Genomic DNA, 56,077 nt, shown 5'->3' with positions numbered 1-56,077 from the left:
GCCATCGCCCATGGTCGGCCCATCAACAGCACCACCTCCCCATTGGTAGGGCAGACCGATCGCTTTGAACGCTTCGGCAATGATCCGATGGGCGAGCTCGACATCCCGGGGATGCGCAGGATCGAACACCAAATTCGGTGCCGTCAAAGCACCCGGCTGCCAGTGGTGTGCGGGAATATGCGACGGCGCGGCATCGCCTGTCGGCGAATATGCCGGCGGGAGCACTTCCGCCGATTCGGAGGTCTCCAGTGCTGGTTCCGGCGCCGGGGTTGGCGTGGGAGCGGGTCCCAGCGGCACCGGAGCCGGTGCTGGTTCCGGCTCGAGAGGCAACTCCGGCACGGCCTGCTGAAGCTGCGCGTCGATCTCCGCAACGGCCTGATCGATGATCTGCTGCTGCGGTTCCGGAACATACGTTTCCACGAACTCCTGAACTTGTGGAGCTACGGCTTCGACGGCCTGAATGCCCTGCTGCTGAACCTGCTCCACCACTGGAGGCGGCACTGCTGCTCCAGCACCACCCGCTGCGGCACCGACAGCGGCGGATCCCGCGACAATCATCGAAATCGGATCGAACGTCATCTGACTCCCTGCTTCCTTCAGCTCCTTGGGCGCCGCTAGGACCAACAGCGCATCACTGGTACAAGCAGAAAGATAAGGGGCCATATGGACGCTCAGAGCAGTCCCAATGCAGGAGAAGGCTCGCACATCACCCAGTAGCACGACTGTGACCTGCACAGAATGCAACAACGACGGAGAAGCGAAGGCCCCGAAAAAATGCGAAAGCCCCCGGAGCCAGGGTGAACTCCGGGGGCAACTTACATCACATCATGGCCAGAGCCATAGCGACGTCGCATCCTCAATGCCCCGACAACTCGGAGCACCCAACGTCACGGCGAATCACATCTAGGGGTGTCGTTCCACACTTGGTCGAAACTGACCTTCCAGCCTGCTGGATCCGGCCACGACAAATTCTCCATCGACGGCTTCGACAAGATCGCGTCAGGACGACCAGGCTTCTCCACACTGACGCCGTCACGGCCCTTCCGCTCGTACTCGGACCAATCCACACAAACTCGAAGCGAAGCGGTCGCCTTACCCGGAATCGGTGCACCCAACTCATCTTTCGGTGCCACAACCTCCGATACCGTCGCCCCGATCACCTTGACTTCGCCGCTCCCCACCACACCATCACTTCGCCAAGCTTCGATCTCCCGCCGCAACACATCGACCATTGGCTGCCCAGCCACACGATCCAGGCGGGCGAGGTCCGCTCCAGGTTCCGACTCCACTGCCACGCGCTCAGAAAAGTACTTCGGAATCGCAGCCACCGCTTGCGTGCCAGCCTGCTGCTCTGGTGACGGCAACGTCCCTTCAGCACCTGGTAGCCCCTGCTCAGTACCGAAGACGACCGGATCGGACGCAGAATCCGAACCCGAACATCCAGCCACCGAAAGCATCACAGCTGTCACCCCGATCAACCATCGCCACGACGCCGCACCCATAACACTCCTTCATCCGAACACGAATGCCCACGGGACATCTTATGGCGCAGAGTAACCAGAGATAGGGACGCTCAGCGTCTTGGGCTTCCGCCGACAACCCAAGTACCAATAGCAGTCGGCACACAAGTCACCCAGATTCAGACGGTGCGAACCGTTACCGCGCAGCCTCGTCGTGGTCGGCCAAGGGGAACTGCAGAATCGACCGTTCCGAATCGAACTGACAGGGGACGAACCAGAATGAGCGACTCCGCGACGCCCCTCAACGTAGTTTGTCGAAGTACGCCTAGTTCGAACTACGCCGCTCAGAGCAGCCCCATATGCAGTTGGTGTGGGGCCAATGCTTCCCTCATCAACCCCACACCAAGCTAGCTGCCAGGCAGAGTGCACCACCCGCGCCGCCACCCCAGAATACACTAATATAGAATATATGTTCGATATCTGTGTGCGATGCCATTCGAAACTGCGGAGAACAGGAAACCCACCCGAACGCGAACCCGACAAGCCCGCGCGGAGGAATCGACCCACCCACCCCTCACGTCACGCTCAGCCATGAAAGATCACTGGGACGATGGTGCCTACGGCCGCCGCACACTACATCGATTCGAACCCCCACGCCCAGTTCTCGTCGACATGAACGCCACGCTTCCTGGCGGCGTAGGGAGATCACCATTAATGCCGGCCAGAAAGTTGTACGTGACCGGTTCGGGAGTGAGATTCGAACCGGTCATGCCCGGCCATCAGGTCGCCTGGTGCCAGCAAGACACCGCGACATGGTGGGCGGTCTGCGAGATCATCGCTGCCAGTTCCAACGAACAGTCGACAGTGACGATTCAGGTGTGGACCCGAGCAGAGCACCTGTACCTCGACACTCTCGCCAACCGACATCGACTCGGTCTAGATGAGCGGCGACACACACACAGGTAGTGGACCGACGATCTAACTCAGGGACCCGGACGACACCCGCTCGCAACGTAGGTTTCACCTCACCGCCCCTGGGGACGATCCGGTCACACTCTGCGATCGAATCCATCTCAAAACCCCGGCCACCGACGCTGATACTGCGCGTCGAGTCGCACCCGGTGCGGACAGCAAGAGTGTCACGGTAGCGGTAACCGCCCTGACCAGCGACGGGAACCCATATCACCAGAACACCGCCTCAGCGTTTCCTGTCACACCGACCTATTCGAGACTGCATCCACGTCTGACGTGAGACGTTGCACGTCGATCCCGTACCGAACCCCGTCGGGTGTGGTGATCCACATGCCTCCCTCGCCGTCTTTGTCGGTCGGATGGTTCGCGAGCACGTACTCAGCGACCGCGTGGACCGCGGGATACGACGCTTCTTCTTTGCCGTCAAGAAACTCGCTCTGTGCCTTGTTGATTCGACCGATGTAGATCTGATTGGAAGGCTTTCCGAACTGGATACCGAACTTGGGCATTGTCGTGTCCCTTCATTTGTGGCCTGATTGCGTTAGTCGATGGGGTTTCGGAAATCGTGCCTCAGTGCTGGTGGTGTAGCAGCTGCAGGTCGCCCGTCAACACTGAGATGTGCGCTTCGATGCTCGCTCGCAGCGTTTCCGCGTCCGCGGTGAGTCGGTCGAGGTGCTTGGCCGCGAGTGCGTCGTGCCCCGTCTGAATGAGGAGATCGTCGACCGCCGGAATCGCATCGGAGCTGCGGTCTATCACCTGCAGTGCCAGGTATTCGTCGTTGAGTGCGTGCAATTCGAGGGTGTATCGGTACAACGCTGCTACCCGCTGCTCGAGGCTGCCATAGACGACATCGAGGCTGTCGGTGACAATCTGCCGTTGACGTCGAGCCGCCTCGGCATTCCCGCCGGCACCGACAGGTTCGGGGCCCAGGGTGGCAGCGATCTCGCTGATCTTCGATGCGTGCTCGAGTATCTGGCCTGCCTCCGCTTCTGGATCGAATTGGATCCGGTGGGTGGTCAGGAACTCGGACTGCCATGCTGGGTAGCCGCGGACCGCGTCGAGCATCGCCGTCGCCGCCGCCGCCAATCGGTGCTCACGCGTTCCGTTCGTCGGCTCCACACGCCGCACACTTGCACCTTCGAGGCGCTGAAAATCTTCGGATGTGAGTTCGAGCTCGTGAGATCTCTTCGCACAGGTGCCAGCAATGGAACCCACCCCACACAGGACTGCGAGGGCCGCCGCGACCTCGTTCCGTCCGGACAGCAGAGACACCATGACCCCCAGGAGGAGCACGTAAGTGAGTGCACGCAGCACACCACCGACGGTGGTGAGAATCTTGTCGCCAACGCTTCGCGTGTCCGCCGGCGCGGGATGCCCTTGCAACCCAGGAAGGTGCGAATAGATCAAACGTTCCTGATCGCCCGTCAACGCGAAGTCGGCGGGAACGGGATCACGGGATAGGGAGCCAGCTTGGGCTTGCCTCTCAATCCGACGACGGGCCTGTTCCCTATACGCCCGGCTGCCCCGAATGAGGGCACTGACCCCACGTGCGTGATCTGGATTCGGAAGACCCTGTTCGACCCGCCTGCTCAGCTTGCCCCGCAGACGTACGTCGAGCCGCGCGCTATCGACCTCCCACCGGGCAGGCAATTCGACCGAATCGAGTGCCGGACCGCCGACCAGTTCCGCAATCTTTTTCTCAGACTGCGCAATCCTGTCAGTCGCGGCGGCAAGTTCCTGCGCAGCGGCCGTACTGACCCAGTACTTGACATCCTCCCGGCCATGACCGACCGAAATTCCTCCAACTTCGCTGCGGACCGCACCCCTCATATCAGTCACCCTTTCCCTCCCGTGCATCCACTCTGCAGTATTCGTTTCACGACAGGGGCGAACACACCGCGCGTGCGGTCAATCGGCGTTGCACCCTGGGTGCTTCGCCCGTGAGCAAGGGCTATGAGGATGTCGCGAGTTGCGTTCACGTCGCCGAGAGCGCGGTGCGTAGCACCCAGGCGCAGGTTCCTTCCGGCCTGCTCTGCGGTGGTGCGGGCGACCATGACGCAATCCCAGCTGCCGCGGCAACTGATGTGTTCGAGGTTCAGGTGGTAGCGATCGTTGTCGGCGCAAATGCGGCCGTAGTCAAAGTCTGCACTGTAAGCAAGGATCGTCCGCCCGCCTGTGATGTCCTCGACCTGGTGGGCAACTGCGGCCCAGGTGGGCGCGTGGAGGAGTTCGAGCGCGGAGATACCGTGAACGGCTTGCGCGGGTGCTTCGATCCGGACAGGGCCCGGGTCTACGAGGGTGTCGAGGAGAACTTGCCCGGTGGCGGCGTCGATGATCGCAATCTCGATGATCGCCCCATTGAACCCAGTGGTTTCGACGTCGACGATCACAGCTGCGCCGGGAGCGAGCATGCGCTGCGCCCACTGTTGGGTGCTGCTGTCGACCCTGGGTGCGCTCATCCCATCTCCTCGTTCCTTGAGTTGCAATGTTTCTGCGAGCACCGACATTGCCGGTACAGACCGACACGAATCCGAGACAAACTCCGAAGTGCTCCCAAACTGGTCGGAATCAACTACCCATCGAGTGCCGAGGCTCTCGTAGACGGCCCAATTTCATATAGATCCGGATCCTGCCGACTCTGTGACGAAGCGGGCCAAGAGATCGCGGGCCACACCATCCGGTCCGCGTCACTCACAGCAACATCAGTCTTCAGAGTGTTCCCGCGACCGAATCCGAGTTCGCCGACACGGTTGGCCGACACATCAACCCTCTCAAGGGCATTGCTAGTCCGGACGCTTGTGCCGAACTCGGTATCCACACCCGTGATTTCTGCACCGACCGACTTGCTGTGACGTGCACGAGCATCCTGCTCCTTGCGCACCTCGCGTATCAGATCGAGCATTTCGTGGTGAGTGCCAATCGGATGGCGAATCGTCCGCTCTTCGTGGTACATGCAGTAACTCCCTTCTCTCGGGATCGTCTGGGACTTTCCCATTCGACCAGTCTGACGCCTTTGCCTTGTATAGATCCGTGTCATCCCTTCTGTGTGACATACGGGAGGCGCGAACTGTGTTCGAACCTGCGTGTCATCACTCCACGAAGCGGGTCATCTGACGGCTGTCATTGGTAGCGGGCACATTGCCGGGCCTATGGCAATCTACGAACGGACAGCTCGATAACCCGCGAGTCGGGCCGAGGTCGCATCCTTCAGGTCGGCCGCGAGCGAAGTATCGCGCCGGCGATGGCCGGACGTATGCGCATCCAAATCCTGCTGTGCACGCTGGTACCCGTCGAGTGCCTCGAGTTGAGCACGAGACTCCGCAACGCTGAGGTCCTGCGCTTCGAGATCCGCAGTAATTGTGGCGGCCTGCTCCTGCGCAGCCGTGAAGTGGGCGAGCTCGGTGCGAGCACCGGCGAGGAGATCGGCGTACTGACGGTAGGCATCGCCGATCGCGGGAATCACCCCTGCACGCTCCGCCGCGGCCTTCACTTCCTCGGTCTGCCGGTGCAGACGGTGGGCACGGTGAAGATTGTCGGCGTAGCACCATGCGGCGAACTCACTGCCGGCGAGCTCCCCCAGCCACCCTTCACGGTAGGCACGCGAGTTGTGGAGCTCGTCGAGAGTGGCGCAGCCTTGCGCAAACAGAGTTCTGACCTCTTCTGGGCTCTCTTCGAAATCTGACGTTCCTATCGTGTGCTGGTCTCGGTGACGTGCGCGGACGGCGCCGAGATGATCCGCAGCGAACTCGCATGCGAAAAGCAGAAGCACGGCAGACAGGAACACCCCGCCGGAAAGCCGCCCGGCGAAGTCCGCCCGTGAATGGTCGCGCGACAGTCCCACCACGAGCCACATAGTCAGGTTCACAACAAAGCTGATAGCTCCGACTGCCACCGCGGCGTCTGCCGCAGTCCTCAGAACACTCTCGGGGCGCCCCGGCTTCACCGGATGGCACGGATCGTGAACGTGGTATCCGTCCGCGTCAGGGCACACGAGCGGGTTTCGTATTCTCGTCGACCGTCGAGTCATCGTCATTTTCTGTCCTTCTGCTTACGTCGTGGCGGCGGTGCCGACACCGGGTGTGTGCACAGTTCGCCGCACATCGGCGGATCTTCATCGGGCGACCCGCATCGGCATACTGCTGTCGTGAGTGTTGTTGCGGGCGGCGGTGACCCGGTCCACAAGTCGGGAGAGGATCGCGCTGACCTGGGTGGGGCGTTCGTGGATGACCATGTGTCCGGCGCGGTCGACGATCGTGAGATCACCGTCGGCCAATGCGGCCGCGATGGTCTGTGAGTGGATCGGCGGGGTCATCAGGTCGATGCTGCCGCAGATGATCGACACGGGAATCGGGCGGATCAGGTCGAGTGCCGCGCGTTCGTCGTGCTGTTTGAGGGTGTGTAGGTATCCGACCATGGTCTCGAGTGCGACGGCACTGAGCATGGCGGTGCCGATGGTGCGCATCTGGCCGGTGGTGTGGGTTCCGTAGCCGACGCCGTGGATCAGGGGCCGGCACACGTACTGACCGACCTTCCTCACCCCGTTGGCCACTCCGGGGACTGTGGACACTGTTGCCCTGACCAGGCCCAACAAAGGGCTGTTGAGGCTGCGGCCGAGACCGTGGAGGGCGAGGTCGCCGGCAGAGGTGGCGATCAACGCCATGCCGACCACATGGGTCGCAACTGCGTCCGGGTTTTGCCGGATGTGCGCGAGTGCGGCCATTCCTCCCATGCTGTGCCCGATCACGATGGTCGGTCCCGTGGACGCTTCGTCGAGGACGGTGGCGAGGTCGCGGCCGAGGCGGTCGATTGTGTAGGTGTCCATGCGGGTGTTCCCGGAATCGCCGTGGCCGCGCTGGTCGTAGGCGATCATCCGGATCTTCGGGCCCCACATGCGATGCAGATGTGCGAGCTGGAAGTCCCACGCGGCGGCGCGTAGACAGTGCCCGTGAACGAACACCAAGGTCAGCGGTGCGTTGCGGGGACCGTACTCGTGGACGGACAAGGGAACTCCGTCGTCGGTTGTGATGGTTCGTGTGCGGCGCGATCCACGCAGCGTCGAGGGGGCCATGATCACGCCTTTCCTGCGAGGACGACCACGGTGAGCATGGCGCCGAGGACGACCAGGTAGCTCATGATCACGACGAACGTGGCGAACAGGATTTGGGCGATCGTTTCGAACTCGCGGGCTCGCCCGGTGGATAGACTCTTGCTGCGATTCATGACGGAATCCTTCTTCCGTTGTGGTCGAAGGCCCTGGTCGGTGCTGGAACACCGGTCGGGGCCGCTCTTGGTTAGAGGTCTTCCCGCTTTTCGTTGCGGTGCGCACTCCGATACGGCGTTGAGGTAGGGCTGAGCCGGTCGCGGACCGTGGTGAGTTCGGTGTTCACAGTTGGCCTTCTTCCGGTTTTCCGCACCTACCAGTCAGGCAGCAGCGAAGAATGCGGTCCTCGGGATCGTGATGTCTTTGGCGGCGGCTTCGGCAGTGGTGTGGTCGGCGAACTTGACCAGGGCGCGCACGGATCCGTCCGGTCCCGGGAAGTATTCGATCACTGCGTCGATTCGACGTGCTGCCTGAAAATCGTCGGTGCGGTGGGTGATGTGAGGGTTCATCTGTTTCCCTCTCGTGGGCGGCTGATTCCACGTAATTATTACAGTAGTCTACTGCAATTTACAACAGATCCGGCAACCGGACTGCCCCGCAGCAGGCCGCCCCTCCAGAAATTGCAGTAGAAGCCTGTAATATCACTGTCCATGGACACCCGCGGCCTGCTGACAACCCACCAGGTCCTCGAACTCTTCACCGCCGAAACCGGCAAAACCATCGCCGAGCGAACATTCAGCTCCTACGTCGCCCGCGGCCGCGCCCCCGCGCCAGTCGAACGCATAGGCGGTTCGCCACTGTGGAATCGCAGCGACATCCTCACCTGGATCCGAAACCGCCAAGGAACAGCAGGCAGACCCCGCACACCCTCACGCCGCACCCACGCAGCCCGCAAGCGCAACGAAGACACCTGACGCACAACGGATCCGATACTGGACCCCCGACACGAAATCGGCCGTACCCGCCGCGTACGTAGCGCTATTCGATCTCGGCGGCAACACCCCGCGATGCCGTCAATTACCTCGTACACAACACCACTCCCCATTCAGAGTGCAGCCAGCTGTGGAAGCACCTTCGACATCGGCAACTCCAGCCTCGTTGTCCCCCTGGAAATATTTCGCCTCTCAACCTACAAACGGGTGCTCAGAGACCGTGAAATATTCGCACGGCGAACCTATATTCCAGGCATCGTGACCAGGGTGTTCGCGTTGACCAGCGGCCCGGCTTCGACCCCACTCGGCGGACACTCATCAAGAGATCTCGACGAAGGCGGTGGCGGCAAAAATGACACCCGCAGCGTCTCCCTCACGCAGAGCAATCACCGGGGCTAGTTCGTTCAACCTCGGGTTTGCGCCGATGAACCAACTGCGTGCGACGCTGGCGCCTTCAGTGGCGCTGATCAGACGCCACACTCGGTGTGCCGCCCGCAAACGCTTCTGGTGCTCTGGCCGTGGTTCCGGCCCGTCCTCCTTCGCCCACCGATGTGGGAGCTTCCTGTCTCGAATCCCCGCGAGGGTCGCGACCAGCGTGGGACCGAGATGACTATTGAGCTGTCGCGTCACCTCGTGGATGTCCATGCGCGTCGTGACCGCGTGGGTTTCCGCTGCGAGGGCGTGGGACATGATCTCACCTTCATTTACGAACTCGAACACATCCGATGGGCAGCCGCAGCACTCCTGGTCGGAGCGATATAGCACATCTACCACATTGCTACTCAAATGCCACCCTGATACAACCGCTGGTGTGGCGGTGGACCGACCGACACCCGCTACCGCTGGCTCCACTTAACCGCGGTTACTTCGACCTGGCGCAAACGTGTTCAACCGTTCAAACCCGACAGGTGAGGCTTAACCGTGGCAAGTTGGACGGCCGGGTGTTGCATGTAGACCCGTTCGGGTCTACCGTTGCGTTGGGTTACGCGGCTCGTGCCGCACCGCACATCCCAACTGGAGCAAGAACATGTGAAACCAGGTACCGAACAACGAACCGGAGAGCCACCCCTTCGGGTGACGACGAATGACGGAGCACGACGTGAACAGTGCCGTGGTGAACCGCAAGGGCGGGGTAGGGAACTTCCCCTCACCTTCTACTTCACAGCGGATCGAACCATTGACCAACCCTAATACCTCGCCACCCCCTGTTCTCGTTCCGGCCGCGCGGCCGGCGAAGATCGTACGTAGCGAATCCGAGTGCGGAGGCGTCACATGCCGCTCTAATCCGAGGGTGTTCGCACCTTTGCGAGCGGCCGATTCTCGGCCCATGTGTCGATCGTGGATTCGAGCCATCCCCGGTGTGTGCCGACAACTGCATCAGGGAAGGGGAGAATTCCCTTGCGGGCATACCCCTTCAGCGTGTTCACGCTCAGTCCGGTTTTGTCCGCGACGTCAAGGAGTGAGAGATAACGGATCACAGCTTCATGCTACGAGACATGCGCGACACCTGTTCGCCCGTAAACCCGAGGGGTACGGGCGCCGCAATGAAGAAGCCCCAAGACAGGATTGATGCAATGACCATCTCACCAGAATCAACCTCCACGAACGAGGTCACGGTCACGTCGGTGCTCGATGACGGCGACTATTGGGCGCTGGGTGAAGGTGGCCCCGATCCCGACGACATGGCGTGGTGGTCCGTCTCGAAGTCGATCGTTCCAGCAATGCCCACAGGTGGCTTCTATCGGATCACCACCCTCAATACTGGACCGAATCCCACAGAAGTCGTTGGGCTCGAGTCTGCGAACGTCGGATATGGACTGTCCCCTAGAGATATCCAGGACCTGATCACCAAGGACGAAGCCGAGGAACTCCTTACGACTCTCTCCCGCGTCGTGTGGGGTACGAGCTGGTCGCACGACACGCCGCGCAACGTATGGGAACTCCTGTTCGTGATGCCCGATCCCAACCAGCATTTCGCCGACGGCACGCACGATGAGGTTGTCGAACTTCTGCATGCGTTACTGACCCGTACTATCGAGCGAGGTTGGTGGCCCTTCCAACTCGACGAACGCGACGAACGCGGAAGCCACATAGGAGTACGACCGATCGATGAGTGGAACCGGTCTATGCCACAGGCACAACGCATCGACAGCGCCTCAATGTCTTCGCTACTGAAAGCGCTGAACTCAAAGCAAGTACTACCCCAACAATGACACCAAACAGGGCAATCGAATCCACCCTTGGTCACCACCAGAATGAACAGTGGCAATCCAAACAGCATCCGAAACAGGTCAATCATGGGGCAAGACGGCGATCAATGCGAGCAACTTAACCGCGGTTAAGTTGAGTCCATCGGACGGTCTGCTGGCCGCGGTGGCATCAGAGTCGATGTTGCATATAGACCCGAGTCTGCAATTCTGTCGGGGCACACACCTCGGCCGAACAGCAAACCCCCAAGTGGGAAAGAACATTCACATTCCCACGCCATCGCAATCAACATAGCGCGCTCGGTCGGCATCGAGATCGAACAGGGGCCGCACATCGGGGTCGCGCAGCACACGGAAGTGGCGCCCGGAGTCCTCGAGGGCGTCGCGGATCGCGACGAACGCGCGCGGCCGCGCAGCGATTATCGCGGCCGCGTGACTGTCCGCTGCGCGAAGGAGACCGGAGACCGACCGATCGCTATCGTCCACACCGGGTATCGGATAGTCGGCCGCGAGCAACGTTGCTGCATCACGCTCGGCTTGCAGATAGTCGGCGCACCCACCTCCTGTCACCACACCGATGTACCGTTCTGCAGCTGTGCCGGCGACGGTCGTACACAGTCGTTGCCAGACCGCGGTCAACGAGTCAGCCTCGACGGCGGCCAGGTAGTCGACTCGGCCACCAGAGTCGCCGATTTGGCGGATGTGCGCGGACTCGATGGTGCCTCCTTGCGCGAGGACAGCTAACACGTGCCCGGCCTCGTGCGCTGCACGTACCTCCACAGTCTCGGCCGGATCGTGCAGTTGGGCGACGGCGCGCGGTGCCAACTCGTCGCGGATTCGGGCGACCTCATCCGTATCTGTCGGGTCGACGGCGCGGGCCCGGGCAGCACGTTCGAGCAGGCTGCTGCTCTCACGACTGTTCCTCAACCGGGCCATCTGCCCAAGGGGCGCAGCAGCACTGACCATCACGCCACGGTCGACGAACAGTGGACGCAGAAGCGCCCACACACTCCGCGCCATCACCATCGTCAGAACTACACGGACGAGCATCGCGGCCGGGAGATCGAGCACCCGCTCGGCGAGTGGTTCGCTGTTCGCCCACACCACTGCCACCAGCACCAATGCCGCGCAACTTTTGCTGGCGGCCCGCATGACACGAGCAGTCATGCTCGATCGGTCAGGCAAGACGTGCATGATCGTTCACCGCCCCCGCGGCATCACCAATCTGAGCGGCTGTATCCACGGCAACAGCAATCGAGTTCTGTATTCGCGAAACCAGCCCTGTGAGTTCGTGACGAATCTGGTAGGCGGACGCCCTCGTCGCATGGTGATCGATCACCGCATCAGCAATCAGATCGAGCACCACCTCGTCTTCCACGCGAATCCACCCGGGAACCCTTTCCTTCAGGCGTGCGCGAAGCCGCACTGCCCATTCGAGGTCGTCACTCCACCTCGAAGATGCGGCCGAATCCTGAAGCGTGGAGACCTGCGACCTCGCGGTGGCGAGCGCCTGCCGCAGGTCCCGCAGTTCGTCCGTGTGAGCTTCCTCCTGGACAACCGCACGACGCGTCTGCCAGCGGGCGATCTTGCGCCACGCCTCCGATTGCTCGACCGGCGAAAGCTGCGGGGCCGGCCGCACCACCGTCATCGACCGAGTGCGCCGACCCGACGGCGGGGACATGATGCCCCAATGATCGGGAATCTCGAGTCCCGACACCAGTTCCGGGTCGGCAACCACCAACCACCACTGCGTGCAATACCGGGCCCAATCATCGTGTTTGGTGGGGTCTTTCAACTCGGCGAGCACATCGGCGCGGCTGACTTTGATTTCGTGGCCGACCAACGCGTTTCCAGCAGTGTGGGTGAGCCCGTATGCGATCAGGTCCGCTCGCCGATCCGAATTCGGTGCCGCGATCTCCGCGGCCAACTCCCACCCCGGGCGCCGCATCGGCGGGTTGTAGTGGCCGGCCAACATGGTCAGCACCTCAGCAGCCGTAATGGCTTTGCTCATCAGTGTGTTTCCCCTTCTACGACGCCACGGACAGGTTCGGCGACCACTGCACGAGAGGTGCGTCGGCGCGCACGTACAGCGGGTGCCGTGGGTCGCCTCCCGCAGTGACTCCCAGGCAATGCCACCTGCACTCGCCGACCTCGGCCACCACCTCCGCGATCCGGTCCACCGGGGCGCGGGCACCCCACGCCGCAACCACCAGATCCGCGGACGCTACCGCCCGGGCGAGGTGGCGGGGATTGTCCGGTCCCACGATGTCGACGCCACGAGCGAGCGCGGCGAACAGATCAGCCGGATCGGTCGCCCGATACGCGAACAGGTTGACCACCTCGAGGGCGGCGCAGCCGAATGCCGAGGCGAATGCCTTACACCGCCGAATCGTGGGGTCGTCCACAGAACCATCAGCGGTCGACGGATTGAGCATCACGAACACGCACCGGCCACCGCCCACCAACTGCCTGGAAAGAGTGCGACGCAGCCAGTACCGGTACACCCCATCCTCAGACAGATACGCACCACCGCCGACCACACGGTCAGTCATTTTCGAGAACCTCGCCGCTCTCCCGCAGGGCTTCATGCCCAACAAGGCCCGACAAGTTCGGCGTTACGTCTTCGGCGGGCAATGAACGTGAACCGACGGCCTCGCTACTTCCCGGCCTGGTCCATCCGTCTGCTTCGAGCTTCGTCAGCAGTGCTCGAACACCTAGGTAGGTAGGAATTCTCAGCTCCTGGGGTGTGGATTCCCATGTGCTCGGCCCCCACGGGTCCATCCCGTCATGGAAGGCTCGTGCCGCACCCTCCACAATGGCGCTCGCTGTTGCAGCTTCAGCAGGTTGTGATTGCGGACCCGCCGCTCGCGGCAACAGTCGTCCGCCTGAACAGCAGCGATGACGAGGGAGTGCACACGGACGTTCCAGGATCGCGGCGACGGCTGTGCGTGAGATATACGAGGTAGCCCTGTCGTTCGCGGCGTCCACCAGTTCCCGAACCTTGGCTACGGCCTCACGATGCGCTTCGATCTGCGAGAGGCATTCGTTCAGAGACAGCGTCATCTCTCCGAGGCGGACGCCCAACGCCCGACTGATCTTCTGCTGCCAGTCGACATCGGAGGGGCGGGCGGCTCTCACCTTTTCGGACCTCCGGTGCGCCACCAGTTCATCCCGCAACGCAGGGAAGTTGCCCTCGACCCATTCGCTCCACTCGAGGGAATCATCCGAACGCCAGTCATGAATCAGGGTTCCTTCGTCCAGATCCACACGGTCAGACATTGGTCATATCCCCTCGTTCTTCTCGGATACCTTGGTGATCCGCCAGGGACCGTAGGCGTCGAGCGGGACGACTCGCCCAGCCTGGTTTCGAAAGCGACGATCTGTGTAAAACTTGCAAACAACAGGACCGCTCTCAACTTGAATCGCTCCCGTACCCCGCAAGTCGTCAAGCAACTCATACCGGCCTTCGCTCATCAGTCGCTCTCCTCGGGTAGCACCTCGGTTACCGGGAACGCGATGTCGCCCCACGCTTCGCCGTGGGCCCCGTAAGAACCTTCGCCGGCGCCTTCGTAGTAGACGCCGTTTCGGTCCCGAAACTGCACCGGGCGTTCGGGTTCTGGGTCGCCTGCCTGCCACACACGCGGCAGGTCGTCGGCGGTCTCGGTGTCGGCGGGGTCGTTCTGGGTCACCGTGAGTGTTCTGGTGGTGTGAATGCGGGTGTCGGCGGCACCCGCATTGGCAGCGGCGATCACGTACGGGTCGTGCAGCTGCTCGGCGCGCATGCGACGCAGCCTGGCGACGAGGTACCGGTAGCGCTCGTTCGTCATGAGTGGACATCCCTTCTTTCGTCGAGAAATGGCAGTGTGCGTTTACTGGGCTAGTCGGATGATGGTCTGGTGTTGTATACGGTCCACGGCTCTTCGATCCGTGTGACCACGAACGGATCACGGTCGCGGTAGTGGTCATCACCGACCAACTGCGCCAACTCCTGTTGAGCCGCTTCAGGAGAAGTGAACGAACCGGATACCTCCTGGAACCGACCATCCGCACCCTTCACAGCGACGGCGTAGTGTCGCTGCGGTTGCGAGCCGGGAGTCGCGTTACTCAGAAGTGCGTCAACCGCGGCCTGAGCCGCGAGTCCATTTTTGGCGAACTTCGCAAGCTCGTTTTCGTTCGACATCGTTGGGTCTCCTTCGCCTTCGCATTTGTTCATCGCAGGGCCGATTCGTAAATTGGTCACGGTCATCGCCGATTACCACCACCCGCAACCGGAGCACACGTCGTCTGGGTTGTGAGTGCATTGTGGCCAGGTGTCGAGGACGAGCCCGGACATCGATGTCAAGGCGTGTGCGCCGTCGTGTCCGGCTTCGCGGTGGCAGTCCGGGCATTCGGCGATGTTGCGGGGCAGCGGTTCGATGTGGTCGAAGATCTTCATGCCGCCTCCCGACTGGGGTAGGTACGGAGGTCTCGGTGGTGCTGGGGGTGCGCTTCGTGCAGCTCGGTGGCGGTGGGCCATGCGCGGTGGTTGCCGGCCCATCGGATGTGGCCGCAGCGGCAGAATGTGACGTCGAACCAGGGGTGGTAGGTCGCTGGTTCGTGGTGCAGATCGATACAGCGGTGCCGCAGCCCGGTCGGTGCGGCGGTGTTGAGTTGGTGCCGGGTGTACGCGCCGCTCACGACCGATCCTTTATCTCTGTGGTCGGCGTTAGCTCGCGGCCGCGCACGATCAGGGCTTCGAGTACGTCCTCCCACCAACCGGGGTCGTCCTGAGCCAGGGCCCACTGGGCGCGCTGACCGTATCTGCGGATCTCGTCTTCGAGTTCGTGGACGCGTTGGACGAGTTGCCGGTTGAGGTTGTCCCGGTTGACCTGCACCTGGCGGGTGTAGTGGCGCAGGTCTTCTTCGTCGGTGATCTCGAAGTCCGCGTACTCGTCGTGGTCGTCCTGCCACGCCGCGACGATCTGATCGGCCAGATCCAGGCTCGGTGCGGCGGAACTATGTTCGGGTGCGGTAGTCATTGCTGGTCCTTTCAGGCTGCGGGGTGCAGGGTGCTTCGGCCGTGGGCGAGGGCGGTGAGGATGTCGCGGGTGGCGTGCACGTCGCCGAGGGCTCGGTGCATAGTTCTGATCCCTCGATTCCTCAACGGAAATTGGTACGAGCACGAACTCGAGCAAGATTCAGAGGTCCTCCCACACCGGTCGAGATCTACCGCCCTGCCGAAGCTCCTCATACGCCCAACGGCCAAAGTCCTGCGCAACTGGCTCCTCGATGTTCAACAGAGCAGCTGCGGTTGCATCAACCACGCGCCGAAGTCGCTCGATCTCATTGCGCAGCCGAGCAAGATCACGCGCCACTATGGGTCCAACATCCTGCGAAGGTTGGTGAAGACTCGTGGTCATGGCCGATACCTCTTCCGTAAAGAGTTTCCGTTCCACCGCACCCGAATAGACGAAACACCCGATGAGCGCAGTGTTCGAAACACCCAAGAAGCGGTGGCTCTACTTCATATAGATCCGGTTCCTGGCGTCTCTGTGACAACAGCAGGGGAAGACGGGCTCGTGGGCATGCACCCCTGAAACAAATCCGGGGCCTGGCGACATACCGAACTCGCCTTATCGAGTCTTGTTTGCAGTTCCCTCAGAGGATGCTCATCGATTCGGCGTACGCCGGTGACTTTCGAACGCGGCGACATCGGCCACAGCTTGCCGGGTGAGCGTTTGCAGGTGATCCAATCTGGTTCTTTGCTTGCTCGTACTCGCGGCGACCGGCACTTGTCTTTGCCGTATCGGTGAGGTCGGTGGAGCTCAGCACAACAGGCGCGGCACCAAAGTACGCGGGTATCGCATGCCAGCTCCTAGCCGTGCAGACTCGAAGGTCAGACGCCCGCCCCTCGTGGCGTGCTGGACGGGGAAGCGACTAGTGAGAGAAGTCGCCTCCGACCGAATCCACAGCCTCCTGTACGGCTGACGGCTCGAACGACAAAATCCGCCACAGGATCCTTTGGCCTAAGTCGGGGCGATACTCCGACACAGACGGCTCAGCAGCGGCGTGACCAAGGCAGCCGACCCGCACATCGAGCAGCCGCGCCAACGCCACGGTCTGTTCCCAACTCGGGTAGAGCCGGCCGCGTTCCCACAGATCGACTTCAGGTTCGGCGGCCAGGCATGCGCGGTCTACTTCCGGACCGACGTGATTGCCGTCGTCCAAGAGCTTCGATATGTACCAGGGCACCAAAGATCCGCTCTGCCACAGCAGATAGTCCTGCTGATCCGGAGCACGAAACTTGGTTCGCTCCATCGCGTAGTAGTCGCTGATGATTCGCACAACCAGCGCTGTCTCGTCGTCGAGCTCCGGTGGGTCCGTCTCGGTGTTCATGTTCGGCTGAGGCACCGAATCTTCGCCGTGTCTGCGGCGGCGACGAAAAATATTCACACGGCGAACCTATATCCCAGGCATGTAGGCCAGGTACCGACGGAAATCGAGGTCGCTTGTGTCGCGGCGGGTCAGGTAGTCGAAAAACAAGCATGGGCGCCGGCATTGCACCCCATCGAGGTTCGCTGACGCATAGTCTCGCGAGGCCGGCAGGTGCACGGTGCGCAGCCCTACGAATCGTTGTCCGCGTGGTTTGAGCCCAAGATTGAGATGCACACCAGCCGCAGGTCCCTCGTTGACGATTCGACGAATGAGCTCGAATGCGCCGGGGGACTGAGTGATGACGTGGTGGGCGAGATCGACCGTCAGGAGCAACGGTGGCTGTCCCGGCATTCCTGATGAGATGCGGTTGGCGGCCTGTTCGATCAGGTCAAGATCTTCGCTGGGGGAAGTAGAAACGCGATCGGCATGAGGAAACCAGAGTGGCCCGTCGATGCGTTTAGGGTCAACGAGCCATGTCTCCCAGCCGGCACCGTGTCCAACGAGAGCAAGCATCGCGAGTAGAAGGGTGCCGCCGGAGCCGGTGCGGTGATAAACCGCAGTGTCTTTGAAGTCTCCCCGGAGTCGCCCTTCGTGGTCCGCGAAGAGGGGAACGGGTTGCGCTGGGGGCAACGGCGCATCGCGTCCACAGGGGGCCGGTAAGGGTGTCAGTGATGACTTGGTGATCTCCGCGCGATAGCCAGCCCCATCGATAAGCGCCTCGATGGTATCGAGAGTTGGTGCGGCCGAGCCTGTTGCAATGCGATGCCGCGTGCTACGGGAAACACTGGACGTTCGCAGATTCCAGAGGCTCGGGTTTTCGAAGAATCGTCGCAGCTCCATAGAACAACGCTAACAACTGTCCCGTATGCGGGACGAAAACTGTCGCTTATACGCGACATGCCTGGCGCCAATCTACAAACATCTACCGAGATATAGTGAACTACTATACTTCGATACATGTTGATAGAAGGTGCCCCGTGGACCCCGTGAAAAACCCCTACTCGCCAGGCGCCGGCAGGAAACCCGCCGCCCTGGTCGGACGAGGCGAGATCCTCAACGGCTGGCACGTCTCCCTTCAACGAACCCAAGCCGGACGTACCGACCAACCCTTCGTGCTGTACGGACTCCGCGGAGTCGGGAAGACCGTCCTCCTCTCGGAAATGCGACGCACGGCAGCAAAGGCCGACTGGATAGTTACCCAAGTAGAGGCAGAACGCGGCCGTGACCTACGCGAACTACTCGGCGAATCGCTCTACGAGCCACTCAGCGACCTCGCCCGCCCGGGCCTGGGCGCCCGAATACTGCAAGGCCTCAAGACAGCCGCAAGCTTCAAGGCGTCCTACGACCTCACCGGCACATGGACATTCGGACTAGACCTGACAGGGGCCAGTGGCGGCGGTGCCGACACCGGAGTACTGGATACCGACCTCCGAAAACTCGTCCGAGATCTCAGCACCGCTGCGGCAGAAGACAACAAAGGCCTAGCGATACTGATCGATGAAGCCCAGGACCTGGACGAAACTGAGCTCACCGCACTCTGCGCCATCGCGCACGCTGCAGCACAGGACAACTGGCCGTTCTTGATCGCCCTCGCAGGCCTCCCGAGCCTGCCCAGGTCACTCGCCGAAGCCAAGTCCTACGCAGAACGGTTCCAGTACTGGCGGATAGAAGAACTCACCTCCCCCGACGCCCAGGATGCGTTGACAAAGCCCGCCCACGACGAGGGAGCAGAGTGGGCACCAGATGCCCTCGAACTGCTCGTCGACCAATCGGGCCGCTACCCATACTTCCTCCAACAGTTCGGACAGGAAGCATGGACAGTGGCTCAAGGACCGCAGATCGCCCTGCACGACGCCCAACTCGGCGTCGCATACGGGCAGAGCCAACTCGACACCGGCTTCTTCCGGGTTCGATGGGACCGCGCGACCAAAGCCGAACAGGACTACCTGCGTGCCATGGCGGTCGACGGTGACCGTGGCGGCTCATCCTCCAGCGATGTCGCCTCACGCCTCGGCAAGACACCACAACAACTCGGACCGGCCCGCGCGAACCTCATCGCCAAAGGCCTCGTATACGCACCCGACTACGGCGTCATCGCCTTCACCGTCCCCGGAATGGCAGCCTTCATCTCTCGACAAGCCCTGTAGCGACAGTGACACCCTTCGCATCGGCCGCATGCGCGCTTCCTTGGTGAACGCGGGCGATGAGAGCGACTGGGTGTCTACTCCCGGCGACGCGGTCGCCTTGAACGCTGGAGGTGGGTGCCCGCGTTGGCAGCTTGCGTGGTTGACTGAACGCGCGTACTTTCAGTTATGACAGTTACGGCACATGTGGCAGATGGTGTTGGATCTGTAGACCCCACGCAATAGATGGAGCTGAATAGTCGTGCCTGCAATCAAAGAGTTGGACGCCCGAACCGTCGAGCCCGCCGACCTGGACGCACTCCGAAAATTTGCAGACCGAGTAGCGAGCGCTGAGCTTCGTGATCTGCTCCGCGGACTCGCCACATCCGTCGAAGCCGGCGCCGATGTCGCGCTCACCCAGTCGGACGACGAGCTTTCACCCCAGCAGGTTGCAGATCGACTGAAAATGAGTCGCACACACCTGTACAAGCTGCTCGACAACGGCACCCTCCCCTCGCACCATGTGGGGACGCACCGACGTATCTACTTCCGAGATCTTGTCGTATTCGAAGCCCAACGCCAGAGCGAGCGCCGCGCACTCGCAGAGCAGTTCGCACATGCCGATGCCGGCAATGAGGCCGCCATCGAGGAACTCGCCGCCGAACTGTAGTCGACGTGAAGGTCTGCACCGTCGGACCAAATTGGCATTATGGTCCGGTGACCATTCTTCGTACTGCGCGGCCAACACAGCGGGTCCTCACGAGCTTGACCTCTGGTTGGACCAGCTCGGTTGATCAGCGTGCAGTTTCAGCGCACAAATGGGGCGATCTGCACCCGTATACCGAACTGGCACACCCGCTGATCGCGAAAGCCGCCGCCCTCTACACCGAGGACCCGTCAGCGGATCCGCCTGCACAACCTATTCGCTGCGCTTCCGCATTGAACTTCCTCGAAATCAGAGGAGGCCAGTGGCGAGGAGCCATCTGGGAGGACATCAATGACGGGTCCCGGTGGCTGGTAGCCGCGGGCCTGGCAAAAGGCGAACATCGCGACAACGACGACTTCTACGTTCAGCTAGCGGATGTCTTCAAGCGAGGCGGCGAGAAGGATCTACTCCCAACTCCGGACGATCGCCGTCATCTAAAGATCGAAGGTGCAGGGTGGGCAAAAACTCTGTGGGAACTCGGTATTCAATCCAAGGTGCACGCGCTGCTGGATAGCTTGGAATCTGGGAGCTCGGCATCGTTCCAGGTGCAGCATCCACTGCGTGACGAGAGATTCGCGACGGTAGAGGTCACGCACGGCGCGGATCCGGAGATGGAGGAGTTCGTGGTCGAGATCGCCTGGCATACGAACCAACAAGGCAGCCAGGTGGCGTGGGCCATGATCCGCAGGGTTCTGACGTCGATCGCACCCGTTGCTCAAGAATGGGACACAGCTGGTGGCATCTTCTCCCAGTACGTGCCTGTCGGCCATCGAGAAAAGCGAACGTATGAGTTGGCAGCAGCGGACGAGGCGCAAGAACTGGTTACCCACGAGCCCAATTCCGCGGGCCACTACGTTCACTCTGACCACATCGCACGCAGCACTGTCGAGGGGAGGGCAGTTCGCGCTTTGTGTGGAGTCTTCTTCGTGGTCAGCCACGATCACAAGAACCTGCCGAACTGTCCTGAATGCGTCGCGCAGCGCGCTGAACTGCCTGTCTGATCGACTAGCGGGAGTGGGGTCGATTCGAAGGATGAACGCGCGCATCGGCGATCTGCTGCAGTTCCTCGCGAGAGAGTAGGTAGTCCGACCGGTCGAGCCCACGTTTGCGGCCGTCCATGATGGTGCGGTATTCGGACAGCATCCGCATGTACGTTTCGAGCACGCGCGAGTGTGAATTGCCGTTGTCGTTGCGTACCAGCTGGGGCTTCAGTTCGGTCCATCTGTCCTCGCCCATGAGGAAGTGCACGTAGCTCGCCATGTGTCCTTCCAGCGGGTCGTTGTGATCGAATCCTTGGAATTCGAGCCGGTAGGCCAGTTCCTCGTCGACCGGGGTTTCTCCCTCGGCCAGGTGACTGATGCTGTACGTGAGGATTCGGAACATCTCGAGGATGTCGGATACACGGCCGCAATCTCGTTTCGACAGCTCGGTATTGAAACCTGCGGTTTCGTACCAGTACTCGCCGGTGTAACCGCTCTCCAGGATGTCTGCCCGCGTCAACTGATACTCGAGATCACCGTCGACGTTTGTGCCCTCTTCTGGTAGCACCTGCGCGAGGATGCGATGGAGGAGGGAAAGTACCTGCCGGTCGATGATCGGCATGGTCTCCGGTGCAGGCTCGACGCCGTGCTCGCCTTCCCGCTCGTAAACGGGGACGACCGACTCCATCAGTAGGTTCCTGACGTACTCGCTGAGGGTGACGCCTTCGTCGTCCGCCATCTCCTTGAGCTGATCACGGATTCGGTCGTCGACGCGAATGTTCAGAACGGCCATGCTTTCCTCTCGTATGTGTGTCATACGTTAGTATACCACTGTCATACGATATGCGTTTTCCTAGTTCAGGGACGTAACATCTGCGTGTCTGACTTCTCACGGAGCGCCATAGTTCCGAACGGGAACCATCAGAGCTAGGGTTCTCACATGCAGACGACACTCGATCACCGGATCCTCGGTCTCGCCCGCTCAGCGAAGGCCGCTGCAACCTCCTACACCGCCACGTTCGAACAACTAGTCGACGTGCTCGTAGTCAACCCAGCGGTCAAACAACTCCTCACCGCCGGCTACACCCACGCACAAACAGCACGGACCATGCGGATACGGAAACAGCACGTAGGCATCATGGCCCGCACGCCATTTCACCCCCTCGAACCAGCAGAGATGCTCGCCATCGACCCATGGGCAGTCGGCCGCAAACTATGGGTCAAGGACGAACTGTTCGAGCACGCCATCGACGCCGCCCTCGAATGGGACGCCGAGCACCTCGCGCACACAGCACCCGTCAGCGAACACCCCCACCAATACCGGATCGTGTCCCTCGAAGAGGAAATCGAAAGATACCAAGGCGCTTATGCGCGAAACGAATCCACCAAACCACATACACCTCGCCCCGAAGATGCCCAAGCCCTGCGCATCAGCACCCTCCGCGCCATCACAGCCGGCGCCAGCATCACCGACCTAGGCCAAGCGGAAACCGCAATCGCCGAGCTGTTGGAAACACCCCTTGTCCCTGAGATCTCCAACCATCTCTATGCAGCACTCACACGGCACCGAAGTGCGGACCCCGGAAAACCCTGGGCCAAAGCACGATACGAAGCACGCAAAGCACGGGAAAGGGCGGAACTCGAACAATACGGGCGCCTCCGCCCCACCCTCGACGACAACTCCCTCGACCCACGCGTCCTCGCCCGCGACATCGTGATGTACAACTTCGGCGACGCCCGCTTCATCGATCCCGATCCAGAGCAACCCCGACGAGAGACCACGGTCCGGAACTTTGCGAACGAGCTCGGCGTCCGCTGGGACCGGAATCAAACGTACCGCCCTGAACGGCGGGCACCGAAAGAAGTCGAACAGGAGATCAACGCAGCTCTCGACGCCTACCTGTCCACGAGTGAACCACACGAAAAATGGTCCACCAGAAGCGACATCTGATGGACCACATCGATCAATCCTCAGGCGTGAGCGAATCGGACCTCAAGTTCCGAAGCCGCCACTACTCGTGGATGCGCTCAACGGTAGGTCCAACCGGATCAGCAGATCGTTCCCGACGACGATCGCGAGCGATGACGAAGCACTGGTACCCCATGATAGCCGTGGTGGCGGTGAACACGAATCGTAAGGCTCCCCATTCTGCGTGTAGCGCACTCCAGACAGTGCCGTAGAAACACGCAGCGACGAGAACGATGTTCACGATGTTCGGGGGTTGACGTCGAGCTGCTAGCCGATCGAACACAGACATGGGTGTCCTTTCCGAAAAGGTATCGCAGAGTGACCTTCTCAGGTGGGTACGACACTTTTCCACCACTTATAGATCCGCGGCCACTCTTCTGTGTGACAGCCTATTGAAAACTGGGTGTCGTGATGACGCCATGAAGGGTTCCGGGTCATCTGACCGACGTGGCCTCGTACTTTCGGAGCCACGCCTTCAAACTGCCACGGTCCTCGTCGTAGGGGGTCAGAGCCAACGTCCGCAGTGCTCCATCGACCAGTCTTGCAAGTCCGGTGGGATCGGCCAGCTCCCCATACCGCGGCGCTCGTGCCACTGAGTATGCTTCCCAGTACGCCTCAACAGCTAAAGTGCGGTCGAGTCCCGGATACTGGAAGAAGCGACACTCTTCTCCGTGAAAGTTGTCGAAGATCTCGTTCAACCGGATCGACAGTGTCTCCGTGCTTTCAGGTGCGTTCGCATCGAAATCGGTCACGTATTCACGCACAGTCATCAGCTTCTCTGCAAAATCCGGCCGGCTGATGAGGCGCACGGCGGAAGCCACCCTGTGAGCGGATTCGACTTCCTCACCGACGAGCATGAAGGCGACGAATGCACTGCAGGTCACAGCGATCGTCCATATCACTACCGGGGCGGGCGCAGCCGAATGGCCATCGATCAATGTTGCGGCCATCAGCGACAAAAATCCCGACCAAACTCCGCAAACGAGGGTCAGGGCGATTAAGTCCAAGCCCATGTTCCGGGCCGCCCACCAAGTGAACAGATTCAACAGTGCGAACCCAACAAGCCAACCCCACACGTGACCGCCGGACACCGGGCCGGGCAGTTCAAGTGCCAACACTGCAGCAGCAGCAATCACCAGAATAGAAACCACTGTCCACGCACCAGCTTTGACGGTGTCCTTGATGGACAAAAACTCCAACGTGGTTCTGATGTCGTACTTGGTTCGCTGAAGCTCCTCAGCATCTCCTCCGAATGTCGATGTCACAACTACCCTCCCTTTGATCGAGCATTAGTACGGTTCCGCGAAATTCTGTCGTCTCGGAGCGTCGTGGGCCCCTCGCCGAAACCTCGGTGCCTTACGTATACAGGACCATGGGGACGCCTCACCTGAGGCTCGAAGCCGACCCCCTCGTCGATTGACCTCTTGACTTGGCGTCCGCATGTGATCTGCGATTGGCGGATATGACCTCGAATGCCGCTGTCGGATTCGGGGTGACCGCAGAAATTTCCACCACCATCGACTACAACCTGACCCAGCGTTGGGCAACCACCCTGCACGGGGCCGGCTACCACGGGATCCGATACTGGACCCGACACGAACTCGGTCGCACCGCTGCGGTGTGTAGCAGTGTTCGACCTCGGCGGCACACCCGGCGACGACGCCAGCTACCGCGTGCACGACACCACTCCCCTTTCCGAGTGCAACCAGCTGTGGGAGCACCTTCGACAACAGACAGGAATCGAAGTCGCCGATATCCCGAACTCGCTTTGACAGGCATACCGGCCACAGCCCGAAAACTCCCACCAAGCATCCGAACGATGGCTTGTCACCGGTAGGCCGTCCATGAGCTGCGGTATCCGTGCCCCCGCAGCCGTTTTCGATCACGCGCGAGGGTGAGTCTCCGCTGTCACGACGTACTGGACCACATCGCACCGACGAGTACGCAACCGTGCGCGTCCATGAACCGGTCGCACTTCTCGCGCAGATCGTTTCGTCGGCGGGCACGCGAAGACCGGATGCACTCTCCGAATGCGGACGAGATTGCGAAGCCGATTCGGAAACTCGGTGAGTTGTCGAGGTCGGACCTGCGGGTTGTATGTGCGCAGGTAGCCGCGACCGCCTACATGAGAACGCACCTCCAGGAAAACTCCAGGAAATTCTCCAACTGCACACCAGCAGGTCAGAGGCACTATTTCAGTTGCGGGGCCTGCGCTTCTCCATCTACCGTCGGAACCATGACGAACCAGCGTATCGACGACGAGCTCTCCGTTGTGCAGTGGATCCAGAACACCATTACGCGCCTCGCCCGCGACCCCGACGCAGTACCGAAGAGCCTGGACGCATGCCGTTCCCTTCCCGAACTCGAAGCGGTGTGCACGGCAGAAGCGGCAGCTCTTCCGACCCACCCCCGCACAGGCCGCTTCAGCGGTCATGACGCTGCGATGTGGCAGGCCCTCGACTGCGGCGCCAAAACCGCCACACACATGCAGAAAGGATGGGTAAGAACGAATTCGTGCGCCTCGTAGTCCGAGGCGAAGTCGCCACCCGAGTCCACCAGGCAACCGGCGACTCCAACGCCAAGAACGCTTGCTACAGGTCCTTCGCGAACCATGCGCCGGTCCGGGTGATGCGCATTTCCAACGGATGAGTTCGATCGAGAGCGGGCTGGGTTATCGATATCTCAAACCCCGACTTGCGGTAGAACTCTGCCAAGTCGCGATCCCCTTCGGCCACACCAACAATCCGGCGAAAGTTTCTGCGGCGTAGACGCCTCTCAACTTCGCCCAGCAAAGCCGCTCCAACTCCCTGAGAGCGAGCAGTTGGATCAACCGCCAGATGTGACAACAGAGTTGTCCGCCTGGCGACTTGCCACCCAACTCCACGCCCATACGCACCGAAGTACGGCGTTATCGGCTGGCAGAAGACACCACCAACAATCTGCTGGGCGGCATCTCGGCAGACTAAGGACAAAACGACGGACTGGTACTCGGGTTCAAACACAGACAGCGACATGACATCTGGCCCGGTGTCCAGAAGATGCTCGTGGAATAGCCCGTTCACCGCGACACGCTCGGGGTCAGTGGTAATCGTCCTGATATCGAGCCCAGCGGCCGTGACAATCTTCGCGGGCCGCTGACGAGCAATACGCGGCGCCGCATCGGAGTCGACGGTCCCAGAATTCTGCCTCGATCTTTGTTTACGACCCACCTTCTTGATCCCCCAGTTCTGTAGGGCGTAGTCCCAGCGCGCGACGGTGCACAATGGGTAGTTACGTTGATAAACGAGTCAGGCCACGGCGTGAGCTACTCAAACAACCGCTCGATCCTCCGCACATGCTCACGCGTGTACCCAGTCCTCCGCACAATCTCAACCTGCGGCATACCCGATTGTCGCACTGACCAAATCTCCAAGTGAAGCTTCTCCCGAGCCGCCTTCTCGCCGGCCACAGCACGGGAATGCTTCTTGATGGCGCGGCCGAGTTCGTCCATATCCAGCACTCTAGTGACCGATGAGGACGCCAAACGGTGTTGGCCACGCCATGCACGTGCAGTACAGGTTCGCATTGCGGACTCGTGACAACCTCAAAGGGGCTCCAACAGAATGAAATCTGGTGGAGCCCCTTCTATCGTCGAGAGCTTTCAGTTGGTTACGAGCACCTGCATCTCACCCACACGAATCTCGGTACGTGACGTCAAGAGAATCGGGATTACACCTCCTTGCGTGCCAGCTGGCGTCGTCGCTGTCCAGTACACCAACCAGTTTGAAGTGAACGAGGGCTTGATTGTGCCTCCCGGCTCGAGCTCGGAACTCTTCTCAAGGTGGTGGCTGCACCCGGTGGGGCTGGGGAGGTCCACGAAAATGTCCGAATACGGAACCTGCGCTCCCCCAGCACATATGACAGGCGGAGCGCCCGTACCCCAATTACCGAGAATCGACGTATGGTGACCGGTCGCGGTAACGGTGACAGCGCCGACAGACGCTACGGAAGTCTGAGGTCCAACCGTGCTGGGGCGGACCTGATCTGAGCACACCCACATCCAGGACCACAATCCGACCAAACCAACATTCCCAGGCGGTGGCGGCTCCCCATTCGCCGGCGTCATGCACACCGGAGGTGGCTCCAACTGCAGCCCAGTGAGCGCCTGCTGCACGACCGTGGCCACGTCGACGATCGGCGGTGTCTCGGGGACACCCACATCTGGGCTCAACTGAACACATTCACCCGGGTTCGCGATACCGCATTCCCAGGTCGACCCGTCCTCATCCTCAACAGTGAAGGCCTGCAGGTCGCCTTCCTGAGTGTCGACACGAGTGATGGCCGCGTCTTCCGTCTGCGAGTACCGAAGGGGCGGTCCGGAAGGTTCAGCCGCTCCCCCACTGGGTCCTCCACTCGTACCCGGGTTCCCAGCAGCGCCACCGCCCTGCGTACCGGTCACCGACGGAGCCTCCGTGTAAGTGCCCTGAACGACTACCGTCGATCCACTGTTGCCAGGACCTGTAACGACATCTGCTCCACCGCCACCGGCCGCCGGCTGCGCTGAAACAGGAACTGATGCCAACGTCAAGCTCAGAGCTCCGATCACAGCTAGGCCGAGTGACTTCTTTAGCACTGGTTCACCTTCTCGGTGGCCTCACTCGTGACCTTCCAGCCATCAGAAGAGGGCCAATCAGGGTTACGGACAGTGAACCGGGCAAGAATGAATTTCCCCCGGTCTGGCGCGACCGCACTAGAACCGTCTGCATGCTTGCTGTCCCAGGTAGTGATATCTGTGCAGGATTCGACATGCACCCAAGCCGGCCCCTCAACGGGTTCGCCGCTTCCATCTGCAGGAGCATCGAGTTCAGTCACATGAGAATGAAGTACCGTCACCTGGCCAGTGCTCACGACGCCTTGCGAACGGCGGAGCATGACATCACCGGTGTACTTATCCAGAACCGGCCCACCGGAGACTTGGCTCAGCTTCTCGACCGGGATCGCTGGGTCAGCATCCACCTCCCCCAGGACCGCGTAGTAGCTTTCCACCTTTTGTATGGCTGCGTCGCTGGCTTGTTCTTCTGCTGGTTTGTCGGAGCCTTCAGCCCCTGTCAGGACGGGTCCTGACGACTCTGTGGGGAGTGCTGGCGCTTCGTCGTTCCCACATGCTGCGGTGAGGATGGTGCTTGCTGCGAGGAGGCCGATCAGTGGGGTTGCGGTGAGTCGGGCCTTCATTTGTGGTCCTCCTTTGCGCTGTGGGGGCGCGGTTGGTGTGCAGGTGCAGGGTATCCGGTGGTGGGGACGCTCGGCCGGGGTTCGTGTGCGTGCATCAGCTTGCCTTGCTGATGGTGTAGGGGGTGTCGCCGGTGGTGGTGTGGAAGTCGGCGAGGAGTCGTAGTAGTGCGGTTGTTTCTTCTTCGGGTTCGACTTCGAGTGCGGTGAGTTCGGTGAGTAGGTCGTCGATGAGTTGTTGGGTGGTGTTGATGTCGGAGCGTGCGTGGGAGGCGAGGATTGCGATTCGCCAGAGGCCTTCGTGGGTGGGGTCGATTGTGAGGCCGCGGGTTGCGAGTTCGTATGCGGTGCGGGCGTCTGAGGTGTGGTGTAGGTGGCGGGAGGCGAGTTCTTCGATTGCGTCGGTTGTTGCGGCGATCATTTCTTGTTGGAGGTATTCGGCCCATACGTATTTGGTGGGGTCGGGGCTGGTGAAGGGTTGTCCGGTGATGAGTGTTGTGGCGGTCGTGAGTTGGGTGTCGGTGGCGGTGGTTGGGTGGCCGTTGATGAGGTGGTTCCAGATGTCCCAGTCCGTTTGAACGTCTGGGTGGAGCCGGTATCCGGATTTGCCTGTGCGGTCTCCGGATTTGGGGAAGGCGAGTTCGCCTGTTTCGGTTTCTCCTAGCCAGTTGCGGAGTCGGGAGAGGTTGTTTTGGCGGCGGACGGCCTTCTTCTTGGGTTGTTCGGTGAGGGGTGCTTTGTCGAGGGGGTCGCGGGGCCAGATTTTGGCGTCGAGGTCGTGGTTGACGATTCCGGGGTGTGTGGCCAGTAGTGCGGCGAGTTCGGTGAGTGATGGGGCGCGGCCTGAGGGGGCGTCTGTGCCGTTGAGGGGGGTGATTGTGGGTGTTCCGAGAAGGTGGATCCAGATGTGTCCGATGTCGATTTGTGGCTCGGGTGTGGGGGGGACGGATGTGAGGGATGTGTCTGTGTGATGGGTAGCTGCAGCTTTGAGTTCGTGTGGGGTTTCGGGGGTGTCGGCGGTGGCGATCGATGGTGTGGTGGGTGTTTTGAGGACGTCGTCGATGGTGTCGGCTTCGTCGATGTTGAGTTCGAGGATTTCGGCGGTCCACATGTCGCTCAGCGATGAAAGGGTCGGCTGCGGCTGGGCGTGGGCGGTGTCGAGGAGGTCCACGAGGGCTTCGTAATCGGCCTCGGTGAGTTTGGTGGGTTTCAGGTCGAAGATGGTGCCGGCTCTGCGGGCGAGTTCGCCGTGATGGTCGTCTGTTGCGGTGAGTGTCCAGTCGGGTGTTGTGTCGCCAGTTGCTGTTACGGCTGCTACGGCGATTCGTGGTGCTTTGTCGAGAATTTCGGCGAAGACCTGCTTCTGGTCATCGGTGAGAGGGTCGGCGAGGAGCACGATTTCCGGTGTCGTCATCTCACTATCGTCGTAGACCGTGCGGGCGGCGGACATGGACTCGATGCCGGCTGAGTGCAGGGTTTCTGCGTCAATCGCGGTGGTTCGTGCGAGTCGCGCGAGGACTTGGTCTGCGTCGTTCGCGTAGGTGAGGTGTCCTGTGTCGACGAGGGGTGGGAGGTCTTCGCAGAATCCGACGAGGGTGACGTTGAGGTTGTCTGCTAGTGGTGAGAAGGCGAGGAATACTGCGAGTGCGCGGTTGATGTCGAGGGCTGTCTGGGGTGTGGCCGCGACGCCGAGGTGTCCGAGTTGTTCGAGGTTGAGCAGGATCCGTGCGCCGTCGGGCAGATCGCCGAGTTCTACGAGTGCTGGGTAGGGGCTGACTGCGGTTGTGGGGGCGTCGATTTTGCTGTTGAGGGGGATGGACCAGGCGTTGGTGTCGCTGGTGCGAATCCAGGGTGTGGGGAGGTCGATGTCGTCGAGGAGTGCGAGTTCGATGCTCTCTTCGTGGAGGAACACTCCGAGAAGTGCGGGGAGCGGCTGGTCGGTGGTGCGGAAGTGGGCAGCAATATGTCGCAGGGCGACGTCCAGCGTGTCGAGGATGGCGGGGTCGGCGCTGGCGCGAACTACTTCTTCGGTCTCGGTGGCAGGGCCCGTGGGGAGTGGGATCCGTTCTCCTCGTTGGCGGCGATGGTGTTGCCTACGGCGGTAGGTACCCAGGGCTGCGAGAAGGGCAACTGCTGCGAGGCCGGATACGCCGAGGAAGGTAGAGGAGGCGATTCCTTGGTCCTCTGCCTGCAAATCGGTGGTTTGTGCCGCGTTTTCGGGAGCGCTGGGCACGCTGGTGTCGAGAGGAATCTGTGTGGGTGGGAGGTTCTGTTCGGAAGCGCTGGTTGGTGATTCGCCGGGTTCCTGCGCTGATTCGGGCATTGCCTCTGTCGGTACATTTCCAGGTGCTGCTTCCGGTGCTGCTTCCGGTGGCGTTTCTGGTGCACTTTCCGGTGCACTGTACTGCTGTTTTGCTGTCGAATTGTCAGATTCCGATGACGGCATCTCCGGTACAGGGACAGGCTCCGGCTCCGGCACGACCTCCGTTGCTGGGGGTGCGCTCTCGGACCGGGGGCTGTCGTTCGCTCCCTCGGATTCCTGCTCCGTAACGGCTTCTGTGCGCTCCTCCGCCACGTCTGGGACGGAGGCTGGAACGTCTGGAACGGCGGCCGGCGCTGAGTCTGCCTGCTCGGCTGGAACAAAGTTTCCATTCGCGTCGACCACCATTCCGAACACGCGAGCGGCGGCTTCGGCGGCGGCCTGTGCTTCGGCCTGGGACATCTCGTCACCACCCGGGACCATCTCAGGCAACTCCGGTACGTCTTGGGCGGCCAGGGGTGGAGTGGCTGACTGATCGTCCACCGAGCTGTCTGGAGTCGACGTCGTCTCGTCGGACTGTGGTGAGGGATCCGAGGGTAATTCGGCGGGCGCAGGTTCGGTTTCCGGCTCGGTAGGCGTGTTCTCCGGGTCGGTGGGCTCCGGCGCTTGCTCTGGAATACTCGAAGGTGCGTCGGGGCCATCTGTGACCTCAGGAGCAGGACTAGGAATCACGGGTGAAGCCGGTGCAACCTCGGTCGGCGCAACGGATTCGGGTGCTGGCGCAACCTCCGACGGCGCAACCTCGGAGGGCTCACCAGACTCGGGTGCTGGCGCAACCTCCGACGGCGCAACCTCGGAGGGCTCACCAGACTCGGGTGCCGGCGCAACCTCCGACGGCGCAACCTCCGACGGCGCAACCTCCGACGGCGCAACCTCGGAGGGCTCACCAGACTCGGGTGCCGGCGCAACCTCAGTGTTCTGATCCGCTTCAGGGACAGGCTCGACGTCCGGTACTGCTTCCGGCGCCGGAGCGGCATCAGAGACGCTCTCCTCGGATGGAGCAACATCGGGCGCTGGGAGCGCTTCCGGAACGGAAGTCGTCGGGCCAGGATTGGCTGCCGGCGACAGGTAGAGCTGCTGGCCCACCGTGATGAGGTCACCAGTCAGCGGGCCGGTTGCGTCGCGTATCTGAGTCCACTGGCTGCCGTCGCCGAGGTGTTGTGCGGCGATGTCCCACAGTGTGTCACCGGATTGAACGATGTAGGCGCCGGATACGGGGGCAGGCGCTTCGGCGGGAAGAGTTAGTGTCCAACCTGGGTGCAGCCAGTTGTCGTCGCCGATCTTGTCCAGGTTCAGGTTTCGAATTTCGGGATAGCGGGTGCCATCGCCGAGGTGTTGCTCGGCGAGAGACCAGAGGGTGTCACCGCGCACGGTCGTGATCGTGTCTCCCGGCGGAGTTTGAGCTGGTGCTTTGGTCCATGACGGCGCTGTTGTTTTCGCCGGTGCTGTGGGACTGACGGGTGCGGTGTGCGCTGGGGTTGAGGTGACGTGGCTGATATCAGCAATCGGCTCAGCTGTCGCCGTTCCCGCCGTGATGAGCATGAGAGCACCACCGACGAGAACTGCGGCGGATCGCTGTTGAAGTCCGAGCCCTTTGATCGAACGCGGGCGGGCACCGCGAGCGGCCGCGAGAACTTCGAGACCGATCGAGTAGGTGAAGGTGGCCCAGGCCACCCAACCGACCAGGGTGAGTGCGGAGAGGAAGAGAGTCCCGTCATCGCGGGTGAAGAGCAGGTCACCGATGCCGTCTGCGCTGGCGAGGCTGAAAAGTGGGGCCAGCGGGTTGCCCTGGAGGAGGTACAGGACCGTGGGGATTCCCGCGACGAGTGCCAATAGGACGACGAGGTAGACGAGTCCTTTGAGGCGGCTGGCGGTGGTCGTCACGGTCGGGGTGTCCCTTCGGTCGTGGTGTGGGGCCGGGGAAAAAGTGAGGCGACGAAAATCGCCCAGGCGATCCAGCCGATTCGGGTGATTGTGTCGTAGAAGACAGTGCCGTCGTCACGGGTGAACAACGCATCGACGACCGTGTCGAGGCTGGGGAGTGTCGACGGGATCGGATTTCCGGCGAAAGTCCAGAGCGCGCACGGGATCCCAGCGGCAAGAACTGTGACAGCTATCGTCGCGGAGACATTGAAGATGGTTGCGCGCGTTGTGTTCATGGGCTGGGCAGGATCCCTACTCCTCCACCGAGGGTGTTGGTTCGGTTGAGGCTGACATGTGCGGTCCCGGTAACGGTCTGAGTTCCGAGTCCGACGATGCTCAGTACTTTTGGCTGATAGGTCGCTTGGGTGGTGATCAGGAGGGTGTTGGGCCCCGAGGGGACGACGACGCCGTTGACGTCTGATGCGGCCAAGTACTTCTGCGCTGCGGCTTGAGCGGTGAATGGGTTGACGTATGCGCCGAGTCCACGTGAAGCGGGTGGGGTGAGGACTTCCTGACCGGCGGTGCGGGCGGCTTCTTCGGCGACGAGTTCCGCGCGCTGCTTGGCCTGAAGTTTGCCGCCACCGTCCACAACGAGTCCGAGGACGACGAGGAGCGCGAAGAAGACGATGACGGTCCACACGGTGAAGGAGCCGCGGTCTGCGGGGCCGAGACGGTTTTGGAGCCAGCTGCGGAAGGTGGTCATCTGTTGCGCTCCCGGTAGGTGTCCAGGGGTGATGTCGCGGTGTGGGTGATGGTTCGGGTGCCGTGGATTCCTGCGAGACCGAGCGCATCGAAGCTGACGGTGCAGGTGACAGTTGCGCTGATCTGCGCATTGCTGCCGGGGCGGGTGAGGAAGGCGCTTGTGTCGACGGTGGCATTGAGGGCGATGCACGTGAGACCTTTGGCGGCGAGGTCGTCATGTGCCGCTGTTTGAGCCTTGGGGCCCGCCTGCATAGCGGTACGGGAGATCGAAGCGGCTCGGGCAGCTTCGTTGGCCGCATGCTGGATTTTCATGTGAGCTTGGGCGACGAGTCCGCCGGCGATGAGAACGCCGATTAGGAGTAGGAAGACGGGCGTGATGATGACGACTTCGATGGTGTTGATACCACGATCGTCATTCCTGTTTTCGAGGAAGCGTCTGAATATGTTCACCATGGCTCCCCTGGGGTGGTCACTCGTTCGACGGGTGCGTTCTGGTGAACGGTGATAGTGAGGTCGAGGAACGGGATTAGGGTGATGGGTTGCCCGACGATATTGATGTCGGCGGTGCGGGGTGATCGGTTGGCAACGACGACTGGTCCTCGAAGGACGGTGGGGCCGGCCTCACCGATAAAGGCGTAGGCGGCTGCTGTTCCGAGTGCTCCGTTCCCGACTTGGGAGCGAGTTTGGCGAAGGCCCTCCTCTCCGGCTTTGATCGCGACATTGCGGGCGTGAAAGTACAAGCCGGCTTGAATGGCACCCATCAGGAGCAACAGAACGACGGGGAAGACGATGACGGTCTGGACGACAGCACCCCTGTCGTTGCGCAACTGGGTGCGGGTGCGTTGGCATAGTGCCTGTGCCGCGTTACGCATGGAGGTCCGCCTTGTCATGTGGAGATGGCTGTAACGATTCCGGTCAGCGAATCTGTGAGAGATAACGCTGGACAACGGGGCCGATCCAGGCGACGACGGCGATTGCGAGGGTTGCGAGGCCCGCAATGATGATCACGGTCTGGACGACGTCGCCTTTGTCCTTGCCGCGAGTGGTGGCCCGGTCGTAGAGGCTGGCTGTCAATGCGAGCACTGTGACCAGGGCCAGTGTTGTGGTGCCGGTGATGCGGTGGATGAGGCGGTGGATGTGGGACATGGCTGTCTCTCCGGTTCGTGAGTGTGGCTCTATCTCTTATAGATCAGGGTTCAGGGTTCTCTGTGACACGCTGGCGTCGTTCTTTTCGAGATTGTTTTGGGTGGCGGCCTGGCATTGTGCATATCGTTCTTCCTCCTCCTCAAGCGCCCATCATGGCTATGTTTCCCACTGCGGCGATTGTCAGTAGCGCGACGAAGATGACTCCGAGGAGTGCCAGCGGTGCCTGCAGCTTTTCGGTCGCCGATCCAGCGGCGCCGAGCTCTTTGGCCAGTTGTGCGTTTCTGAGCGATGCTGCGGTGGCGGACAGGGTTTCCGACACACTTGCGCCGTGCTCACCGGTGAGGGTCATGATGTCGACGAGGTCGCCGAGGTCTGGAATGTCCAGTTCGGTGGAGAGTTTGTTGAGGGTTTCCCAGGGCGCCTTTCCCGCTCGTTGCGCCTTCTGTAGTTCTTCGTCGATCCGGCGGAACACCCAAGATTCGCCGACGACGGCTGCACGCTCGAGGCTTTGGACTGCGCCGACGCCGCCGGTTCGGTTGAGGGAGACGAATTCGATGAAGGCGCCGAGCCCTCGAGACGCTTCTTCGCGCGCAGCTGCAGCGTTTCTACGGACCTCGATGTCAGGGGCAAAGAACAGGACTGCGGCCAGGGCAAGGGATGCGACCGTCGGGATGGACCAGGACAAGCTCGCGCCGGCTAGCACAGTCAGCAAGAGCTGCGCGACAGCGGGAAATGCCAAGCCGACGAGCGAAGCTATGACCTTGTTTCCGAGGAAGCGTTGCGGGCTGATCTGCAGTATCGCCAGGTCAGCTGTAGGGAACTTGATCCACTCGATTCCTCCGATGTGGGGGTAGAGCTTGGTTCCGACTTTGCTGTAGATGGTGTCGTCGGTGTGAGCGAGCGGGGACCTTTGGTCACCGGTGTCGGTCAGATGTGAGATGGCGTCGGAGAGGGATGCGCGCGCCGGGGCGAAACGCAGAATGATGCAAATCAGCCCAAGGGCCAGAATGAGGCCAAGGAGAGCTGCTTGGGTTGTGGCGCTCATACCGGTGCCCTTTCGGTGAGGTGGATTGGCAGCTCGGAGGATGCTGGTTTGCCTAGGAATCGGGGGAACTTGATCGGCTTGGTGAGCAGTTTCATCCACCAGAGGACGGCGGCGAAGGCTGCGGCGAAGGCCAAGAACAGAATCTGTCCGATCGGACTGGAGTAGAAGTTCATGAAGTCGGTCGCTACGAAGAGCGCGACGACGAATCCGATTGTGATGATGGTGACCCAGCGTGCGGTTGTGCGGGCTCCCTTGCGAGCGGCTTCTACGGCACGGCGGTTGCGGACGTCTTCAGAGACAGACATCGCGAGGCGGTTCAGGGCCGCGGCGAGTCCTGTGCCTCTCAGTGCTGCGGCTTGGATGAGTGCTCCGGCAACTAGATCTCCGGTGCTGTCGTCGAGGTCGGCCGCGAATCTCCTGAGTGCGTCGTTGATCGGGGTGTTCGACCGTAGACGTTGGATGAACTTGCTGATCTCCGTGTCCAGTGCAGAGGGAATCGATCGGTGGGTGGCGATGATGGCCTGTTCGATGCCTGCACCTGCGGACAGGACGCCGGAGAGGTTGCGAACCCACTCCTCCATCGCGTTCAGGCGTGCAATTTCAGCTTCCGCTGCGGGTCTGCCGAGTAGGTGTGGCAGGCCTACTGTGAGGGCGGGACCGATGACGATGCAGATGAACCAGCCGGTAATCAGCCAGGCAGCGGCGCCGAGGACGAGGCCGGCGACTATGAGAGCTTGGACCTTTCGGGGTACCCGGATTCGCTTGCGGTGCTTGGTCGGTGCAGTGGGGTCACGGCGGTCTTGCCAGCCTTGGTAGATTAGCCATCCGCCGATGATTGGTGTGAGCGCGAGTATCGCTGCCAGGATTGAGTACATCGTCAGCTTGCCTCTCCCCATGTGAGTGTGTTGGGCGGGATCTCGCTGGTGGTGAACCCGCCGGCGTACAGCTGCTTGATCATGGCGGGTGGGAAGCTTCCGAATTGGCCCTCTCCCCCGCGCCCACCTTTGTAGACGGTGGTGATGGCGGGTTCACCGTTCTCGCCTGGTTCGAGATAGATCACTTCGTCGACGAACCGGTGTTTGGTTTTGTTGCCGCTCTCGTCGGTATCGAACTCGATCTCGAGGTGAAAGATCAGGTTGATGTGGAACATCACCTGCCTGGTTGCGTAACGCTCGGAGACGGTGTGGTCTTCGGTCGCGCAGGTGACGAGTCGGTCGATGGCGCCACGGGCTGTGCGGGCGTGGGTGGTTGACAGTGATCCTTTGGTGAACTGCATGCTCTTGAGCATGTGGATGATCTCTTTGCCGGCGACCTCTCCGACCATGACTCGGTCGAGTCGGTGACGAACCGAGGAGTACAGGAGGTCCCCGAGATCGACGGATCCGAGTTCTTTGCCAGTGTTTCCTGTAATTTCTCCGCCGCCGGTGAGGATTTCGTAGGAGATGACATCACCTTCGCGGCCGGGGAGCTCGTGGAGGAAGAGTTCTCGCTCGGTTTCGACGGTGCCGATGCGGGTGCCGAGTGGCAGCGAGTTCGCGATTGCCCGAATATGCATGGTTTTTCCTGATCCCATGTCACCTGCCGCGACCATCGACATGCCTCCTCGTTGCCCGGTTTCGAAGATGCGGGCGAGCAGGGGTGGCATGGTGCCCAATTTGACGCAGTCGTCGAGGACGATGTCTTTGTGCCTGTGGAGTCGGATCGAGACTTCGGGGCGTGGCACGGTCCATGCGTCTGCGGTGAAGCGGATGCCGCCCTCGAGGTTGAGCCGGAGGTGAGGGTGCATCTGGGAGAAGAGGCGGCCACCACCTGGTGCACGAGCTGCGAGGTTGGAGATCCATTCGATGACCTCGTCATCGCTGTCGGCGATATCTCCGTAGTCGGTTCGCGTTCCGTCGGGATCGACGCTGTGGCAGTGAGTGCCGTAGATGAAGATGTCTTCAATGTCCGGTAGTTCGACAATTGCTTGGATCGGGCCGAGCCCGAAAAGTGTGTCGTAGACCGACTTTTCGATGTCGTGCTGCTCGTCGACGGCAAGCGGCTCTCGACCTGCGGTGATGGTCGAGTTGATGAACCGTTGCATGTGGTCTGCGATGATTCGCCGACCGAGCTCACGCTCCTCGTCGCGGGTGTAGGGCGCAAGGTCAGGGGTGGGTTCTTTCTCGTCCTCGACTTGGCGGCGACGTTCTGAAATATCGGCGGTGAGCTCGTCGGTGACGTGTCCGACGAGATTGCGCACGAGGCGCCGGCGATCTTTGTCGACCAGGGTTCCTGCGGGGGCGCTGAGCCGGTGAGCACGCGGGCCCGTGCGAGGCTCAGCCGTGTGACCGGCTGCGGAAAGTAGGCCGGCGGCGGTGTGACTGCTTCCGTTGTGCCGCGGCGTCTCCCGTGCGGGGTTTGGTGTCTCCCCCACCCGGTCAGCCTCTTCGGTTGGGACATCGACGGTTTCGACGTCGCTGAATTGCGGCAGCAGCCACAGCGGCATCTTGTCCGGGGCATTGTTGTCAGGCATGAACTTCTCCTGCTGTGGGCTCGTTCCGAGAGGTCAGTTCGGGGGTGTACCGGGGTGCGTGGACCCACTCGGGGCGGTGGCTGTCGATATACGTGCCAAGTCGTGGCCAGGCGTTTCGAAGGGACCTCAGGTAGGTGGATCTCGTTCTCCTGAAGGCGGTCATCTCTGCACCTTCGGAGAAGACCTTGGCGTGCACGGGTGAATCCGGAATCGTGGTGATGACGTCGATTCCGAAGGTTTTGGTCACTTCGCTGGCGGTGTAGGGGCTGTTTCCGACAAGAATGAGTCCGATTGCGGACGGGGACTTGGTGGATTCGAGCTTCGCTCGCAGGCCGCGGAGCGTTCCGTGGAGGGCGGTAAGGGCGGTCATCGTCGGTCTCGTGACTATTGCGATGAGATCGGCTTGGCGGAGCAACTCGGCGGGGCCTGACTGGTGGCCGAGCCTGCCTGCGTCCACGACGACGGTCGCACCGCGTTGGGACAGGCCCGACAGGTGCGCTCCAAGCGGTGCCCATGTGCTGGTCATGGCGTCGGCCTGTTGTGTGTTCATCAGGCCGGGGATCACCCAGACGTCAGAACCGGGCAGAGGGACAGCTTGTTCGGCGAAAGCGCTGGATATCCGACCTCGACGAGTGGGATCGACGAGGTTGATCAAGGAGCGGTCTCCTCTGCGATCGGAGGCCTCTCGCGCGGACTGGAGATATCCCGAGTGGACCGGGGACGACCCGACGGGGTCTGCTTCGACGAGTAGGACGCGGTCCGATGGTGAGCAAAGGGACAACCCTAGGGCTGTTGTGGAGACTCCGGGTGCTCCGCTCGCTGAGGTAAGTGCCAGAAACATGGTTCCTACTTCTCACTCGAGTCGAGGACAATGGCGACACGGCCGGTGGCGGCTCGTGCGGAGACCCAGCTGCCTTCGGCCTGCGGCACGATCACATCGACCGTAGTTTCACCCGTCTCTGCGATGGTTTGCGTTGAAACCACCTGTGCCTTGGTGGCGATCGGGTCCTGGACCGGCGCGTCGTCCTGGTCGCGCGGAGTGTCGACAACACGAATGAAGTCACCGGGGCGCAGTTCCTGGGTGGGCAGCTTCGAGTAGGCGACCGTTACCCCGACGACGGTCAGCCCCTTCCCCGGTACGACGTTGGCGGTGACAGCAGAGGGGTTCACAACCGTGCCGGCGGGGAGTGCCGCTCCGGCAGACTTTCCGACCACCGAGGTGATCTGGTCAGCGGGAATACTTGATATTCCGGAGTCAGAGTTGACCTGAACAGTCGTCAAGTCCGCTTCGGTGATGGTCTGTCCTTGACTGATGTCGCTGGAGGCGACCAGGACATTTGTGGTGGACCGTACTGTGTTGACGAGGAATACCGCCCCGATGACGAAGATGACGACGAGGGCGATACCCGCAGCGAGAAATGCGGGTCGGCGTCGGACTTTGGTTCGGGAGGTGGCAGTGAAATCGACATCCGGTTTGGGGAGGCCATTGTGGGTGGTCGAGTCCTGCTCTTCGCCGACTGCTTTTGACAGTGCACGGTCCTTGAGCTTGGTGGTAAAACCCATGGTCAATCCTCTTCCTTGGTCTGGAGGTGCGCGTCGAGTGCGGCAGTCAGTAGCTGTGAGCGTGATCGGGCTGCGACTTCGGTCTTGATGCGGTCGATGACTTCGAAGTCCGATTCCAGGAGAGAGAAGGGCACTTGGCGCTTCGTGACCTTCTGTACGCGAGCGGCACCGATTCCCCGGGCTTTGAAGAGGGTGCCGCCGACGGTACCGCCGGGGTGTACGAGATCGTTGAGGTGTGAGTAGGTCGCCTCGAGCGCTTCGATGAACACTTCTCCGGTGGTCATCGACCGACGGACGCATTCTGCGGCTACACGGTCGCTGGTGAGCGTTGGTAGGTGCACGTTCGATGAGACGACTGGGTCGTCGTCGACGGATCCGTCGGGAACGAGCTGGGTCACTTCTTGCTCCTTCTGCTGCTGAGTCGATGACGACTTGCGTTCAGGTGGAGCGAAGGCCGCCTCAAGTGATTGGGGGGCTGCAGACATGGACGGTTGCGCGGTCACATCACAACACCTCCCCCTTTGCCGCTTCGGGAGATTAGTGCGCCTCTCCCCCGCGGTCCCTGTGTGCTGGTCATTGCTGAGTGTCCTGCCTGGTGTCGTTCGGCTTGTGTGGTGCCGTCTGACTTATACCGGTCAATAGGGACGCTCAGAACGATCCGTTAAGCACCGCTCACTTCGTGTGGATCTCCCCTGTCCGTGCCGCCATGGTGGATGAGCTGCGCAAACAGCTTGTCCGGACGTCGTCAAGTCTCATACCGTACTAGACGGAATGTTTCTACGCTGAGTTCCGTCCACGATGCGTTTCGTCGGGGTGTAGTCGTTGTCCACGCGCTTGCTGGTGGTGTGCCATCTGCTACCAGTCGAGTCTTCGCGTCGCTGCCGCGCACTATTGTCGTACGCCCTTACGGGCTGCGTCATGACTGTGGTGGTCGCTCAGCGCACACCCTGGGCAGCTCCGCCAGTCTTGCGGTGCTTGTTCGCCCACCTATCAGTACTTTTCGTGGGCGACATGCCTTCCATGTGGTCGACGCGTAGTAGTTCTTGTTCGAGATTCGGTAGGTCGCCGGTTGGCCCCGCTATTTGTACGAAGTCCTACTGGTAGTCGTCTGGTTGCGTCACAGTTCAAGCGAATCTGTTCGGCGTCACCCAAATGCGGGCTCTTTGCTGTTCGCCTGGTGACACACTGCGCTGAACCTGCGACCATTGGCCCATGACGCTTCCACTCGGTTCTACTGACACCAGCGATTCGTCGCGATGGGTCGCTGACCTCGTGTGGCACCGTCAGAGCTACAAGCAATCGAAATTTCGCTGGTGGGACAACGAGCCGTTGCTCGTTGCATCCGAATTCACCGGCGGTCGGCACAGTTTCACCGGAGTTGACGGTCTTCGGGAACTCGAAGGGTATCGACTCTCACTCGGCGCTTACGTCTTGACCTGTCAGCGCGCCATGGGCAGGGCTCTGAAAGAAGCGCGTGTTGGTCTCGGACTTGCCGACTGGGCGGACCTCGCGACGCTTCTGGACGTCGACCGGAGAACATGTGAAGAAAGTGCCTACCTCGCTACATGGGCATACCCATATGACCGGCGCGAGATCAGCAACCCTCAGGTGCAACGAATCGAAGCAATGTGCGCGAGCTTCTTCTTCGCCAATCCACTCCTGCTGACATGGGAGATGAGGCAACTTTGGGGGCTGTACTGCGCGGCCGAACAGGTGCTTGAAGACACCTTGGTGGACCTGATCGAGGAGCTACTTCCGGTTGTTCCTGCGGGCGTCCTTTCATCGGCTGTTGGCCTGTCCAGTGAGCATGGATTACTGGACAGAATTTTCCAGCAGCGCTCCACACGGGGGCCTGTTGGTGATTGTCGCCGTGCAGTCCGGCAAACCTACGGTCGCCTGCCGAAAATTTCCGATATAACCGCAGGGTAAAGGCATTTACTGCGCTTGTTGTCCTGCCGCGTCCACTCCCCCTTCCTCTGCTGGCACAGGTACAGATTCCACCGACCGTCCCATCGTTGATTCGAGCGCCTGTTCCACCTTGCCACCTGGCGGTGGCTCGCCTGCAACTTCCCCTGCTCGATCCACCTCTGATTCAGGTGATGATTCCGTCGTTGTCTGTGGTACTTGTTCCGCTGAATGCACCACCGCAGACTCCGGCGTTGAATCCCCCTCTACATCAGGTGCGTCTTCCGCTGGGCGTTCTAGCCGGGATGCAGCTGTGGTTTCCGGCTCGTGTCCCACTGCTGTATGCCGCGTGTTCTCTGGCCTATGTTCCAATTGGATTTACGGCGCTACTTCCGCTTGTTTTTCCACTGTGTTTACCTGCGTTTATTATGGTTCTTGTTGCGGCCGTGATTCCTGTGTGCTTTGATGCTGGAATGAACACGGGTGTTACGACCGGATTGACCACCGGATGTTTCGCCTTGTTACGAGCTGTAGTTCGTGACCGATTTACAGCTGGGTCTCGTCCGTGTTTACAAGTCCTAGTTCCACGATGAAAACCCACGTTGAGTTCCCCGGCGAAGTCTCACGCGACTCCACCGCAGATTCAACGCAAGTCTTAGGAGAGTCATGACGAAGCTCATCAAACGAACCCTCGCAATCGGCAACGGCAAAGGGGGAGTGGGTAAAACCTCCATATCAACCAACTGCTCTGGCCTCGCAGCCGCCGGCGGATGGAAGGTTCTCGCCTGCGATCTCGATCCACAGGGCGACATGTGCAACGACCTTGGATACAAGCAGGACAATGGAAATGCCCTGCTCTCTGCCCTGATCACGGGGACCTGCGTTCCTGTGATGAAGGACATCCGTCCCAACCTCGACGTAGTACCCGGTGGGCGGGCACTTGCGGATATCACCAGTGTTCTTGCAGGTCGCGCTGCGAGAGGTGACGATCCCACTCGGGCGTCCGACACCTTCGGTGACCTTCTGCGTAGATCCCTCGTGCCCATCGCAGACGAATACGACCTGATTGTGTTCGACCTGCCACCGGGGGAGCAGATGATCATCAACGGAACCCTGGAGTGCACACGGGCACTGGTGATTCCAACACGCGCTGACTCTGCAAGCATCAAAGGACTCAGCGCGATCGCTGAGTCATTCACAGTGGCACGGCGAACCAACCCGGCGCTCAGACTCGCCGGCGTCGCACTCTTCCAGATCGGCTCACGTTCGACTCGACTCGAAGACGCCGTTCGAGACCGCGTTTCCGATTTGATCGGGGAGTCAGCTCCGGTATTCGATACCCGCATACGTCACCTGGAGGCCGCAGCGTACGACCTGCGCGATAAGGGACTGCTTGCCCACGAGCTGGAAACGCAGGCGGCACAGGCGCAAGCACAGCGCCTTGCATCCTTGCGAACGGGACAGAAGCCGGTTGCTGACTTCTTGGCCCGCAACGCAACTGGGCTGGCGGAAGACTATGAACAACTCACCATGGAGATCTTTGCTCGAATGAGCGAGTTCGACCAGGACGAGGAAGGTGCGGCATGAGCGGCAAGTCTCGAACCCGAAAGCCCGGCAGCCTGGAAGGAGCCTTTGCGGCGCCCCCAGCTCCAAGGCGTGGCGAGGGTCTGGCGCAGTTTCTACAACGACCAACAGCCTCGCCAGAGAAGGATCCGCCCGCAAAACCCGATGCAGAGGAGAAGTCATCGGCAACTACGCCGATCGCTGACGCTTCGGCGGCCGCCCCGGAAAGTGCGGGGGAGTCGCTAGTTCCTCCTGTCACGAAGCTGGTGCCGGCGCCCGCCACGGCTGCCCCGATCCAGGTAGCGCAGCCCGCGGATAGCGACCCTCAGGGCTCGACCTCTGAGGACATCGAGGACGTACCGGTGTACATCGATGCGGCAACACTCAAGGCACTGAAAGCAGAAAAGGGGCGTATCGGTGGGACGTATGCCGACGTTGCCGAGGAAGCCCTCGAAGAGAAGCTCCAGGAAGTAGCGGTACTCCTTCGCTCGCCAACGAAGTCTGTTGGTGCGGTTCCGCGACGGCGGAAAAAGCCCAAGGTCCGCGGGGGAATTCAGATTCAGGTGCGCTTCAGTCGCGAGCAGCGCGATTGGCTCGACCGCAAGAAGGACGAGTTGGGTGCTCCCACCCGGAGCATCATTGTTGCCCTGGCTTTGCAGCTGAAGTTGGGCACACTGTCTGACTGAGTTTCGCGCCCGGAGCGTCTTCCACCTTCGCTCCCCACCATGCTCCCCACCATGCTCCCCACCATGGTGGGGAGCACTTTTTATGGTTTGAACTGCTGTTTTAGGCCGCTCCCCATGCTCCCCACTCATTTCGCGGTAGGTCGTGCGTAGGGGAGTGTTCGGACCGTCTTGCGACACGTCGGCAAATTGTTTGAAAGCCCGGTGTCACACAGGCGTGGAATCCGGATCTATCTGAAGTAGAGCCAAATGAGCGAGGGAGAGGCGAGGGTTGCGATGGCGTGCACTGGCAGCAAGATGCGGAGCGACACGCCGCACCATTTCGGTTACCTCTACCTGTTACAGATTCGTTCTAGGCTCATTCCATGGCACAGCAGCACAAGGGGTCCCGCGGCCATATCGCCACGCGTGCTCCCATCCCACAGCATCACGTCTACGAACAACGCGCCCAGGAGCTCGGCATTCCGGCGGGGGACTACTCGGTGCTCGTGCTTGCGATCGCACACGGCCTCGACATACCCGAGTACATCGCGAACAAGCTCAACCCGAACCAGCTTCAGCTTCTTGAAATCCACGTCCAAGGCTCGGCGCAGCGCGTGGGCCAGCTCGCTATGGGGGCGTGATGGGAGCGCCATAGAAAGCGAAATGCCCCCCATGCTTGGCGGCGGGAGGGGGCATCTCGGCGACCTTACGAGATCCAGCTGGATCTCTGACCACCAACATCCTCGAGAGGAAGGGGCGGTGCTGTACTCATGATAGACCAAAGTCTGCGCGCGCCCGGTGCTCGCGACACGGTGGGTGACAATCTGTGACCTCACCTGCACCCCGCGGCCGTATGTGGTCGATCGACAACCTTCGCCAGTTGCTCGAGCCAGCCGGCGGGATGAAGATCCGCAGCAACAGCCAGTTCTCCGCCCGGTGCCCTGTACATGACGACTCTCATGCATCGTTGTCGATCACCTGGAGCGACGACGGGCACGGCGGCAAGGTTCTGCTGCATTGCCACGGATGCGGCGCCAGCGGCAAGGACATCGCTGACGCCCTCGGCATCTCTCTCGCCGACTTGTTCGACGAACCGCTCCCGCCACGGCCCGAGGGTCGCCGAGTGGGTCGGTCAGCCACACAGCGGGCAAGCGGTAAACGTCGGGGCAGAGTCGGTGGCCTTCCGAAACCTATCGCCGCACGTGAGATCGCCAAAGAGATTGAACACACCTGGGAGCAGGTGGCGGTCTATCCGTACTCCGATGCCGATGGCAATGTCGTGCAAGAGGTTGTTCGTGAAGAATGCACCTCCTGTGAACTCGGCCGGCACAAGCAGTTTCGGCAGGTGTTCGTCACTGCTCTCGGTCGGCGTGTCAAGAAGAAGCCCCACGACTTCACCCCTGTCCTGTATCGCATGCCTGAGCTCATTGCGGCTGTGGCGGATGGGACGCCCGTGTGGCTGCTCGAGGGCGAGAAAGACGTTGCCAGCGCCGAGGCCTTGGGTTTGGTTGCAACGACCAACACCCAGGGTGGACGCGCCTTCCCGAGTGAATGCGCTGCGCTCTTTGAGGGTGCAACAGTTCAGATCGTGCTCGACCGTGACGATGCCGGATGGGAACGAGGAGTCGATCTCTTCTCGCTATTGGGTGGCGTCGGGGCAAAAGTACAGCTTCTACTTCCAGGTACACCCGGGCCGAAGACCGACTTCACCGACCATGTCGAAGCAGGTCTGTGGTCGGCCGATGATGAGTTCGGTGGGCTGCTGAAAGTGTCTGCGGCGGAAGTGGCTGCGCATGCGCTCTCCGGCACAGCTCGCGCGAAAGCCCTCCTGATCGAAAAGGCTGCTGCTGAGGCGCAAGCGCGTGCCGCACTCGCGGAGGACGACGACCTCGAAGCAAAGCGGGCCAAGCGCTGGGCCCTTGAAGCTGAGATCCGGTTTGAAGTTCTTCGGGATGTCGTCGACCATGCTCGGCGACAGGCAGCCGACGCCGGCACCGAGTGGGCAGGTTCTGCCGCCGATGACGCGGTAGCAGTGTGGCAACTGGCCCGCAACGCCGCGCGGTTGGCACATGATGTGGCGAAAGTCCCGCTACCGCCACTACTGCAGGACGACCGGTCCTCATCGGACGAGTCAGGCGTCGAGCCCGAAGACTCGACCCGCGCAGTCGGGCAAACAGGCGTATTCGAGGCAGGTGCATCAGCGCCGGTGGGGGAGTCGAGTTCTCGCCGCGGCGTCGCGATATCTGCTCCGACGTTCCGGATCGTGGACGGCCAGTTGGTCGAGATCACCACCAACAAAGATGGCGATGAGCAGGCGAAGTTGGTCCTCGGGATCGATGCTCGGATCGTGGAGATGGAGTACCTCGAGACGCAGGACGAATCGGTGGATGTCGATGCTCCGGTATTGCTCGGACGTGAGGGAATCGAGGGGCAGAAGGAAGCGAATCCGTCGTCACCTGAGCAGTTGTCGGCTGTGGTGATCGGATACACCCACCCCGCGACCGGCGAGTTCATGCGGCTCCGTGTCGACGCGATGGAATTTCGTGATTGCGGATGGATCGAATCCCTGCCTGGACCACCCGCCTATGACTCTCGGCCGTCCGGTATCGCGAAAGTTCGCGATGCGCTCAAGGTGGCCGGTGGTTCAATTACTCGCACCGTGCGGTTTCGTTCAACCGGGTGGCGACGCGATGAAGCCGGTGAGTGGTTCTTTGTCCACGCCGGTGGTGCGATCACCAGCAGTGGCGCAAAGGTCGCCCCGGTCCTGCTGACCGGACCCTTGGCCCGGTACGACTTGCCTGCTCCGTCTACGGATGTGGAGAAGGTGCGCGATGCGTTCTTGGAACATTCCGCATCGATGTTGACGTTGATGCCGACGCGGGTCGGCGCGGCCATGCTCGGTCATGTGTATCGGTCGGCGATGGGACCGAATCCTTGGGTTTTGCTGATGGTCGGCTCGCCTGGCTCGTACAAGACCTCGGTCGCGTCGATCGGTATGCACCACTGGGGCGAGCTGTGGGATCGGCGCAGACCGGCCACGTCCATGTCGGGCAATGGCGACACACTGAATGCCCTTCGTATCAAGCTCAATGCGGCAAAGGATGCCTTGTACTGGGCTGATGACGTTGCACCAACACGAGATTGGGGAGCAGCGCAAAAGTCTCTCGAAGAGTTCGCGCGCATGGTCCACAACGGGGAGCAGCGTTCGCGGTCGACGCGGGACGGGTTGAGCGTTCTCGACGGAACTCCGCCTCGAGCTTCAGCGATCGTTACCTCGGAGGTCATGCCGCGGCCGGGGTCGGGGGCGCAGCGCATGTTGGCGGTGCCGATGCAGAAAGAAGAGCTCGACCTCGACGACCTGAAGAACCTGGACCGCGACGAGTCCCGCCATGGTCGGGCCCTGCTGATGGCGACGTTTTTGCAGTACCTGGCCGGACGGCTCGACGAAACAAGGGGAGTGGCCTTCTCCGAGGCTGACAGGTACGCCCAGGTTCTGCGCGATTCCGGGGAAAGTGTGCGGCAGGCCGAAGCGATCGGTGCTGTGTGGGCCGGATGGGTGGCTATGACCCGCTTCTTGGTCGATATCGGCGCATTGTCCGAGGACGAAGCTCGGACCACTCTCGATATCGTTGACGAGGGTCTTCTGGCGACGGCAGCGGCCGCAGCCGATCCTGATCTTCCTTCCCGAACTGGAGCAAGGGTTCGCGAACTGATCGCGCATGCTCTGCGCACCGGGCAGGCCTATGTCGACGATGTTCGCACCGGTGAGGCACCTGATCGTCCCCTCGCAGGACGGCTGGGTTGGCGGCGCACGTTTGTCGGCGAATTCCAAGACGTCAAAAAGTATCGGGAAGATGCCCGTGGAATTCGCCTCGGTTACGTGCTGACCGATCCGGGGCCGAGGGACGGCGAGGCGCAGCTGTTGCTGGAATCTACTGCCCTCGAACAGGTCCTCAAAGCAGCAGCGCAGTCGATGTCTGATGCACCTCAGATTGATCGTGGTACCGCATTGCGTGCATTGCACGACGAGGGGATCTTAATCGCTGAGGAGCGCGCCGGCCGGACCCCGCGGTACACAGTGCAGCGCACCATTCACTGCGAGGATCGTCGTCAGCGCTTGACTGCCCTTCGCTTGTGGAAGGTTATCGGTGAGGATCCCGACGACAACGGCGACGGGGCAGTGGAGTCGGGTGGCCCGGATCCACAGGGCCCCAACAGCTCGGGGCCATCGACTGGCCTGAAGGACCTGATTGATCAGTCCGGTGAACGTCGTGGGGTCGAGTTAGAGTCTGCTGAATCGGCTGCGGCGCCAACTGCATCTACCGAAGATGCTCCGTCATTGTCCGCAGACGAGATCGACACTGCGGCTGCACACGAGTCGGAAAGTTCTTCTGATTCCGCAGACTCAGCGGCCGTGACAGAGCGGGGCCTGACCAGCCCTGAAGTAGCAGATCAGGAGACGAGTATGGCGATTGAGACCGATGCCGAAGGCAATACTGCCGACGCCGAGTTGATCGAGCCCACCGAGTGCGCACTGTGCGGTTCCGATGAGGCTGGCTGGATGATTGACGGCTTGGCCATGCATCTTCCGTGCTGGTGGCAGAGCACCGGTGTCTCTCGGGCGGCCGCGCGCGGCGATACCGTTCCGTCGCAGCCGGAGGCGGTGGCCGAGACTGCAGTAGCGACGGTGACCGGGTCGTCGCGGGAACGCCAGTCGCCGGCACCCGAGACGGGCAAGGACTTCGCCGGTCCGGCTGCAGTGCTCGATGTCGACGGGATCTGGCTCGCTGACGGCACCTGTGTTCCGGTGGCGGAGGGATTTCGGCACGTCGGTGACGCTGCGGAGTTGGTTTCGCGACTGAATCTGGGGACGTGGACCAACAAGGACAAGACGTGGTCTGCTCCGGGGCAGATATGGATCACCGATGCAATGCTCCGCAGCGTCGGCATCGATACCGAGTCTCTGGGCAAGCGCAAGCGCAACGACAGACTTCGTGAACTCACCGCTGAGTCCTCGTTTGTCACCGATGCACTTGCGGACGGTTGGCAACTCGGCGGTAAGCCAGGGAACAGCCTCGGCACCTGGACCCGAGTGTGGCGCGGGGAGAAAAAAGGTGTGTGGGTTGCCCTGATTTCGGGAATGAGCTCGGACGAGGAAGAAATGCCCATCCTCGCCGACGATCCCACCCCGGCCGAGCTGGCACGCAGGTTGGCGAACTTCGCTACGGCGGTGAGCTTCCCGTGGATGATCAGCCCTGCTGCAACGGGGATCGATCTGATGATCGCCTCGCGGCCGCGGGAATGGAAGCGGGTATTCGGTCCGTCCCCCTCTGATGCGGCAACCACATCCCTCAAGCCGCATGCACCGGATATCGACTGGACTCGGACGCTGACGAAGGATGAGGCAGCGTGCAAGTACGTGCACGCGTATGACCGGGGAGGTTCCTACCTTGCAGCGATCGCAGGTCTCGAGCTGCCGATCGGTGAGGCCACTCATTTCCCGGACGGAGCCACGTTCGACCCGAAGGTGCCCGGGTACTGGCTGATCGACGTACCCGAAGATTCGGATTGGCGTTTCCCGAATCCGCTTAACCCTCTGGTGAACCCGAAGATCGAATCCCAGTGGGTAACGACGCCGACGCTCGAACGAGCAGCGCAATTCGGCTACGAGCCCGAGATCCTCGAAGCGCACCTGTGGCAGGAACACGGTCGAGTGTTGTTGCCGTGGTACGAGCGCAGCCGCGACGCGCGGGCCAGTCTCGATCGTGCCGGTGATGTCGATGCACAGAGGGCGCGTGATCAGATCAAGGTCATGTATACCCACACGCTGGGGATGCTGAACTCGAAGCTCCACCTCGAGAACAAGGTCGGCTACTCGCCGGAGCGGCACTTTCACATCATCGCCAAGGCCACGGCGAACATCCTGTACCGGATCGAGCAGATCGGGCGGACATCAGGCTCGTGGCCGGTAGCGGTCTTGAAGGACACTGTGTTGTACGTATCGGACGAAGCAGATCCGCAGAAGGCGTGGCCGGGTTCTGAGAAGCAGTACGGCCGCGGGCTGGGACAGTACAAGCACGAGGGGTCGGCTCTTCTCTATGAGCACCATGATTTCCTGACGGGCTACAGCTACAAGGGCAAGCAGTCCCTGATCAGCCCGGGGGAGTGGGGAACTGGCCACGGCTCTGAGGTGGCGTCGTGATGGCACGGAATCCGGTTGGAGGATTGTTCCGCAAGATCGCCGACAGCATCACTGATTTCGGATCGGTGGTTTCCAGGTCGGTGAACGTCGATGCGGCAGCCCGTGCGATGGGGACCACGAAGAAGGCCGTTCGGCAGGTTCTTCAACAGCGGCAAACTCAGATTCGGTCCACGCTGTTCACTGGATTGACCGGCCGCAAGGACGCTGATGTGTCTGGCTCGTCAGATCCTTCCTCGCTCAAGGGTGCGTTGTTGGCCGCGTACGGCCCCGGAAAGAGAGGGGCCACGATCGACACGCGGGCAGCAGCGGCGGATCTGGGGGTATCGGTTCGTACTGTGCAGCGGTGGATTGCCCCCGAAGGGAAGCAGCGGATCTCGGCGCCGAAACCGGAGACGATGGGCAAGATCGCCACCCAGGCGCGGAAGTCAGCTACCACACAGGCTGGCCGCAGGAATGCAGTCGGTGCGTTCCGGACGAGTTCGGCAGGTTCCGGACTGATCAAGCGTGGTGGCTACATCAATATCGACGGAGTGCAGGGTCCTTCCTCGTATGAGCGCGATCGTGCCATCACTCTCGAGTTGACCCCGGAACAAGCAGATGCGTTGCTGTCGGCGTATGAGCAGGGAGGCGACAAGGCGGCTCTGTCGATCATCAACGGCCACGCGGACAACTACGTATCCGGTTGGCAGGTACTCGATCTCTCCGACGTCAATATGTCAGCTCGGAAGGACCTGTAGCGATGGCGGGCCCGCGCTGGACCCGCAAGCGCCTCGTCTCCCTCCTGAACGCCTGCTACGGGACGACCGAACGTGGTGCAGTCGATGTCGATGCCGTGGCAGAGGCAATGGGGGTATCGGCTCGGTCGGTGCGCAGGTGGATTGCCGGGCCGAATCGACGCAAGGCCGCGATACCTGTCGGTCGGCTCGGGCAGCTCTTGTCGCCGCCGGCCGAGGTCACCGTTCGACACCGGCAGCAGGTGGAGTACGCGAAGGATGCGATCTCGGAGATCGGTCTGCCGAAAGGACGAGGAATCCTTCCTGCGTGGCGAACCAACGGCTGGCTCGACTCTCACGTCGTGGCCGTCATCGCACCCAAAGGCACTCCATGGCGCCAGCTCGTCGTCAGCAAGGGCACTGCTCGCTCGATGACGGAGATCCGCCGGCGCGGCGACATCCTGGATGTGACCACAGTGCCGACACGGTTCCACGGAGTTGTCCTCGCCCACGAAGTCTTTCGCACGGTGCACCCCTGGCGGGTGTATCCCAGCGCAGCCAAGCTGTCGATCGGACGAACCCAGGTATGGGCCAATGATGCACCGTCAGTAGATCTGTCGGTTATTGCAGTAGCGCACGAACTGCGCGGATAGGAGAGTTGAATCATGACAAGTCGCGTAGAAGACCGGTTGCAGGCCGTCTTGTCCGAACATGCCCTCGATGAGGGCTGCCACAGCAAGGTGGACGTCGCCATGGTCGATGACAAGCAGGATCGCCACTGATGGTCGAACATTCTCCTTGGGCGCGGGTGAAGAATCCACGGCCACTGCCCGATGTTCGCAATGCTGAGGTCATGGCCAGCGCCCTAACCGATCTTCGCGACGATGACCTCGCGATCCTCATTCGTGATCACCTTCTACCGCCAGCCACCGGTAGCCGGCGGAACTGGAATGCGTTCTGGTCCGCTCTGAGCGCGGAACAGAATCTGCGGGAGCGCGCCAGCGACATCCTCAACGACTACCTCGACGACGCCGAGGATGCCGCCACCCGCCGACCGGCCGAAGACCGCGACCCGCAGACCAAACGCATCGACCAGTTCTTTCGTCGCTGCCAGCAGGCTCTCGACCGAATCTTCACCACCGATCCCGATGCCCTGATCGAATGGGCCGGCCCGGCAGCCGCCGTGTTCAACCCGCCGGCACGTGCTGCGATCGACGATCTCGTGAAAGCCATCGCCCGGCACGAACACAACCATGACGACGACGCGTTGTACGCAACGTTGGACGAGGTTCTCAACCGATCGCTACGAGGACGCCGACCGAAGGTGCAATAACAGATTCTGGGTTCTCGGTGAGATATAGGGACCGCATGATAGACAAAAGTCCGTTCGATTTCTCACCCACTTGCGCCCGAAAGTAGGTGAGAAATCGCAGCACGAATGTGTTTATGCTTTCTGCCATGAACACTCAACAGAAGCCGATCCGCGAAATCTTCATCCACGCAATAGAAGCCGCCGATGGGCACACCCACGTATACCAGGTTGTACACGACCACCTGGAAGCCCCCGAAACCGTCATAGTTCAAGGGCAGCCATGCCTGATTACCTACACGTTCAATCGACGTACCTATGAAATCGACAAGCATGGGAACACTCAGAACGAGGTAACTCTGTAGGCGCACTCCTATACAGCGCAACTCATTTACAACTCGACGAACAGCGCCGACTTCGACGGCTGCGTCTAGAATTCAGGCGGTCAAAGGGAATGTCGGGCACACGACCCAGTTGCGTGCGCGGCGAGGAATCGACAAACAGGGTGGAATTCATGAAGAAACTGGCACTATCTACGTTCTCAGTCTGCGCAGCAGCCAGCTTGGCGCTCGCCGGTTGCGGCAACGATGACGCGACGCCAGCAGAGGAGACGACAACGACGGCAGCTGAGTCGTCGCAGGCCGAATCCAGCACAACTGGATCTACGGGTACAGAGACATCCTCATCAACGACAGCCAGCGGCACTGAATCAGCGACAGAAGGTCCTGACGCAATCGGTGGCACTCAAGATGTCACTGGAGAAGGATTCACGGCGAAGGTGCAGGTCCTCAACGAACCAACCATTCAGCCGAAACCGATTCCCACACTCACGTTCCCAGTGGCAATCGATGTCGAGTCCGGGAGTATGAATGCCGGCCCGCAGAACTGGAAGGTGCGCACCCTGAGTGGCCAAACCCTGCAAGGGCACACGGTTACGAGTATTCCGACCAGCATCGGATCCGACGCTATCGATGGTCACGCAGAAGGCTTGGTGACTTTCCCTGACTACAGTGGAAACGAACTCGCCGCCGACGTGTCAATCGCCGAGGTTGCCCTGTATCCGGACGCTGTATCGAATGATCCGATCGCTCGATGGAAGTTGCCGGCACCCGTGGCTGTACCGGACATTCCTGCACCGCAAGGCTAAGAACACAACTCGCTTCCGCACGCGGTCGGGCCTGGTGACACGCCCGACCGCGTGCCGAACCGCATTGTGCAGCGCCCTCGTGGAATCTGTACTGGACATATGCATCCAGTAATCGAACAGATCCTCGGAATCCTTCTGCTACTCATTGCCGTGTTGGGCTACAAACTCGCTCGACAGCACTTCCCGCCGCTGGCGTCTCTCGTGGGAGGACTCGGCGCGGCCGGTGCAACGCTCGGATTGATCGCCTTCATGGGGTCGGAGTCTGCACCGGCACTGTTAGCCAGTGCGTTGGGGCTGAGCTGAACCCGAGTACTTGTGGAGACGCTGGCCCGTTCGGCGCCCAGCGAAGGTCAGCGAGGTCGAGGTGCAACACGCCCGACCGCGGGCGGGGAGTCCTTGTTTCGGCCCGTTCCCGGAATCTTCAATTGACACATGAGCCCTGCAATTCACACTTTCGTCGTCCTTGCCCTCGTGTGCGTCGCCGCCCTCGCCGCCCGACTCGCTAGACAAAATGAACTCTCCCGCACTTCCTCAGTCGGCATGGGCATCGCCGCGGCCGGCGCCACCGCGGGAGTGATTGCATGGGTGGGGGCGGGCATGCCGCTGTAAATGGTTCCGACCACCATGATCTGAACCTTCCTATGTGCCAACAACTGCCGAGTGCACACGCCACATACGAGCATCTCTGAAACCCGCCCCTCACAGTGCCCCCGGCACTGTGAGGGGCGGTGGCGGTTTGGGGTGCTTTTGTCGGTGTTGTGTGGCAGGTTCGGGGGTGGAAGTTGTCCTGTTGTGGTGCGTGTGACCAGCGCATCTGGTGCCCTGGGAAGGGGTTTGTTGTGGGTGTTTTCGAGTTCGGTGAGCGTCGGTTGGCGTGGGCGTTTTTGTCGCGGGTGACGGGTGCGTCGTCGGCGGCGGTGGCGGCGTTGGTGGCTGTGGAGGGTCCGGTGGGTGCTGCGGAGGTGGTGCGTGCGGGTCGGGTGCCGGAGGTGGTGTTGTCGGGTGATGTGGTGGATCGGGCGCAGCGGGATTTGGAGTTGGTGTCGGCGTTGGGTGGCCGGTTGGTGACGCCCGATGATGCGGAGTGGCCGTCGGAGCGGTTGGCGGCGGCTGCGGCGGTGGGGTTGGCGCCGTTGGCGTTGTGGGTGCTCGGTTCGTCTGCGGTGCTCGGTGATGGGGTGCGTGCGGTGGCGATGACGGGCAGTCGGGCCGCGAGCGGGTACGGGGAGCATGTCGCCTCGGAGTGGGCGCAGGATGCCGCTTCGGCGGGGCTGGTGACGGTGTCGGGGGGTGGTTTCGGGATCGATGGTGCGGTGCACCGGGGTTCGATGGCCGCAGGTGGCGCAACGGTGGTGGTGCTCGGGTGCGGTGTCGACCGTGCGTATCCGGCCGGGCATACCCGGTTGTTCGCGCAGATCACCCGGCACGGCGGCGCGGTGATCTCGCCGTTCGCACCGGAGGTGGTTCCGTCGAAGGCACGGCTACAGGCCCGTCACGGCGTCGTCGCGGCCCTGGCGGACGCGGCCGTGGTGGTCGAGGCCGGACAACGCAGTGGGTCCCTGGACGTGCTCGGTCATGCCCGGGCCATTGGCCGGGCGGCGTTCGCGGTGCCGGGGCCGGTGACGTCCGCGTCCTGCACCGGATCGAATCTGGCCTTGCGTGATCTGGCCTCTCCCGCGGTGCGATTCACCGATGTTGCCGCCGCGGTTGCGGCGACCGAACCTGTCCCCGCCTGACCCACGAGTCACCCCGAGTGGGTGCGGTGCCGGCACCGGTAAAGGTGCAGGTCACCGCACCCACTCACAGCGCCCCCGGCACTGTGAGTGCCGGGGGCGTCGGCGGGTGTTTTGGGGGTGTTTTTGTCGGTGGGTCATGCCAGTGTTCACAGTGCAAGTTGTCCTGTTGTTGCGGTGCGCCTGACCAGCGCGCCCCGAGACCCTGTGAAAGGGGTTCCTCATGTTCGTTCGTATTTCCGGCCCGGCTGACGCTGTCGCTCTTGCTGTTTCGTTGGCGGGTCATCTGCCCGAGTCCGAGCTGGCGGTGATCGTGTCCGGGCAGGGTACCCGCGTGCCCGCGTTGGCCATGACGCAGATCGGGCAGCCGTGCGCCGAGGAGGCGGCGCGCATTGTCGAGGGGCTCGAGTCGATGCCGTACCTCGACGATGCTCTGACGTTCTTCGTGGTGATGTTCGGGACCGCCGAACAGGCGGAGATGGCCAGCCGTGCCGTCGAGATGTTCCGCCCCGGTACTCGGATGTTCTCCTACACCGAGGGTGTGGCGCGTATGTGGTACGCGCCCGGTGTCGCGGTGCCCGCCGAGGGGGAGCCGCTGGATCTGTCCTCGCATCCGCTGGTGGCCGATGCGATCGTGGCCGGTGATCTGCGGTTGCTCACCCGCGCCGAGATTCGCGCCTCGTTCGCACCGGCCCAGTTCGGCCCTGAGCGCGTGGCACAGGTCGAGGCGATCATCGGCCGTGAACAGGTGCTATTGGCCGCTACGGACCCCCTCGAGGCGGCGCAACGCGCATTCGAGACCGCAGTGGCCCCGTACCTCGAGGTTGAGCGGGGGATCAGTGTGAGCGTCGAGCACGCGGGAGTGCTGGCGGCCGCGCTACTCGATACCCCGGTGCGTGATCTGCTGATGGCGGAGTTCACCACCGAGCGCGTACGCGCCATATCGGAGGTGTGCCGCCAGGTCGGGGCATCCCTCGACGGCGTTCACGCGGCCCCGGCGATGATCTACGGCGCGGTGTGCGCCTGGGTCGGTCGCCAGCCCGCCACCGCCCGCGAGGCCCTGACGATGGGCCTCGAGCAGAACCCCGAACACCGTTTCGGGCTGCTGATCGAGCAGGCTCTCGACCACGGGCTGCACCCCGATATGTGGGAGCAACTGCGCACCGCCGCCCTGGACGCTCGCCAGCACGCGGAGTAGATCACGAAACGGTGGCGCGGCACCCCCAGGCGGGGCCGCGCCACCGCACCCCGCAGGCGAACGCACCGGCGATCACGCCACCGAAACACGCCACCCGATCCTGATCGACCGCCGCCGATCCGTTGCCGCACAACAGCACACGAGAACCGAGCCGCGCAGCGGCCGGGTACACCTCGACACGTGGGCGGCTTGCCGCACACACTCCGTCAGGCCGTGGGCGTAGCCCACGGTACCCACCACCACGCTCACCGACGTCGAGTTCGAGCGAAACGAGTCGTACTACTTCACGTCGCCGAGCGGCGGTTTCCAGTGCGGAATCATCAAGCTGCCGAACCGTACCGAGGCAGGTTGCCAGGGCG

General features: G+C 61.7%; 60 protein-coding genes (1 of these 60 cut by a window edge). 21 read left to right on the top strand and 39 right to left on the bottom strand.

Features of this window, described 5'->3' with window-relative positions; translation table 11 throughout:
- The 9 genes from ACZI8R_RS19355 to ACZI8R_RS19315 all read right to left on the bottom strand — a co-directional run.
- A protein-coding gene (locus ACZI8R_RS19355) for a C40 family peptidase (protein WP_463381290.1) crosses the window boundary here: on the bottom strand, positions 1–579 show its 5' portion. Its footprint begins 300 nt before the window's first position; only the first 579 of its 879 coding nucleotides appear in the window; it begins with the start codon at positions 577–579; its stop codon lies off the left edge, out of view.
- A 308-nt stretch (positions 580–887) separates the two neighbouring features.
- Positions 888–1,502: a hypothetical protein gene (locus ACZI8R_RS19350; RefSeq protein ID WP_463381289.1), complete on the bottom strand. Its 615-nt coding sequence runs from the start codon at positions 1,500–1,502 to the stop codon at positions 888–890.
- Positions 1,503–2,671: 1,169 nt separating this feature from the next.
- Entirely contained in the window at positions 2,672–2,941 is a 270-nt protein-coding gene (locus tag ACZI8R_RS19345; protein WP_463381288.1) for a DUF7446 family protein, read from the bottom strand.
- Positions 2,942–3,002: 61 nt separating this feature from the next.
- Positions 3,003–3,746: a hypothetical protein gene (locus tag ACZI8R_RS19340; protein WP_463381287.1), complete on the bottom strand. Its 744-nt coding sequence runs from the start codon at positions 3,744–3,746 to the stop codon at positions 3,003–3,005.
- Positions 3,747–4,267: 521 nt separating this feature from the next.
- Positions 4,268–4,891, bottom strand: a complete 624-nt coding sequence (locus tag ACZI8R_RS19335; protein WP_463381286.1) for a 3'-5' exonuclease — start codon at positions 4,889–4,891, stop codon at positions 4,268–4,270.
- Positions 4,892–5,589: 698 nt separating this feature from the next.
- Entirely contained in the window at positions 5,590–6,465 is an 876-nt protein-coding gene (locus tag ACZI8R_RS19330; protein WP_463381285.1) for a hypothetical protein, read from the bottom strand.
- Between the two features lie 78 nt (positions 6,466–6,543).
- Positions 6,544–7,500, bottom strand: coding sequence for an alpha/beta fold hydrolase (locus tag ACZI8R_RS19325; RefSeq protein ID WP_463381284.1), 957 nt, complete (start codon positions 7,498–7,500; stop codon positions 6,544–6,546).
- Positions 7,501–7,502: 2 nt separating this feature from the next.
- Complete coding sequence (locus ACZI8R_RS19320) at positions 7,503–7,652, bottom strand: hypothetical protein (protein WP_463381283.1); 150 nt, start codon at positions 7,650–7,652, stop codon at positions 7,503–7,505.
- A gap of 201 nt (positions 7,653–7,853) precedes the next feature.
- Positions 7,854–8,042, bottom strand: a complete 189-nt coding sequence (locus ACZI8R_RS19315) for a hypothetical protein (RefSeq protein ID WP_463381282.1) — start codon at positions 8,040–8,042, stop codon at positions 7,854–7,856.
- Between the two features lie 141 nt (positions 8,043–8,183).
- On the opposite strand from ACZI8R_RS19315, the gene ACZI8R_RS19310 reads away from it, so the two are divergent.
- Entirely contained in the window at positions 8,184–8,447 is a 264-nt protein-coding gene (locus tag ACZI8R_RS19310; RefSeq protein ID WP_463381281.1) for a helix-turn-helix transcriptional regulator, read from the top strand.
- Between the two features lie 336 nt (positions 8,448–8,783).
- On the opposite strand, the gene ACZI8R_RS19305 is transcribed toward ACZI8R_RS19310, so the two are convergent.
- Complete coding sequence (locus ACZI8R_RS19305) at positions 8,784–9,155, bottom strand: hypothetical protein (RefSeq protein ID WP_463381280.1); 372 nt, start codon at positions 9,153–9,155, stop codon at positions 8,784–8,786.
- Positions 9,156–9,745: 590 nt separating this feature from the next.
- The gene (locus tag ACZI8R_RS19300) at positions 9,746–9,943 is read right to left on the bottom strand and encodes a helix-turn-helix transcriptional regulator (RefSeq protein ID WP_463381279.1); all 198 of its coding nucleotides are present in this window, start codon (positions 9,941–9,943) and stop codon (positions 9,746–9,748) included.
- Between the two features lie 66 nt (positions 9,944–10,009).
- Between ACZI8R_RS19300 and ACZI8R_RS19295 the strand changes: the two genes are divergently transcribed.
- Positions 10,010–10,678, top strand: coding sequence for a hypothetical protein (locus tag ACZI8R_RS19295; RefSeq protein ID WP_463381278.1), 669 nt, complete (start codon positions 10,010–10,012; stop codon positions 10,676–10,678).
- A gap of 258 nt (positions 10,679–10,936) precedes the next feature.
- Here the strand turns inward: ACZI8R_RS19295 and ACZI8R_RS19290 are convergent, their stop codons facing one another.
- From ACZI8R_RS19290 to ACZI8R_RS19240, 11 genes are all read right to left on the bottom strand, one after another.
- A complete protein-coding gene (locus ACZI8R_RS19290; protein ID WP_463381277.1) occupies positions 10,937–11,839 on the bottom strand; it encodes a hypothetical protein in 903 nt (300 codons plus the stop codon).
- 10 nt (positions 11,840–11,849) lie between these two features.
- On the bottom strand, positions 11,850–12,683 hold the full coding sequence (locus ACZI8R_RS19285; protein WP_463381276.1) for a hypothetical protein: 834 nt from the start codon (positions 12,681–12,683) through the stop codon (positions 11,850–11,852).
- 16 nt (positions 12,684–12,699) lie between these two features.
- The gene (locus tag ACZI8R_RS19280; protein ID WP_463381275.1) at positions 12,700–13,224 is read right to left on the bottom strand and encodes a DUF1643 domain-containing protein; all 525 of its coding nucleotides are present in this window, start codon (positions 13,222–13,224) and stop codon (positions 12,700–12,702) included.
- Positions 13,217–13,951, bottom strand: a complete 735-nt coding sequence (locus ACZI8R_RS19275) for a hypothetical protein (protein ID WP_463381274.1) — start codon at positions 13,949–13,951, stop codon at positions 13,217–13,219. The genes ACZI8R_RS19280 and ACZI8R_RS19275 overlap by 8 nt, the downstream gene beginning before the upstream one ends.
- A 194-nt stretch (positions 13,952–14,145) precedes the next feature.
- Positions 14,146–14,499, bottom strand: coding sequence for a hypothetical protein (locus ACZI8R_RS19270; protein WP_463381273.1), 354 nt, complete (start codon positions 14,497–14,499; stop codon positions 14,146–14,148).
- A 50-nt stretch (positions 14,500–14,549) separates the two neighbouring features.
- Positions 14,550–14,918: a hypothetical protein gene (locus tag ACZI8R_RS19265; protein ID WP_463381272.1), complete on the bottom strand. Its 369-nt coding sequence runs from the start codon at positions 14,916–14,918 to the stop codon at positions 14,550–14,552.
- A 6-nt stretch (positions 14,919–14,924) separates the two neighbouring features.
- Entirely contained in the window at positions 14,925–15,107 is a 183-nt protein-coding gene (locus ACZI8R_RS19260; RefSeq protein ID WP_463381271.1) for a hypothetical protein, read from the bottom strand.
- Positions 15,104–15,349 (bottom strand): hypothetical protein, encoded by a 246-nt coding sequence (locus ACZI8R_RS19255; RefSeq protein WP_463381270.1) that lies wholly within the window; start codon positions 15,347–15,349, stop codon positions 15,104–15,106. The genes ACZI8R_RS19260 and ACZI8R_RS19255 overlap by 4 nt, the downstream gene beginning before the upstream one ends.
- A complete protein-coding gene (locus tag ACZI8R_RS19250; RefSeq protein ID WP_463381269.1) occupies positions 15,346–15,690 on the bottom strand; it encodes a hypothetical protein in 345 nt (114 codons plus the stop codon). Before ACZI8R_RS19250 ends, ACZI8R_RS19255 begins: the two co-directional genes overlap by 4 nt.
- Before the next feature lie 898 nt (positions 15,691–16,588).
- Positions 16,589–17,104: a hypothetical protein gene (locus ACZI8R_RS19245; protein ID WP_463381268.1), complete on the bottom strand. Its 516-nt coding sequence runs from the start codon at positions 17,102–17,104 to the stop codon at positions 16,589–16,591.
- 9 nt (positions 17,105–17,113) lie between these two features.
- Positions 17,114–17,926, bottom strand: coding sequence for a hypothetical protein (locus tag ACZI8R_RS19240; protein WP_463381267.1), 813 nt, complete (start codon positions 17,924–17,926; stop codon positions 17,114–17,116).
- Positions 17,927–18,063: 137 nt separating this feature from the next.
- Here ACZI8R_RS19240 and ACZI8R_RS19235 point away from each other — a divergent pair, with 137 nt between their 5' ends.
- From ACZI8R_RS19235 to ACZI8R_RS19225, 3 genes are all read left to right on the top strand, one after another.
- The gene (locus tag ACZI8R_RS19235) at positions 18,064–19,233 is read left to right on the top strand and encodes an ATP-binding protein (protein ID WP_463381266.1); all 1,170 of its coding nucleotides are present in this window, start codon (positions 18,064–18,066) and stop codon (positions 19,231–19,233) included.
- A 238-nt stretch (positions 19,234–19,471) separates the two neighbouring features.
- The gene (locus ACZI8R_RS19230) at positions 19,472–19,879 is read left to right on the top strand and encodes an excisionase family DNA-binding protein (RefSeq protein WP_463381265.1); all 408 of its coding nucleotides are present in this window, start codon (positions 19,472–19,474) and stop codon (positions 19,877–19,879) included.
- 47 nt (positions 19,880–19,926) lie between these two features.
- The gene (locus ACZI8R_RS19225; protein ID WP_463381264.1) at positions 19,927–20,916 is read left to right on the top strand and encodes a DUF3039 domain-containing protein; all 990 of its coding nucleotides are present in this window, start codon (positions 19,927–19,929) and stop codon (positions 20,914–20,916) included.
- Positions 20,917–20,920: 4 nt separating this feature from the next.
- Here ACZI8R_RS19225 and ACZI8R_RS19220 read toward each other — a convergent pair whose 3' ends face one another.
- Entirely contained in the window at positions 20,921–21,688 is a 768-nt protein-coding gene (locus ACZI8R_RS19220; RefSeq protein ID WP_463381263.1) for a YfbU family protein, read from the bottom strand.
- Positions 21,689–21,835: 147 nt separating this feature from the next.
- Between ACZI8R_RS19220 and ACZI8R_RS19215 the strand changes: the two genes are divergently transcribed.
- Positions 21,836–22,846 carry a hypothetical protein gene (locus ACZI8R_RS19215; RefSeq protein ID WP_463381262.1) on the top strand — a complete coding sequence of 337 codons (1,011 nt, stop codon included), beginning with the start codon at positions 21,836–21,838 and terminating at the stop codon, positions 22,844–22,846.
- Positions 22,847–23,298: 452 nt separating this feature from the next.
- Here the strand turns inward: ACZI8R_RS19215 and ACZI8R_RS19210 are convergent, their stop codons facing one another.
- The gene (locus ACZI8R_RS19210; protein WP_463381261.1) at positions 23,299–24,129 is read right to left on the bottom strand and encodes a hypothetical protein; all 831 of its coding nucleotides are present in this window, start codon (positions 24,127–24,129) and stop codon (positions 23,299–23,301) included.
- A 971-nt stretch (positions 24,130–25,100) separates the two neighbouring features.
- On the opposite strand from ACZI8R_RS19210, the gene ACZI8R_RS19205 reads away from it, so the two are divergent.
- Positions 25,101–25,391 carry a hypothetical protein gene (locus tag ACZI8R_RS19205; RefSeq protein ID WP_463381260.1) on the top strand — a complete coding sequence of 97 codons (291 nt, stop codon included), beginning with the start codon at positions 25,101–25,103 and terminating at the stop codon, positions 25,389–25,391.
- 64 nt (positions 25,392–25,455) lie between these two features.
- Here ACZI8R_RS19205 and ACZI8R_RS19200 read toward each other — a convergent pair whose 3' ends face one another.
- From ACZI8R_RS19200 to ACZI8R_RS19135, 14 genes are all read right to left on the bottom strand, one after another.
- Positions 25,456–25,878, bottom strand: a complete 423-nt coding sequence (locus ACZI8R_RS19200) for a GNAT family N-acetyltransferase (protein WP_463381305.1) — start codon at positions 25,876–25,878, stop codon at positions 25,456–25,458.
- A 1,591-nt stretch (positions 25,879–27,469) separates the two neighbouring features.
- Complete coding sequence (locus ACZI8R_RS19195; RefSeq protein ID WP_463381259.1) at positions 27,470–28,075, bottom strand: hypothetical protein; 606 nt, start codon at positions 28,073–28,075, stop codon at positions 27,470–27,472.
- Between the two features lie 94 nt (positions 28,076–28,169).
- Positions 28,170–32,276, bottom strand: a complete 4,107-nt coding sequence (locus ACZI8R_RS19190; protein WP_463381258.1) for a LysM peptidoglycan-binding domain-containing protein — start codon at positions 32,274–32,276, stop codon at positions 28,170–28,172.
- Positions 32,273–32,551, bottom strand: coding sequence for a hypothetical protein (locus ACZI8R_RS19185; protein ID WP_463381257.1), 279 nt, complete (start codon positions 32,549–32,551; stop codon positions 32,273–32,275). Before ACZI8R_RS19185 ends, ACZI8R_RS19190 begins: the two co-directional genes overlap by 4 nt.
- Positions 32,548–33,018, bottom strand: a complete 471-nt coding sequence (locus ACZI8R_RS19180) for a pilus assembly protein TadG-related protein (protein ID WP_463381256.1) — start codon at positions 33,016–33,018, stop codon at positions 32,548–32,550. Before ACZI8R_RS19180 ends, ACZI8R_RS19185 begins: the two co-directional genes overlap by 4 nt.
- On the bottom strand, positions 33,015–33,470 hold the full coding sequence (locus tag ACZI8R_RS19175) for a TadE/TadG family type IV pilus assembly protein (RefSeq protein WP_463381255.1): 456 nt from the start codon (positions 33,468–33,470) through the stop codon (positions 33,015–33,017). The genes ACZI8R_RS19180 and ACZI8R_RS19175 overlap by 4 nt, the downstream gene beginning before the upstream one ends.
- Positions 33,464–33,889: a TadE/TadG family type IV pilus assembly protein gene (locus ACZI8R_RS19170; RefSeq protein WP_463381254.1), complete on the bottom strand. Its 426-nt coding sequence runs from the start codon at positions 33,887–33,889 to the stop codon at positions 33,464–33,466. Before ACZI8R_RS19170 ends, ACZI8R_RS19175 begins: the two co-directional genes overlap by 7 nt.
- Positions 33,890–33,932: 43 nt before the next feature.
- Entirely contained in the window at positions 33,933–34,163 is a 231-nt protein-coding gene (locus tag ACZI8R_RS19165; protein WP_463381253.1) for a hypothetical protein, read from the bottom strand.
- Positions 34,164–34,302: 139 nt separating this feature from the next.
- Positions 34,303–35,208 (bottom strand): type II secretion system F family protein, encoded by a 906-nt coding sequence (locus ACZI8R_RS19160; protein ID WP_463381252.1) that lies wholly within the window; start codon positions 35,206–35,208, stop codon positions 34,303–34,305.
- On the bottom strand, positions 35,205–36,083 hold the full coding sequence (locus ACZI8R_RS19155; protein WP_463381251.1) for a type II secretion system F family protein: 879 nt from the start codon (positions 36,081–36,083) through the stop codon (positions 35,205–35,207). The genes ACZI8R_RS19160 and ACZI8R_RS19155 overlap by 4 nt, the downstream gene beginning before the upstream one ends.
- Positions 36,084–36,085: 2 nt before the next feature.
- Positions 36,086–37,720: an ATPase, T2SS/T4P/T4SS family gene (locus tag ACZI8R_RS19150; protein WP_463381250.1), complete on the bottom strand. Its 1,635-nt coding sequence runs from the start codon at positions 37,718–37,720 to the stop codon at positions 36,086–36,088.
- The gene (locus ACZI8R_RS19145) at positions 37,713–38,270 is read right to left on the bottom strand and encodes a CpaE/TadZ family protein (protein WP_463381249.1); all 558 of its coding nucleotides are present in this window, start codon (positions 38,268–38,270) and stop codon (positions 37,713–37,715) included. Before ACZI8R_RS19145 ends, ACZI8R_RS19150 begins: the two co-directional genes overlap by 8 nt.
- A gap of 296 nt (positions 38,271–38,566) precedes the next feature.
- A complete protein-coding gene (locus ACZI8R_RS19140) occupies positions 38,567–39,283 on the bottom strand; it encodes an SAF domain-containing protein (protein WP_463381248.1) in 717 nt (238 codons plus the stop codon).
- Between the two features lie 2 nt (positions 39,284–39,285).
- Complete coding sequence (locus ACZI8R_RS19135) at positions 39,286–39,681, bottom strand: hypothetical protein (RefSeq protein ID WP_463381247.1); 396 nt, start codon at positions 39,679–39,681, stop codon at positions 39,286–39,288.
- Between the two features lie 814 nt (positions 39,682–40,495).
- On the opposite strand from ACZI8R_RS19135, the gene ACZI8R_RS19130 reads away from it, so the two are divergent.
- From ACZI8R_RS19130 to ACZI8R_RS19065, 14 genes are all read left to right on the top strand, one after another.
- Positions 40,496–41,212 carry a hypothetical protein gene (locus tag ACZI8R_RS19130; RefSeq protein ID WP_463381246.1) on the top strand — a complete coding sequence of 239 codons (717 nt, stop codon included), beginning with the start codon at positions 40,496–40,498 and terminating at the stop codon, positions 41,210–41,212.
- A 642-nt stretch (positions 41,213–41,854) separates the two neighbouring features.
- The gene (locus ACZI8R_RS19125; RefSeq protein WP_463381245.1) at positions 41,855–42,775 is read left to right on the top strand and encodes a ParA family protein; all 921 of its coding nucleotides are present in this window, start codon (positions 41,855–41,857) and stop codon (positions 42,773–42,775) included.
- Positions 42,772–43,437 carry a hypothetical protein gene (locus ACZI8R_RS19120; protein WP_463381244.1) on the top strand — a complete coding sequence of 222 codons (666 nt, stop codon included), beginning with the start codon at positions 42,772–42,774 and terminating at the stop codon, positions 43,435–43,437. Before ACZI8R_RS19125 ends, ACZI8R_RS19120 begins: the two co-directional genes overlap by 4 nt.
- 362 nt (positions 43,438–43,799) lie before the next feature.
- The gene (locus tag ACZI8R_RS19115) at positions 43,800–44,057 is read left to right on the top strand and encodes a hypothetical protein (protein WP_463381243.1); all 258 of its coding nucleotides are present in this window, start codon (positions 43,800–43,802) and stop codon (positions 44,055–44,057) included.
- Between the two features lie 185 nt (positions 44,058–44,242).
- Positions 44,243–49,618, top strand: a complete 5,376-nt coding sequence (locus tag ACZI8R_RS19110) for a telomere-binding protein (RefSeq protein ID WP_463381242.1) — start codon at positions 44,243–44,245, stop codon at positions 49,616–49,618.
- Positions 49,618–50,355 (top strand): terminal protein, encoded by a 738-nt coding sequence (locus ACZI8R_RS19105; RefSeq protein ID WP_463381241.1) that lies wholly within the window; start codon positions 49,618–49,620, stop codon positions 50,353–50,355. Before ACZI8R_RS19110 ends, ACZI8R_RS19105 begins: the two co-directional genes overlap by 1 nt.
- A gap of 2 nt (positions 50,356–50,357) precedes the next feature.
- Positions 50,358–50,984, top strand: coding sequence for a hypothetical protein (locus ACZI8R_RS19100; RefSeq protein WP_463381240.1), 627 nt, complete (start codon positions 50,358–50,360; stop codon positions 50,982–50,984).
- Positions 50,985–51,184: 200 nt separating this feature from the next.
- Positions 51,185–51,664 (top strand): hypothetical protein, encoded by a 480-nt coding sequence (locus tag ACZI8R_RS19095; protein ID WP_463381239.1) that lies wholly within the window; start codon positions 51,185–51,187, stop codon positions 51,662–51,664.
- A gap of 125 nt (positions 51,665–51,789) precedes the next feature.
- Entirely contained in the window at positions 51,790–52,005 is a 216-nt protein-coding gene (locus ACZI8R_RS19090) for a hypothetical protein (RefSeq protein ID WP_463381238.1), read from the top strand.
- Between the two features lie 149 nt (positions 52,006–52,154).
- Entirely contained in the window at positions 52,155–52,787 is a 633-nt protein-coding gene (locus ACZI8R_RS19085; RefSeq protein WP_463381237.1) for a hypothetical protein, read from the top strand.
- A gap of 99 nt (positions 52,788–52,886) precedes the next feature.
- Entirely contained in the window at positions 52,887–53,090 is a 204-nt protein-coding gene (locus ACZI8R_RS19080; RefSeq protein WP_463381236.1) for a hypothetical protein, read from the top strand.
- 129 nt (positions 53,091–53,219) lie between these two features.
- Entirely contained in the window at positions 53,220–53,396 is a 177-nt protein-coding gene (locus ACZI8R_RS19075; protein WP_463381235.1) for a hypothetical protein, read from the top strand.
- A gap of 230 nt (positions 53,397–53,626) precedes the next feature.
- Positions 53,627–54,523 (top strand): DNA-processing protein DprA, encoded by an 897-nt coding sequence (locus ACZI8R_RS19070; RefSeq protein ID WP_463381234.1) that lies wholly within the window; start codon positions 53,627–53,629, stop codon positions 54,521–54,523.
- A 220-nt stretch (positions 54,524–54,743) separates the two neighbouring features.
- Positions 54,744–55,718: a DUF4192 family protein gene (locus ACZI8R_RS19065; RefSeq protein WP_463381233.1), complete on the top strand. Its 975-nt coding sequence runs from the start codon at positions 54,744–54,746 to the stop codon at positions 55,716–55,718.
- A gap of 1 nt (position 55,719) precedes the next feature.
- On the opposite strand, the gene ACZI8R_RS19060 is transcribed toward ACZI8R_RS19065, so the two are convergent.
- The coding region (locus tag ACZI8R_RS19060; protein ID WP_463381232.1) for a hypothetical protein at positions 55,720–56,077 on the bottom strand (358 nt) is incomplete at its 5' end.

Source organism: Rhodococcus huquni (assembly GCF_055231055.1).
The sequence above is the reverse complement of the archived record's forward strand: the minus strand, read 5'-3'. Positions and strand labels throughout refer to the sequence as shown.

What these genes read in the sequence shown, in the direction of transcription:
- ACZI8R_RS19240 (WP_463381267.1), bottom strand. Translation starts at nt 17,926, where the DNA reads ATGGAGCTGCGACGATTCTTCGAAAACCCGAGCCTCTGGAATCTGCGA.
- ACZI8R_RS19220 (WP_463381263.1), bottom strand. Translation starts at nt 21,688, where the DNA reads ATGGCCGTTCTGAACATTCGCGTCGACGACCGAATCCGTGATCAGCTC.
- ACZI8R_RS19265 (WP_463381272.1), bottom strand. Translation starts at nt 14,918, where the DNA reads ATGACCGTGACCAATTTACGAATCGGCCCTGCGATGAACAAATGCGAA.
- ACZI8R_RS19270 (WP_463381273.1), bottom strand. Translation starts at nt 14,499, where the DNA reads ATGACGAACGAGCGCTACCGGTACCTCGTCGCCAGGCTGCGTCGCATG.
- ACZI8R_RS19305 (WP_463381280.1), bottom strand. Translation starts at nt 9,155, where the DNA reads ATGTCCCACGCCCTCGCAGCGGAAACCCACGCGGTCACGACGCGCATG.
- ACZI8R_RS19280 (WP_463381275.1), bottom strand. Translation starts at nt 13,224, where the DNA reads ATGACTGACCGTGTGGTCGGCGGTGGTGCGTATCTGTCTGAGGATGGG.
- ACZI8R_RS19105 (WP_463381241.1), top strand. Translation starts at nt 49,618, where the DNA reads ATGGCACGGAATCCGGTTGGAGGATTGTTCCGCAAGATCGCCGACAGC.
- ACZI8R_RS19200 (WP_463381305.1), bottom strand. Translation starts at nt 25,878, where the DNA reads ATGTCGCTGTCTGTGTTTGAACCCGAGTACCAGTCCGTCGTTTTGTCC.
- ACZI8R_RS19195 (WP_463381259.1), bottom strand. Translation starts at nt 28,075, where the DNA reads ATGAAGGCCCGACTCACCGCAACCCCACTGATCGGCCTCCTCGCAGCA.
- ACZI8R_RS19180 (WP_463381256.1), bottom strand. Translation starts at nt 33,018, where the DNA reads ATGACCACCTTCCGCAGCTGGCTCCAAAACCGTCTCGGCCCCGCAGAC.
- ACZI8R_RS19315 (WP_463381282.1), bottom strand. Translation starts at nt 8,042, where the DNA reads ATGAACCCTCACATCACCCACCGCACCGACGATTTTCAGGCAGCACGT.
- ACZI8R_RS19165 (WP_463381253.1), bottom strand. Translation starts at nt 34,163, where the DNA reads ATGTCCCACATCCACCGCCTCATCCACCGCATCACCGGCACCACAACA.
- ACZI8R_RS19215 (WP_463381262.1), top strand. Translation starts at nt 21,836, where the DNA reads ATGCAGACGACACTCGATCACCGGATCCTCGGTCTCGCCCGCTCAGCG.
- ACZI8R_RS19335 (WP_463381286.1), bottom strand. Translation starts at nt 4,891, where the DNA reads ATGAGCGCACCCAGGGTCGACAGCAGCACCCAACAGTGGGCGCAGCGC.
- ACZI8R_RS19185 (WP_463381257.1), bottom strand. Translation starts at nt 32,551, where the DNA reads ATGAACACAACGCGCGCAACCATCTTCAATGTCTCCGCGACGATAGCT.
- ACZI8R_RS19325 (WP_463381284.1), bottom strand. Translation starts at nt 7,500, where the DNA reads ATGGCCCCCTCGACGCTGCGTGGATCGCGCCGCACACGAACCATCACA.
- ACZI8R_RS19250 (WP_463381269.1), bottom strand. Translation starts at nt 15,690, where the DNA reads ATGACTACCGCACCCGAACATAGTTCCGCCGCACCGAGCCTGGATCTG.
- ACZI8R_RS19095 (WP_463381239.1), top strand. Translation starts at nt 51,185, where the DNA reads ATGGCCAGCGCCCTAACCGATCTTCGCGACGATGACCTCGCGATCCTC.
- ACZI8R_RS19160 (WP_463381252.1), bottom strand. Translation starts at nt 35,208, where the DNA reads ATGAGCGCCACAACCCAAGCAGCTCTCCTTGGCCTCATTCTGGCCCTT.
- ACZI8R_RS19170 (WP_463381254.1), bottom strand. Translation starts at nt 33,889, where the DNA reads ATGCGTAACGCGGCACAGGCACTATGCCAACGCACCCGCACCCAGTTG.
- ACZI8R_RS19320 (WP_463381283.1), bottom strand. Translation starts at nt 7,652, where the DNA reads ATGAATCGCAGCAAGAGTCTATCCACCGGGCGAGCCCGCGAGTTCGAA.
- ACZI8R_RS19150 (WP_463381250.1), bottom strand. Translation starts at nt 37,720, where the DNA reads ATGCCTGACAACAATGCCCCGGACAAGATGCCGCTGTGGCTGCTGCCG.
- ACZI8R_RS19295 (WP_463381278.1), top strand. Translation starts at nt 10,010, where the DNA reads ATGAAGAAGCCCCAAGACAGGATTGATGCAATGACCATCTCACCAGAA.
- ACZI8R_RS19330 (WP_463381285.1), bottom strand. Translation starts at nt 6,465, where the DNA reads ATGACGATGACTCGACGGTCGACGAGAATACGAAACCCGCTCGTGTGC.
- ACZI8R_RS19350 (WP_463381289.1), bottom strand. Translation starts at nt 1,502, where the DNA reads ATGGGTGCGGCGTCGTGGCGATGGTTGATCGGGGTGACAGCTGTGATG.
- ACZI8R_RS19080 (WP_463381236.1), top strand. Translation starts at nt 52,887, where the DNA reads ATGCATCCAGTAATCGAACAGATCCTCGGAATCCTTCTGCTACTCATT.
- ACZI8R_RS19175 (WP_463381255.1), bottom strand. Translation starts at nt 33,470, where the DNA reads ATGGTGAACATATTCAGACGCTTCCTCGAAAACAGGAATGACGATCGT.
- ACZI8R_RS19115 (WP_463381243.1), top strand. Translation starts at nt 43,800, where the DNA reads ATGGCACAGCAGCACAAGGGGTCCCGCGGCCATATCGCCACGCGTGCT.
- ACZI8R_RS19205 (WP_463381260.1), top strand. Translation starts at nt 25,101, where the DNA reads ATGACGAACCAGCGTATCGACGACGAGCTCTCCGTTGTGCAGTGGATC.
- ACZI8R_RS19290 (WP_463381277.1), bottom strand. Translation starts at nt 11,839, where the DNA reads ATGACTGCTCGTGTCATGCGGGCCGCCAGCAAAAGTTGCGCGGCATTG.
- ACZI8R_RS19100 (WP_463381240.1), top strand. Translation starts at nt 50,358, where the DNA reads ATGGCGGGCCCGCGCTGGACCCGCAAGCGCCTCGTCTCCCTCCTGAAC.
- ACZI8R_RS19120 (WP_463381244.1), top strand. Translation starts at nt 42,772, where the DNA reads ATGAGCGGCAAGTCTCGAACCCGAAAGCCCGGCAGCCTGGAAGGAGCC.
- ACZI8R_RS19090 (WP_463381238.1), top strand. Translation starts at nt 51,790, where the DNA reads ATGAACACTCAACAGAAGCCGATCCGCGAAATCTTCATCCACGCAATA.
- ACZI8R_RS19125 (WP_463381245.1), top strand. Translation starts at nt 41,855, where the DNA reads ATGACGAAGCTCATCAAACGAACCCTCGCAATCGGCAACGGCAAAGGG.
- ACZI8R_RS19285 (WP_463381276.1), bottom strand. Translation starts at nt 12,683, where the DNA reads ATGAGCAAAGCCATTACGGCTGCTGAGGTGCTGACCATGTTGGCCGGC.
- ACZI8R_RS19140 (WP_463381248.1), bottom strand. Translation starts at nt 39,283, where the DNA reads ATGGGTTTTACCACCAAGCTCAAGGACCGTGCACTGTCAAAAGCAGTC.
- ACZI8R_RS19075 (WP_463381235.1), top strand. Translation starts at nt 53,220, where the DNA reads ATGAGCCCTGCAATTCACACTTTCGTCGTCCTTGCCCTCGTGTGCGTC.
- ACZI8R_RS19310 (WP_463381281.1), top strand. Translation starts at nt 8,184, where the DNA reads ATGGACACCCGCGGCCTGCTGACAACCCACCAGGTCCTCGAACTCTTC.
- ACZI8R_RS19275 (WP_463381274.1), bottom strand. Translation starts at nt 13,951, where the DNA reads ATGTCTGACCGTGTGGATCTGGACGAAGGAACCCTGATTCATGACTGG.
- ACZI8R_RS19065 (WP_463381233.1), top strand. Translation starts at nt 54,744, where the DNA reads ATGTTCGTTCGTATTTCCGGCCCGGCTGACGCTGTCGCTCTTGCTGTT.
- ACZI8R_RS19085 (WP_463381237.1), top strand. Translation starts at nt 52,155, where the DNA reads ATGAAGAAACTGGCACTATCTACGTTCTCAGTCTGCGCAGCAGCCAGC.
- ACZI8R_RS19155 (WP_463381251.1), bottom strand. Translation starts at nt 36,083, where the DNA reads ATGTACTCAATCCTGGCAGCGATACTCGCGCTCACACCAATCATCGGC.
- ACZI8R_RS19345 (WP_463381288.1), bottom strand. Translation starts at nt 2,941, where the DNA reads ATGCCCAAGTTCGGTATCCAGTTCGGAAAGCCTTCCAATCAGATCTAC.
- ACZI8R_RS19130 (WP_463381246.1), top strand. Translation starts at nt 40,496, where the DNA reads ATGACGCTTCCACTCGGTTCTACTGACACCAGCGATTCGTCGCGATGG.
- ACZI8R_RS19260 (WP_463381271.1), bottom strand. Translation starts at nt 15,107, where the DNA reads ATGAAGATCTTCGACCACATCGAACCGCTGCCCCGCAACATCGCCGAA.
- ACZI8R_RS19145 (WP_463381249.1), bottom strand. Translation starts at nt 38,270, where the DNA reads ATGAACACACAACAGGCCGACGCCATGACCAGCACATGGGCACCGCTT.